Below are 56,132 nucleotides of genomic sequence, written 5' to 3'. Positions count from 1 at the left end.
CGAATAGAGTGCCCCGTCGGCGGCTTCCACCAGGTCATCCAGTGTCACCCGATGCCCATCGGGGCTGGCGGTGGCAATTCCCACACTGACGGTCACCGCCACCGACGCCCCGGCGGCTCCCGGCGTCTCGATGGGACCGGCCGACACGTGTCGGCGAATGCGCTCGGCAACACGCTCGGCCATCTCGGCGTCCGTATCGGGCAGCAAGAGCACGAACTCCTCGCCACCGTAGCGGGCCACCAGGTCGGAATGCCGGCTCATGCTTGCGATTCTATGCGCGAGAATGCGCAGGACCTGATCCCCGAAGGAATGGCCATAACGGTCGTTGATGGCCTTGAAGTGATCGGCATCGACGAACAGCACGCTCACCGGCACGCCGTCACGCCGCGCCCGGGACAACAGGCGACGACTCGTCATCAGGAACGACCGGCGGTTGCGCAGCCCGGTAAGCGCATCCGTGTCGGCGCTTCGTGCCAGATGGGCACGATGCCGGTAGAGCTGATCCACCAGGTACTCGACCCCGGCCAGGATAGTCACCACCGGAGGGAAAGCCATCCACATGTACGCGTTGTAGACACTGAGATCCAGGTGGGCACCGACGCCAGCGAGCCACCAGAGGTTGGGTAGCAATGCCAGCAGCGCCAGTAACAGCGCGTTGAATCGCAGGCTCTGGGCCTGTGCCATGAAAGGCACGAAGATGAAGAAGTAAAGAAATCCACCCACCCCGTATCTCGACCCGTCATCCAGACGGGCCAGCACTTCGATGAACGTGAGCTGCACGAATGCCGGCACCACCAGCAGACCAATACGGGCAGCCAACCCTGCCGGTGCGCGCCACATCACCACCGCCAGCGCCATGACGGAGACGGTCTGCAGCATTCGCAACCCGAAGGCATCGCCCATGTGTACCGGGTCGATGGCGTAATCCCACAACCAGGTATTCGCCACGAATACAGCCGTGATCACCGACGCGAACACCGAAAACCGACCGAAATCCACGGCCTTCGCCGCGCGGTGCTCCGTCGAGTGCACGGCTCGCAACCACGCGTACAACGCGCGCACCCCCTTGCCGGCGCGTTGCTGCCGGGCCCGGCGCCTGTACACGCGCATGTCCGTCCCCCGTTGGCCGGCCATCCGGAACGATGTCGGCCGTATATTTATGTGATTGAATTCACAGTTTAGTTTACACGGTACACACGCGATGACCAGTGCCCCAGTCAGTGGTCGGCCATGGTTCCGACTACCGGCATGCATGACCTTCATGGGTGCTGGGTTCGACCCGCCGCCGTCCCGTATTGCCGCAAGCCTAGGGCACCGGTAGCGCGGCACCGCACTGCTAGACTCAGTGGGTACATGCGCTGGTAGCGCCGCCTGGCGTGCAGCGCAAATACTCCCGGCAAGGAGAGGTGCATCGGCATGAGCGAGAAGAACCCGGACAAGGGATACATCGCGCTGCTCGGCTGGAGTCTGGGTGCCATCGACGCCATAGACCGTTTCGACAGACGCTACGTGGTGGTCGCGCCCGAGTGGGCACGTGAGTACGCCGAGCAGCACGACATACCGTTCATTTCCTGGGATTTCGAACGCCTCAACGATCGCTCCCTGGAGATCGCCGAACTGCTCAAGGACAAGGGCGTGGATGTCGCCATTCCCCTGTTCGAAGAGACCGTGGAATGGGCAGGCGCCATCAACGCCGTGCTCATGGACAATCCCCGCCTTCACGGCCAGGCAGTGCTGTTCCGCGACAAGGCGCTCATGAAACGCCGGGCCCAGCTCGGGGGCATTCGCGTGGGCATATTCGAAGAAGCGCACGACAAGGGCGACGTCATCCGCTTCTTGAAGCGCGTCAACCAGACCCTGCTCAAGCTCGACGGTGACCCCGACGACCCCATTCACCTGAAGGCCTTCGACAAGGCGGGGTGTCTCGGGCACCGCATGATTCGCACACCGGACGAGGTCGACAATATCCCCGAGGAGGAATTCCCGCTGCTCATGGAAAGCCACCTGGACGGCTGGGAGTTCGCTGTCGAGGCCTGGATATACAAGGGCAAGATTCGCTTCCTGAATATCTCGGAGTACGTCACTCTCGGCTACTCGGTGTTCGTGCCCGCCACCCCAGAGCTGGAGAGCTGGCGCAACCTGATCACCAAGGAGATCGAAAAGCTCATCAAGACCTTCGACATCGAGTTCGGCTTCATCCACCCGGAATACTTCGTGACCAGCGACGGCACCATGTACTTCGGCGAGGTGGCCTACCGACCGCCGGGCTTCAAGGTCTTCGAGCTGCTCGAGCGGGTATACGGCTTCAATGCGTACCAGGCCCTGGTGGTCTGCTTCGACCCGAAATCCACGGAAGAGGAAGTCGAAGCCTTCTTCCCCCGTGAGGTGGTGGACGCCAAGGGCTATGCGGGATCATTCGGCGTTTATCCGCGCCATCGTGTGGTCAGCCGTCTGGAGATTCCCGAAGAGACCGAAAACCACGAGTACTACGACTACCACGAGCTAACGCAACCGCTCGAGGAAATCGTCACCAAGCGAACCGCCTTCGGTACGCACTGGGGGTTGGTCTTCTTCTTCGGGGATGACCCCTATCGCATACGCGATTTGCTCAAACACCAGGAAGGGCTCGATTACTACGTCTGATCCCCACACGATGTCTGATCCCCGCACGACGTGACCGCCGCCACCCGGAGCTGGTGGCGGCGGCGTCGGCTGTGCTAATAAGGCGTTACGAATTCACTCGTGTGGCAGAGGACTGGCTGCGATGACGTCGACACCGCAAAACGCGGGGGGTGACGGCGAGAAGCGCAAACGCTTGTGTGACCAGCTCGATGCCCGCATCGAGCGCCTGGCGAATGCACGTTCTTTCGCGAAAGGCTCGCATACGGCGCCCCTTCTGGACGTAGCACGCCGGCTCATGCTGCTTCCCGACGGGATCGACCCCATTTATCAGCGCATCGGCGTCATCGAAGAAGCCGGTTTGTTCGCCGGCAGCGACTGGGCAACGCCGGAAGTGCTCCAGCCCGGTCTCACGGTCGAGACCCTGCGCACCGGCACGGGCGATACCGTGCTCATGGAGTGCCTCAGCGACATCCGGCTGCTGGCCGTCGCACTCGATGATCACCGCCATCCGAGCATTTCCAGCGAGGGCGCACAGCACTACCTCGCACAGGTGCTCGCCCTGAACCTCGATCTGCTTTACGCCTCCGGCGGCGAGGCCCAGCGTGCCCGACCGCAGGGGCTGGGCGAGATCGTACGCGGGTTGCTGGCGTTTCTGGTCGCGCATATCGGCTACGACAACATTCTCGACCGGCTCATCGAAGAAGTCTGGCGCATCCTCACGCAGCGCCCCGTCCGCGTGGACGTGGTGAAATCCATGATCACGCAGATCGCCGTCTGCGTGAACGACCCGACGCTGTCGCTCAACGGCGGCGGGCGCGGCGCCGACCGGCTGGTCAGCGCGCTCTTCGGCCCCACCCAGGCGAGCATGGACGATCCGGGGCTGGAGGCGTATCGCCAGCGCCTCGACGGACTCGACGCCACCGCCCGGCAGCAGGAAGCGAGCGGATTCGCCCGGGCGATGCACGACACCGGCCTGGTCTCCGCCTATCACGCGGTGTTTCTGCGGGACACGCGCCAGCGTGGTGATGACCTGGTACCCGCCGCCCTGGGCCTCAGCAGCACCGGCCGCGAGGCCCTGCTATGTTATCCCGAGCTGGTGGGCCGGCTCATCGATGAAGCGATCTACCCCGAGACGGCCCAGGCCGTCTACGGTCTCGCCATGCTGCTGGAGCGCGGAATCCTTTACGCCCAGCCGGTGGCGCCGGCGCTGTGGCGACAGCTAGGACTGCCCCTCGCCGACGAGGCCGCGCAGGCCATCGCGCGGGCGTGTGGCGACGCCCGCCCGCCCCGGGTTCACTTGCTCGCCGATGTGCTCAACGTGCTCGGCCTGCCTTTCGGCGTCGGTCAGGGGAACAATCCTACCTGCCAGTCCGCCCGCGCGATCTCCATGTGGGCCCACAACGATCCGGACTACCTGTTGCAGATGGTGGCCTGGGCAGCGCGTGACAACGAGATCGTGATGGCCTTCGAGGGTCAGATGATCTCTTCGCGCGCTCTCGGCGCCGGGCTCGCCCTACTGCCTCCGCGGGACGTGGATGCCGTCTCCGCCGTGCTGGTACCGCATCTCGACCGCGTCTATATCGAGATGGGCCGGCTGTGCCAGGGCCGGAACGACGATCCCCATCGCTGGATAAACCCGGAGTTCCACGGCTGGTGGGTCGGCCACGGCCTGAGCCTCGCCGTGAGTATCGACACGGGTAAGCTGTCGGATTACCAGGGATTCGTGCGCCACTTCTATGCGACGTACCACCCCTTATACAATGGCGGCCAGCCCATGATCCACCCACAGCCGGCCGGCCTGGCGGTCACCGACAGCGCCGCGCGCTTCGTCGGCTGGCACGCGATCTCCATCCTTCGCGTCGCGCTGGATCAGGACAACGCGATGCGCGTTTACTTCTTCAACCCCAACAACGACAGCGGTCAGGACCTGGGCAACGGCATCACCGTTTCCACCCATGGCTGCGGCGAGGTAGCCGGCGAGTCGTCATTGCCGTTCGCGGAGTTCGTCTCCCGGCTTTATCTCTTTCACTACGACCCGCTGGAACACGGCGACGCCGATGCCGTGCCCGCCGCCGAGGTTCAGACAGTTGAAGAGCTCGCCCGGATGAGCTGGGCTGCCAACCGCTAGCGGCTGAAGCAATGTTGCACGCATTGGTGCGATTGCGCAGGCCCGTGTAGTCGATGCCCACGGACAGACGGATCATACTGTCAGCGATGTCCCGAACCCGCCGATCCTGCGCCGACAGCCCCGCGTCGCTGATCATCGACGGTTGCGTGGCAAGGCCCTCGACACCACCGAAGACAGCGCCTGCGGCAGCGTCTGGCACGACACGCGTGCCTCACTCCACGATGGCGAGTGTACCGGTCATCGCCGCCGCGTGGCCGGGGAAAGAGCAAAAATACGTGTAGTCGCCCCCGGCTTCCAGCGCGGAGACGTCAAAGGTGACGGACGTCTGCTCGCCGCCGCCTATGAGGTCGGTCGCGGCGATGACGCGCTCGTCATCTGGCTTGATATAGTCCTGTTCGAGACCGGCCTCGGTGCCGGCGGTCACCACCGCCTGCTTGTCGGCGGTTTCCGTGAGCACCCAGTTGTGCCCCATCGCCCGAACGCCCAAGTTGCCGACGTGCTCGAGCGTCACGGTGAACGTCTCGCACGAGGCGCTCACCTCGATGCGGTCGGTGTCGTACTGCATGGCGTCATTGGCTTCGACGGTGATCTCGCAGTCCGCGGCGAACACCGCCGGGGTAGTCAGCAGCAAGCCCAGAGCGATAATGAGTCGACGGTAGACCATGGTGATTCTCCTGAGGTAGTGGTGGGATGACAATCGGGATGAGCTGTTCCGGGCACACGTCGATCATCTCGGGGGTGCCGCAAAGCAGGAAATGCGCCGGATCCGTTGCCGGCAGCACGAGGCGGCCGAACGGCCCTCAGACCTGCAAGATGCAGTAGCCGCTCGGAGAGCCAGCGCACTTCCGTGACCCGCATCGCCGCGGATTCCGTGCGGCTATCCAGCCCGCCGGCCTGACACACCGGCCACGCCGGACGTCGTCGGGCCCACGACCCCGGTTCGCGCGTTATCGCTCATACGACCTCCTGTGTGGCCGCATGCCCACACCCCGCGCCCGCGGGGGCCTCCGACTCGGCCTGTGTATACATCCAGTCGCAGAAATCCGAGGCAACGGCATCGATAACGCACGGTGCGCCGAGCAGGCAGGGGCAGACACGCGAACGAACGCACGAACGCCGCAGCGCACTGCTGACAGTCCGTATCCTGCTGGCAGTGGCACGCCGGGGCCACCTCGACAGCGGCATCGCGGAGCTCGGACAGTGGGATCGCCAGGATGTAACCGTCGGTGGGCATGCTGTCCCCCTACCGGATTAACATTTATTTTAAATAATACTTATAAATGATTCGTGTTTGCAAGCCTGTCTCCGACAGTCATTGGAAAACGCGCCGGCGCGCGCCTCGCCCAGCGGTTGCTCGGAACCGCTTTTCGCGAGCGCCACCCGATGTAGGCTTTGCGCTTGAGAAACCTATAACATGCTTCTTAATCGCAAATTCGAACAGAGAGCATCGTCCGTGAACGATATCGCCGTAGCTACCGTGCTCCATGTACTGGGCGTTGTCTGGTGGATCGGGGGTCTGGCGCTGATCACTACGGTCGTGCTACCGCAGCTGCGCCGGGATCCGGCCAACGCGCTGGAGAGCTTTCACGCCATCGAGCGTCGGTTCGCGCCGCAGGTGCGAACGGCGGTGCTGATCGTCGGCGCCTCTGGCGGCTGGCTGCTTTATCGCCTGCAGCTCTACCGCGTGCTCGACGAGCCAGGCTTGTGGTGGCTGCCGGCGATGATCGCGCTGTGGGCGTTGTTCTTTCTCATGCTATTCGTGCTCGGGCCAATCGGCGTGCTCCGCCGCATTATGTCCGGCCCGCTGGACCACGACGTGGCCAGCCGGCTCGCACGCATGCACTACCTGCACGCCGTGTTGCTGATCGTGGCGCTCGTTATCGTTGCGGGCGCGGTGGCGGGCAATCACGGCTGAGGCTGTCCGCCACCTGCCGACACCACCGCTGTGCCGCCGCCCGCGGCGAGCTCGGTGACACGAACAGTCTCCGGATCATCGGCATGTTCCAGCAGAAGACGGCACACGCGGTCCTGCCACGCCCCGGCGAAGACGACGAGCTCCTCGGTATCCGCATCCCCCTGAATGACGGCCATGAGGCGCTGCTGCTGCGCGACGTCCATGGGCACGGTGTGTGCGTTGAAGCCCACGGCAACGGCCGTTCCGGTGTCCAGTCGTTCGAAACGCACCACGCCTTCACCGATCTTTGGGTCCTCGGCGAAATCGAGCAGACCGTTGCGCGCGAACCTGCCGCCGAGGCCCTTGAAGCCGCCGTCCGCGGCCGCACCGGTCAGCAATGTGAGAACCTGGGCAATCACACCGGTCGTGCCATCGTTCTCCGGCGCCGGCATTTGCACGGCCACGCCGCCACGCTCGGGCAGGGTGTCCGGATAGAGTGCGGTCAGTGCAGCACGGCCGGTGAGAAACGCTCCGGCCACCGTGGGGCAGGAATGTCCGGTCAGACGCACGGCATCCGCGTAGCGATACTCCATGACGCCGTCAACGCTTGCGCCCAGAAGTTGCGCCAGTGGATCGCGTACCCGCACCGTCGGCGCTTCATCGAAGAAATCCGGAAAATGCATGCCCTGCCCCCCGATTCAGTCAACCCGCTGGAAACGGATGATGATTGCCCCGGGCCCGCGCTCACAACAGCTTGCGCTGACCCGCTCGCCAACGTAGTACTCGATATGCCGGAACCGGCGGTCGATGCCGCGGGCACCGACTCGCCCCCCGCAATCACGCTTCCAGATGGGCGTCCAGCGTGATTTCGGCGTTGAACAGCTTCGACACCGGACAGCCCGCCTTGGCGTTATTCGCCGCCGTCTCGAAGACCTCGCGGTCGACACCGGGCACACGGGCGTGAACGTCCAGGTGAACCGCCGTGATGGTGAAGCCGTCGTCGCTCGGCTCGATGGTCACCGTCGCCGTGGTATCGATGCGCTCGGGCGTGATTTGCGATTCGCCGAGCACCAGCGACAATGCCATCGAGTAGCAGCCGGCGTGCGCGGCCGCGAGCAGCTCCTCGGGATTGGTGCCGGTGCCCTGCTCGAAACGAGTGCCGAACGAGTACTGAGCATTGGCGATCACACCGCTTTCGCTGGAGATCGTGCCGCTACCGTCCTTGAGACCGCCCTGCCAGACTGCTGCTGCATTACGTTTCATGTTGCCTCCTTGTGTCGGCTGTCGAATCAGCCCTCGAGCTTCTCGAAGGCGTCCCTGGTCTCCCCGCACTCGGGGCAGAGGAATGCCTCGGGCACGTCCTGCCAGCGGGTGCCGGGCGGAATTCCCGCCTCCGGCAGCCCTTCGGCCTCGTCGTAGATCCAGCCGCAGACCGTGCACATATACTGCGCGTACGGCTCATGCACTACGTTGTCTACCCCGGCGGGGATATCTTGCTGGGGTGTATTCGTCTCCATCCCGCTTACCTCGCTCGAACGCGATCATTGGCAGACGATTCGATCGACGCCGGCGGCAGTGACGCCAGGTAGCGCTTCAGATAGCAGTATGAGCCGATGAGGCGCACCCGGAAGAGCTTCTCGCTGGCAGGCGCCGAGCGCCTTTATCACCGCACGGCGGTACCCGGCGCAGGTGCGTCGCGCGAATGCCCGCGCCGCGGCGGCGCCACGTGTGCTCGCGAGAAACGCGATGCGGCCCTGCTCCAGTTTGGTGCTCTGTGCGATCACCTCCCCGATATCCATACGCCACCCCCGCGCTGCACGCATGCATCAGTGTCGGCACTCGCCGATCAGGTGTCATACTGCTTATATAAATAGTTATAAGATGCATTACCGTTAATGGCTACTGTGCAGCTCGAACTCAAGGGTTCGCCAAGCCGGCGATCGGCTCAGCTTGACTTTAAGATGCATTTTAAATACTTCTTATGGAAAAGCAACCACGCCTCTGGAGGAACATCATGTCGACCGCCATCTACGACTTCCGCACGGGCCTCAGTCATCTCGACCAACTGCTCGACGTGCTGCGTCGCCAGCTCATTGCTTTCGAACAGGGGCGAACCCCCGACATGCTCCTGATGCATGACATCATCGACTGCCTGAACCGCTACACCACTGTCAGCGAACAGGGTTGGGAGGGAGAGTTGCTGGATGACCTGGCGCGAGCCGATTACCGCTTCGGGCCCGCGCGTGTCGTACTCACCACCGAGCATGACACGCTGACCCAACTGGGCACGCACTGCCTGGCGGTAGTGGAGGACATCATCGCCGGCGCGGTCATCACACGCCCGGAGCTAGCAACTCCCGTGCGGCACTACATTCGGTTGTTGCGCACACACTTGCGGCGCGAGCGCGCTTATCTGCGCGGCCATCGTGCCGCGAGTAGTGGCCTGCCAGCACGCCGCCACCGGCCACTGCGCCGGCAACAACCGGTCGAAGCGTTCGCCGATCTGCAAGACCGCATCCGGCAGGCCCGGGCAACGCGACAGCGCGATACGACCGGCACGCCGGTGTGCGCGGCGTGTGCCATCGACACCGCGGATGCGACGCCGCGGTAGACGCCGATTACCCACTGGCCTGTTCGGCCGGCTCAAGTGGCGACCACCGCGAGCAGCCAGCCGCCGTTAATGCCCTCCTCGAGCGTCGGCTTGTGCTCCTTGACCGCGAACAGCGTGAAGATGGTGTAGGTCAGTACGAGCCACAGCGTGCCCGCGACGACCCACAGCGCCACGGCCGCGTAATACGCCTGCGCGAGTACCACGAGCTGACTGCCGAGCACGCCGGTACTCGCCACCCAGGTGAAATACCCGGGCCCAGGCCATGGTGGAGCATGTCGCCGAAGAAGCGGCCCGGAAACCAGAGCAGACGCAGGCCGTGCAGCAGCCACAAAGCGATATACACCAGCCCGTTGAGATACAGCAGCACGCGGGCCGGCGCCGGCCACCCCAGCATGTCCGCGGCGATGGAGATGATGCCGGTGGCCATCACCATCGCGAAGTACGCCGGCGAGAGCTCGCGGGTGACATCCCTGAGAAAGGCGACGGAGCACAGCCTGGCGGTCATCAGATACTGCGCGAATACCGGGCGCTGACATTGCCGGACGCGAGGTAGCGATCGAATACGGCGGCGACGTTGCGCCGGTCAGCGCGCCGTCCACCTCCAGGGCCGCCAGTGCGCTTAGCTCGTCAGCGAAGTATCGCTCGGCGTCAACCCCGTGGTACTCACCGATCGCCTCGAGCGACTGGTCATCCAGATAGGTCGGCGCGCCGCCGCCGGAGTGCAACTGCTGGAGCTCGCTGTCCGAGTCGAAAAGCGCCAGTAGCGCGGCGTCGCATCTTTCGTCCAATCCCCGGTCGAACGCAACCTCGGACATCATCGTCTCCGGATGGTCGGCCGCATCAGTTTCGGCCGTCGGCGGAGCTTCTTCCGGAACGGGGCCTTCCGCGTTCACGCCTCGGGCAGACCGCGTTGATACGGGCCTGCGTATCCGTATCGAGTGGCTCACGAACGGCCGCCCTCAGCCGGCCCTCGGGCGTGATGGTAAAGTCGATTCGGCTGTCCCCGCCACCCCGCGGCACAGCCCGCAGCCCATGCGCAAACCGCGCGTAACGATCTCATGGAGAGACACGACCCCGCTGATTCGCAATCATGACACACTCACCGCCAGCCAGAACCGCGATTCCAGCGCGGCCAAGGCCGGATGCCGCGACCCGGAGCCTGCATGTCTGAAACCGACCCCCGTAGCCCTTCACGCACATCGCGCAGGAACGCGCAAGGCCTCTTCTTTCCCGCCGCCGCGGCATACACCGCCGTCGTGGCGCCGCTGTCCGTACACGGCATGTGGACCGGCAACGCCGTGGTGCCGGCCTTCACGAGTGCCACCGGCCATGCTCACGAACTGCTGTTCGGCTTCGCACTGGCGGTAATCACCGGGTTTCTGATCAATCGCGCGACGCGGTTCACCCTGGGCACGCTATTCGCGCTGTGGAGCGGCGGGCGGCTCGCGTTCCTGCTGGCGCCGGGAAGCTTTGCGAGCGCCGTGCTCAATGCCGGCTTCGCCGTCTGTCTCGCGACGATCGTGGTACCACCTTTCATGAAGGCCGCCAAGAAATGGCGCAACCAGGCCATCGGTCCGATCCTGCTTGCCACCGGCGGCGCGTTGCTGGTCTTTCATCTCGCCCAACAAGGCCGTCTGCCAGCCCTCGGTCATCTGGCGCTGCGCGAGGCTGTACTCGTGCTCGCACTGCTGATGCTCTTCATGGGCGGGCGCATCATCGCACCGGCCGCCGCCAGACATATCCAAACCCGCGGCGAGCATCTGGATGCTCGGGTGCAGCCGCGCCTGGAAGGGGCGCTTCTGCTCCTGATAGCGGCGGCTATCGTCACGGCGCCGTTGCCCCGGCTTGCGGTGGTCGCGGGGGTTGCCCTGATCGCCGCGGGTGCCGTAGCGCTGGTCCGTCTCGTGCGGTGGCGGCTGTGGTGGTGCGCCGATCGCGACGATCTCACGGGCCTCGGTGTCGGCTACGCATGGCTCGCCGTGGGCCTGCTGCTCGTCGGCAGCGCTCTCGCGGGCGGCGTGCCGGCGATCCGTACAGCGCTCCACGCCATCACCGTGGGCGCGCTGGGCACCCTCTCTATCACCGTGATGGTTCGCACCGCGATACTCCGCGCCAAGCGCGATCCCGCCAGGCTGCCCGGCGTCCCCCCCGCCGTCGTGATGATCGCCGCCGCGGCGGTGCTGCGTATCGGCTGGCCGGCGACCCCGAGCCTGATGATGGCGGCATCGCTATTGTGGAGCGCCGCATTTGCGATCGTGCTGGTCACGCTCGTGCGGACTCGGATGTCACTATAAAATGCCGTTGTGAACCATCTTCACGAAATGCCCGGCACCGGCCGGAGACAGCCCGCATTGGCGGTGTCATCCGGTGTACCCTCACATGCGTGCGAGCTACCGGCTGCCGCGCCGGGGGCCAGGGGGCGGCAGAAGGGGAGCGAGGTGTGACGCTGATCGCCGACGAGGTCGTTGATGACGTCCACGTCGTCGAGCGGGTAGACCGTAACCGGCTCGTCGAGCTCGTCGATGGCTCGGGTGCACGCCAACCAGTTCGTGCCATTGATGTTCATCGCGCAGGAGCCACGGCCCCCCTCCCGGCAGGAACGGCGGAACGCCAGAGTCGAATGGATCACCCTCCGGATGTCACCGGCCACGCCTGGCCGGCTATACTTGCCGCCATGTAATACGGGCACCGCGTCGAGCGGCTACAGGAAACGTACCGGCTTGCCACGGGTATCGAACGCCAGATACTGGGAAAGATCGCCCCCGGCGTGCACCGTCTTGACCATCACCTTGAGGGCGTCGTCCGCCTGCCCTTCACTGGGCGGCACACCATCGCGCCCCGGCATCGCGGCGACCAGCATAATATGCCAGTCCTCGCCCATCTGCCGGGACTCCTCAACCAAGGCCTCGAACGTGGATAACTCGCGAAGCAGCTTATCCACATACATGATCGGAAGCAGAGCGCCGCCCTGCCCTTCCCGGAACCTGGCGGCCTGGGCCTCGTCGTGATCGTCCGGCAAACCGGCTTTGAGGAACAGGAAGAGCAGACGCTGCGGCTCAGGCTGTTCCCGTGCGGCCTGAAGCAATGTGTCGAAGCTATAGATTTCCGTCATTTCCTCTCCGGATGCTATTGCAGCAGCGGTGATTCCGCGGCTTCCAGCTCGATGCCCTCGATGTCAGCATCCGCTGCCAGGATGCGGACGTACTGGCTGAACGCACGCCGCCGGGCGCGCTCGTTGAGGTAGGCGGCGATACGCTCGCGCACCTCGCCGTAAGGCTGGAGCCGGCCCTCCTCTCGGCGGATCACCTCGACTACGTGCCAGCCGTAGCGGGTCTCGACGGGTCTCGACGCGAGCCCCACGGGCAGGCGCCACAGTGCGCGTTCGAATTCCGGTGCCGTCGCGCCCGGCGCGATTTCGCCGAGCTCACCGCCCTGGTCCCGCGATGGGCAGTCGGAATACGTCTGGGCCAGGGTCTCGAACGGCATGCCGTTGTGACAGTCCGCGATCAGGTTTTCCGCGGTCGCGCGCTGCTGGTCGCGGCGTTCGAAGTCGTCGGGCAACGCGGCAAGCAGGATATGACGAGCCACCACACGCGGTGGATCGCGAAACCGCTCCTCGTTCTTGCTGTAGTACTCCCGACAGTCCGACTCCCCGGCTTCCGGGGCCTCGACCTCGTCTTCGATGAGCGCATCGATGGCGGCATCCACTGCGCCCTCGTCTTCGCTCCCGGCAAGCTCCAGTGCCAGGGCACGTTGCCGCAACAACTCCCGCACGGTGAGCGCAATTGCCGCCTGCTCGTGGCGTTCGGGAATATCGCCACCCTCGTAGTGAGCGGACTCGATGTTGATCGCCTCGTCGCTGATCTCGATGCCGTTGACCGTAATGCCCATGAGGACTCCGTTAGCCGTGCCGGCCCTGTGACGGCGACATAGCACCGTCACAGGGGTTGTCGCCTCATCAGGCCTGGCGTTGGCGCACGAGCTGATAGCTCCGCCCCAGATACCAGACCGGCGCGCTCCAGATGTGCACCAGCCGCGTGAACGGGAACAGCAGGAATATCGTGATCCCGAGGAAGAGATGGAGCTTGAAGACCCAGCTCGCCTCGGCCACGTACGCCGCCGCCTCCGGCCGGAAGGTGACGATGTGCTGAGCCCAGTCGGCGAGCAGCAGCATCATCGAGCCGTCCAGGTGGGTCGCGGAGATCGGGATCGTGAGCATGCCGAGGATCAACTGCACGTAAAGCAGCAGCAGGATGAAGAGATCCATCTGCCCGGAATTCGCCCGCACCCGTTCGTTGGTCAGCCGCCGGTGAATCAGGATCGCACCGCCGATCAGCGCCAGCACCCCGAACAGGCCGCCGGAGATCATCGCCAGCAGCTGTTTGCTCGTCGCCGTCAACCCGAAAATCGGATACCACGAGTGCGGCATGAGCAGGCCGATGAGGTGGCCGAAGAACAGGAAGATCACCCCGATGTGAAACAGCGCGTTGCCGAGGCGAAAGCGCCGGCTGGAATCGAAGAGCTGACTGGAATTGGTCTTCCAGGTGTACTGGCTCATGTCGAAACGGACCACGCTCCCCACCAGGAACACCGTGCCCGCGATGTAGGGGTAGTAGCCAAAGAAAAGGTTGTTCAGGAACGACATCGTTACGTTCTCCTGTAATCAGGTGCCACTGCCCGCCCGCCGCGGCGCGCCCCACTGCACGGCCTGCACGGCGGGCTTGCGCCGGGTGACGCTGCTCGCGCACTCGCCTTCAGGGCCGAAGGTCACCGGCTCCTCCATCCACACGCGGTCCAGTGCCTCCGCGGTGTCATCCCGTTCCTCGCCGGCGGCCTTGTCACGCACCGCCGGGTCGTCCAGCGGCACCGCAGCAAAGGCGAGCAACGGCTCCAGGAGCACCGCGTAGACACTGTCCCGCTCGCGCAGCCGCGCATGGAGGAGCTGGAGCAGGTGCCCCACCTCCTCCAGCCAGGCGAGCGCCTGCTCGTCCGGCAGACTTGCGCAGAACTCCAGGAACAGCGGTACATAGTCGGGCAGCTCGGAGACGGCGATCTCGAAGCCGTGATCGGCATAAGCCCGCTGCAGGTCCACCATGGCGGCGCCGCGGTCCCGGGACTCGCCGTGGACATGCTCGAAGAGATACAGCGAGCGCTGCCGGCCGCGATCGAAGGTCTCGATGTAACGGCTCTGGGCATCCATGAGGTCGCCATCGCGCAGATCCTCGATCAGCGCGACGATACCGGCGCGGGTGCTGCCGCCCACCAAACCTTCGCCGTCGAGCACCTCGATCAGCTCGTCCGCGTGAGCCTGCACGGCTTCATCCGGGTAATGGAGAAGCGCGGCGATCACTTTCAGTGTGTGCATCGTTGTGCCTCCCTATGAGACCTTGCGGGCCCGGGCCAGCAGATCCTCGCGCTTGGGGAACGAACGCTTGCGCGGGTTCTTCGAGCCGAACAGATTGGGCCGGGTCACACCCTGGGTATTGCAACCGTCGCCGAAGCTGAAGCCGCAACCGCTGCGCTCGCCCCACGGGTCGTCACTGCTGAGCTCGCGGTGGTTGGTGGGCACGACGAAGCGATCCTCGTAGTCGGCAATGGCCATGATCTGGTACATGTCCTCCATCTGCGCCTCGGTGAGCCCCACCTGCTCCAGCAGCTCCGTATCCGTGACGCCGTCGACCGTCTGGCGCCGCTTGTAAAGCCGCATGGCGAGCATCCGCTTGAGCGACGAGGCGATCGGCCGCTCGTCGCCGGCGGTGAGCATGTTCGCCAGGTATTTCATGGGGATGCGAAGGCTTTCCACATCCGGGATCAGCCCGTCCAGGCCGACGTGGCCGGCGTCCGCGGCCGTGCTGATGGGAGACAGCGGCGGCACATACCACACCATCGGCAACGTCCGGTATTCCGGATGCAGCGGGAAGGCGACCTTCCAGTCCATCGCCATTTTGTAGACGGGGGATTCCTTGGCCGCCTCCAGCCAGGAATCCGGCACACCGTCACGGCGTGCCTGGGCGATGACCTCCGGGTCGTGCGGATCGAGGAAGACATCGAGCTGGGCCTGATAGAGGTCGTGCTCGTTGGCGACCGAGGCCGCCTCCTCGATGCGGTCGGCATCGTAGAGCATGACCCCGAGGTAACGAATACGCCCGACGCACGTCTCCGAGCAGACTGTCGGCTGCCCCGACTCGATACGGGGATAGCAGAAGGTGCACTTCTCGGACTTTCCGGTCTGCCAGTTGTAGTAGATCTTCTTGTACGGGCAGCCGGAGATGCACATGCGCCAGCCACGGCATTTGTCCTGGTCGATGAGGACGATCCCGTCCTCCTCGCGCTTGTAGATCGCGCCACTGGGGCAAACCGCCACGCACGTCGGATTGAGGCAGTGCTCGCACAAGCGCGGCAGGTACATCATGAACGTGTTTTCGAACTGCCCGTAGATCTCCTTCTGGATGTTCTGGAAGTTGTAGTCCTTGGAGCGCTTCTCGAACTCGCCGCCGAGGATTTCCTCCCAGTTCGGGCCCCACTCGATCTTGTCCATGGGCTTGCCGGTGATCGCCGAATACGGTTTGGCGACCGGCTGTGCCTTGGACTCGGGTGCGTTGTGCAGGCGCTGGTAGTCGAAATTGAACGGCTCGTAGTAGTCGTCGATCTCCGGCAGGTCCGGGTTGGCGAAAACGTTCGCGAGCACCCGCCACTTGCCGCCGATGCGCGGACGAATGCGTGTCTTGCCGTCACCCCCCGTGTGCTTCCAGCCGCCGTTCCAGCGCTCCTGGCTTTCCCACTCCTTGGGGTAGCCAATGCCGGGCTTGGTCTCGACGTTGTTGAACCAGGCGTACTCCATACCCTCGCGTGAGGTCCACACGTTCTTGCAGGTCACCGAGCAGGTGTGGCATCCGATGCACTTGTCGAGGTTGAGAACCTTGCCGATCTGCGCGCGCACCCTCATCGCGTGTACTCCTGTTCCAGAATGCTCTCGTCGTCACCCTCGAGCCAGTCGACTACCGCCATCTTGCGAATGATCACGAACTCGTCGCGGTTCGAGCCCACGGTGCCGTAGTAGTTGAAGCTGTAGCTCAGCTGCGCATAGCCGCCGATCATGTGAGTGGGCTTCAGCACCGCTCGGGTCACGGAGTTGTGAATACCGCCGCGCTGCCCGGTGATCTCCGAGCCGGGCGTGTTCACGATCTTCTCCTGGGCGTGGTACATCATGGTCATGCCCCGAGGAACACGCTGGGAGACCACCGCCCGGGCGACCAGCGCCCCGTTGGTGTTGAATGCCTCGATCCAGTCGTTGTCCTCGATGCCGGCACGCTTGGCGTCGTCTTCGGAGAGCCAGACGATCGGCCCGCCACGGGAGAGCGTGAGCATCAGCAGATTGTCGCTGTAGGTGCTGTGGATGCCCCACTTCTGGTGTGGCGTGATCCAGTTGAGCACCAGCTCCTCGTTGCCGTTGCCCCGGGTTCCCAGCATGGGCTTGACCGATCGCGTGTTCACCGGCGGTCGATAGGAGGTGAACGCCTCGCCGAAGGCGCGCATCCACGCGTGGTCCTGGTAGACCTGCTGGCGCCCGGTGAGCGTACGCCACGGGATGAGCTGGTGGACGTTGGTCCAGCCCGCGTTGTAGGAGACCTTTTCGGATTCGATCCCGGACCAGGTGGGCGAGCTGATGATCTTGCGCGGTTGAGCGACAATGTCACGGAAGCGCACGGCTTCGTGCTTCTTGTCGTCGGCCAGATGCGTGTGGTCGCGGCCGGTGTACTTCTCCAGCGCCTCCCAGGCCTTGACCGCCACGTGCCCATTGGTTTCCGGGGCCAGGCTCATCACCGCTTCGGCAGCGTCGATAGCGGTGTAGAGCTTCGGCCGGCCCTTGTGGTGCTCGCCGTCGTACCAGCGGCCGTTGAGCTCGCCGAGGAAAGCGACCTCGTCCTCCGTGTTCCAGGAGATGCCCTTGCCGCCGTTGCCGGCCGTTTCGAGCATCGGGCCCACGGCGGTGAACCGCTCGTACAGCGCCGGATAATCCCGCTCCACCACGGCGATGTTGGGCATGGTCTTGCCTGGCACCGGCTCGCAGTCGCCCTTCTTCCAGTCCTCCACGTCGTACGGCTGGGCGAGCTCGCCGGGGGAGTCATGCAGCAGCGGCACGGTGACCACGTCCTTCTCCACACCCAGGTGTCCGGGGACGAGCTCGGAGAACTTCTTCGCCAGGCCGCGATAGATGGCCCAGTCGCTTCGAGCCTCCCAGGCCGGATCGACGGCCTCGGAGAGGGGATGGATGAACGGGTGCATGTCCGAGGTGTTGAGATCGTCCTTCTCGTACCAGGTCGCGGTAGGCAGCACCACGTCCGAGTACAAGCAGGTCGTGGACATGCGGAAGTCGAGTGTCACCAGCAAGTCGAGCTTGCCCTTCGGTGCCTCGTCGTGCCAGACGACGTCGCGAGGGCGATGGCTGACGTCGAGCTCGTCGACGTCCTCCCACTGCACGCCATCGCTGGTGCCGAGCAGGTGGCGGAGGAAGTACTCGTGGCCCTTGCCGCTGGAGCCCAGCAGATTGGACCGCCAGACGAACAGGTTCCGCGGGTAGTTCGCCGGGTTGTCCGGGTCCTCGCTGGCGAAACCGAGCTGGCCGGATTTCATCTGCTCGACGACGTAGTCCTTGGGATCCTTGCCTGCCTTCGCGGCTTCCCGGGCGACATCCAGCGGGTTGCGGTTGAGCTGCGGCGCCGACGGCAACCAGCCCATGCGTTCAGCGCGCACATTGTAGTCAATGAGGCTGCCGTTCCACTGCTCGTGGTCGGCGAGCGGCGAGAGAATTTCATCGACGCGCAGCCGCTCGTAACGCCATTGGTTGGTATGGGCGTAGAAGAACGACGTGCCGTTCATGTGACGCGGCGGACGCGCCCAGTCCAGGGCGAAGGCGACTGGCAACCAGCCGGTCTGCGGCCGGAGCTTCTCCTGGCCGACGTAGTGTGCCCAGCCGCCGCCGCTTTGGCCGATGCAACCGCACATCACCAGCATGTTGATGATGCCGCGGTAGTTCATGTCCATGTGGTACCAGTGGTTGAGACCGGCACCGAGGATCACCATGGAACGGCCCTGAGTCTTGTGCGCGGTCTCGGCGAACTCCCGCGCCACCTGAACGACATTGCGCCGGTCCACGCCGGTGATGTGCTCCTGCCAAGCGGGAGTGTAGGGCACATCGTCGTCGTAGCTGGTGGCGACCTGGTCGTCATCGAGCCCGCGGTCGAGTCCGTAGTGCGCCATCATCAGGTCGTATACGGTGGCCACCCGTGCCTTCTCGCCGTTGGCGAGGGTCACGTGGCGCACCGGCACCCGGCGCTGGAGTATCTCGTCGTGGCCGGTGCTGTTGAAATGCTCGTGCTCGATCCCGCCGAAGTACGGGAAGGCAACGGTTTCGACGGCGTCACGGCCGTCCAGCTGGCTTAGCTGCAGGGACACCTCACGGCCACCGCCATCCTTTTCCTCGAGATTCCACTTGCCACTGCCATCCCAGCGGAACCCGATGGAACCCTGGGGGACGACCACCTCGCCGGTATGCTCGTCAAAGGCCACCGTCTTCCAGTCCGGATTGTCGGACTCCCCCAGCCCGGCGTCGAAATCCGCCGCGCGCAGCAGCCGCCCCGGCACAGTGTGGCCTTTGCTCTCGTCCAACCGCACCAGAAACGGCATATCGGTGTAGCGGCGGCAGTAGTCGACGAAGTAATCGCTGGGATCGTCCAGGTGAAACTCGCGCAGGACCACGTGCCCCAGCGCCATGGCGAGGGCCGCGTCGGTGCCCTGCTGGGGCGCGAGCCAGCGGTCGGCGAACTTGGTGGCCTCGGCATAGTCCGGCGACACCGTGACGATCTTCGTGCCGTTGTAACGCGCCTCGGTCATGAAGTGCGCATCCGGCGTGCGCGTCTGCGGCACGTTGGAGCCCCACATCATGATGAACTTCGAGTTGTACCAGTCCGCCGACTCGGGCACGTCGGTCTGCTCGCCCCAGGTCATGGGTGAGCTCGGCGGCAGGTCACAGTACCAGTCGTAGAACGACAGGCAGACACCGCCGAGGAGCGAGAGATAGCGCGTGCCGGCGGCATAGGAGACCATCGACATCGCCGGGATGGGCGAGAATCCCACCACCCGGTCCGGGCCATGCGCCTTGACGGTGTAGATGTTGGCCGCGGCGATGAGCTCGGTGACCTCGTCCCAGTCCGCGCGTACGAAACCCCCAAGGCCGCGAATGGACTGATATTCGCGCACCTTCTCCGGGATACTCATCAGGTATTCCCACGCTTCGACCGGGTCGTCGTGGACCTTCCGGGCCTCCCGCCACATGCGCATCAGCCGGCCGCGCACCATCGGGTACTTCAACCGATTGGCGGAGTAGATGTACCAGGAGTAGCTGGCACCGCGGGGACAGCCCCGAGGCTCGTGGTTGGGAAGATCCGGCCGGGTACGGGGATAGTCCGTCTGCTGGGTTTCCCAGGTGACCAGCCCGTCCTTCACGTAGATCTTCCATGAACAGGCCCCGGTGCAATTCACACCGTGGGTGGAGCGTACGACTTTGTCGTGCTGCCAGCGCTGGCGGTAGGCCTTTTCCCACGAGCGGTCCTCGTAGGTGGTCTGGCCATGGCCGTCCGCGAAGGTGTCCTGCACCTTGCGGAAGAACATCAGGCGGTCGAGAAAGTGACTCATCGTCAGGCCTCTTCGAACTTGGGGCGATTTCTTGTTGCGCGACTCGACGCGCTCACGCGCGCCGACGGGTCGGTTGCGCTTTCCTCAGCACGGAATCTCCGCATTGCGACGTTGATAGAACCACCAGGTCACCACCACACAGGTGACGTAATAGATCACGAAGGCGTACAGCGCCGCCGTCGGTCCGCCGGTGAGATCGATCGAGGTGCCGTACGCCTTGGGGATGAAGAACGCGCCGTACGCGGCGAGCGCGGAGCTGAAACCGAGCGTGGCGGCGGACTCCTTGTTGGCGTCCTTGACCGCCTGCGCGCGTGCGGCCTCGTCCCCGCCTTCGCTCCAGCGCCCGTGCAGCGTGTGGAAGATCACCGGAATCATCCGGAAGGTGGAGCCGTTGCCGATGCCAGTGGTGATGAACAGCACCATGAACATTCCGAAGAACCCCCAGAAATTCCCGGCGGTACCCATCACCGGCAGGAAATAGACCACACCGAATACGGCCGCGATCATGACCACGAAGTTCCACAGCGTGACCCGCGCGCCGCCGGCCTTGTCCGCCATCCACCCGCCCACCGGGCGGATGAGCGCGCCGACCATGGGGCCGAGGAAGGCGAATTGCAGCGGATCCACATCCGGGAACTGCGTTTTGATCAGCATGGGAAAACCCGCCGAGTATCCAATGAAGCTGCCGAAGGTGGCGATGTACAGCCAGCTCATCAGCCACTGGTGCTTGCGCCGGAAGATCACCGCCTGATCGCGGAAGGAAGCCCGGGCATCGGCGATGTCGTTCATCCCGAACCAGGCGAGCACCGTGAACAGCAGGATGAACGGCACCCAGATGAAGCCGGCGTTCTGCAGCCACAGCGGCTCACCGGCACCGGCCTGCTGCGCCGATCCGAACATGAACGACAGCGCCCCGGTGCCGATCACCGCCGGCACCACGAACTGCATCACCGATACGCCCAGATTGCCGAGACCGGCGTTGAGACCAAGGGCGGTGCCCTGCTGGCGCTTGGGATAGAAGAAACTGATATTCGCCATGCTGGAAGCGAAGTTGCCGCCGCCGAAACCACATAGCAGGGCGATCAGCGCGAACTCCCAGAAAGTGGTGGTCGGATCCTGCACGGCGAAGCCCATCCACAGGGCGGGTACTGCCAGCGACAGCGTGGACACCGCCGTCCAGCGGCGGCCGCCGAATATCGGCACCATGAAACTGTAGAAGATCCGCAACGTCGCCCCGGACAGGCCCGGGAGCGCCGTCAGCCAGAACAACTCGTTGGTGGTGAGCGTGAAACCGATACTGTTCAGTCGCGTAGCGACCGCGCTCCAAACCAGCCACACCGCGAAGGCGAGCAACAGCGCGGGAATGGAGATCCAGAGGTTTCGGGTGGCGACCGCCTTACCCTCGCGTTCCCAGAATTCCTTGTCCTCAGGGCGCCAGTCGGTTAGCACCCGACCACCGCCGGCAGCGGCTGCATTCGTGTTATCCAGGGCCATGTCGAAGTTCTCCACAGATATTCGTTAGTCGGGGCCGATGGCCTGGCCACCGGCCCTCGCCCGCTTCGCCGCCTAGGCGTGCTGGGGGCTACCCTTGTCTTCCCCAGCGGAGCGCTCCTGCGCCCCACTCTGACGCTGGCGAGCACTGGCCGCCGCCGGTTCCTGAATCTCGGGGAGATAGCGGAACCGGTCCTCGCCCAGCGCCGGGATACGCTTGCGCTCCATGCGCCGGATAGCGCCGTGCATCCAGATCAGCGACACGGCCACCAGCACGAACAACACCATGTAGGAACTCGTCCAAACGCCGGTGAGGTCGAGCACAGCGCCGAAGAGAATCGGCAGAAAGAATCCCCCCAGGCCGCCGATCATCCCCACCAAACCGCCGACTGACCCCACGTTGTCCGGATAGTAGACGGGAATGTGTTTGTAAACCGCAGCCTTGCCGAGGGACATGAAGAAGCCGAGCACGACGGTGCAGGTGACCACGGCCCACAGCGGAAGCGCGAAGGTGAAGCTGATCGGTCCGTCCTTGCCCGCGATGACGTAACTGGTCTCTGGATAGGAGAGCAGGAACAGGCACACGAGCGAGGCGATGAACGTGCAGTACATCACCGCGCGCGCGCCATAGCGGTCGGAGAACCAGCCTCCCAGGGCGCGAAAGACGCTGGCGGGCATGGAGTACAGCGCCGCGAGGGTGCCGGCGACAGCGATATCCAGGCCGTAGGCGCCGACGTAGTACCGCGGGAGATAGGAGGCCAACGCGACGAATGCGCCGAAGACGAAGAAGTAGTAGAGCGCGAAGCGCCAGACCTGCACGTACTTCAGCGGCTCCAGCTGGGCGATTGCCGACGAGGCCCTCGCGCCGGTGCGGCGGCGCTCGACGGTAACCGGGTCCTCGGCAGTGAAGATCCAGAAGACCACGGCGACCACCGCGAGGATTGCCGCGTAGACAACGGCCGTGCGCTCCCAGCCCAATGCCAGCAACAGGAATGGCGCACCGAAGTTGGTCACGGCCGCGCCCACGTTGCCGGCACCGAAGATACCCAGGGCCGTGCCCTGGCGCTCCTTCTCGAACCAGTACGAGGTGTAGGCGATGCCGACGATGAACGAGCCGCCCGCCAGGCCCACACCCAGCGCCGCGACCAGGAACATGGCATAGCTCTCGACGTAGGACAGCAGGAACACGCAGGCCGCGGTCACCAGCATGAGCAGGCTGAATACCCGGCGACCGCCGTACTGCTCGGTCCAGATTCCGAGAAAAATGCGGCTGATAGATCCGGTCAGCACGGGCGTGGCGACGAGAATGCCAAACTGGGTCTCGTTGAGGCCCAGGTCCTGCTTGATCTTCACGCCGAGGACGGAAAAGATCGTCCAGACCGCAAAGCACACGGTGAACGATAAAGTACTGAATGACAGTGCCCGGTATTGCTGGGACTTCGTTACGCCCTGCAGATGCTTCATGGCTGCCTCCTGACAGACCCCCGATCGCTTGACTTGGGCGTCAGGTTGCGACCGCTATCGAAAGCACCAATTGACGTACATCAAGTCCCGACCCCCGGGGACACGGAAGAATGCCTTTTATTACCTCTTTGTAGGTAGAACGCCATTGATCCGTAAGATATTGTTTTCTAATCAAGAAAATGCGAAACGCCCCAACCCGGGGGACATGAACGAAGAGGATTTGGATTCATTCGGGGTAGATACTGACGACCCCCGTCCGTTCGGGCGCCTGTCACACCGTTCGCTGCTCGTGCGGGTCGGCTTCGCGATGACCGCCATCTCCGGTCTGGCGATTCTCAGCCTGCTGACATCGGCCATCATTGCCGACACGGCCACCGGCGACGCCGCCGCCATAAACCGTGCCGGCACCCTGCGCATGCAGATCTACCGCATGGCCAGCGCGATCAATGCCGGAGACGAACCCGCCGTGCTCGAACGCTACGCCGAACGCTTCCAGGCAACCCTGGACAGCCGAGTGCTCGCGGCGGTCCTGCCCGGCGCCCCCGAGCATCCGCTCACGAAGGCTTTCGCGGACATCGAGCAACGCTGGCGGAGCACGCTCGAACCGGCGGTCACGGGCACGCGCGCGGGCGGTCACCAACGCTTTCTCGCCGCTGCGGACGACTTCGTCGCCGAGCTGGACGACCTGGTTCACCTGCTGCAGCGGGAAGCGGAACACAAGCTTCAATTGCTCCGTCTGATCCAGGGACTGAGTCTGTTCGTGACCATCGCCCTGGTGTTCTTCAGCATGTACCGCGTACTCACTGACGTCTTCCCGCCATTGAGGGACCTGCTCACCGTCGTGGACGCGGTCCGGCGCGGGGATCTCGCCGCGCGCACGAGCTATCGCGGCGATGACGAGATCGGCATGCTCTCGCGCACGTTCAATCGCATGGCCGCCAGCCTCCAGGCCGTCTACGACAACCTGGAGCAGCGCGTGCATGACAAGACCGCACAGCTCGAAGAGAGCAACCGCGCCCTGCAACTGCTCTACGACACCGCCAGCTGTCTCGGCCATCATGTCGATCGCAATGCCGATTACGCCGATGTGCTTGCCCGGATCGAACGCGAGCTGAACGTAGGACCGCTGGTTTTGTGCCTGCCGACCCCCGGAAGTGAAGCCCCGTTGCGCATCGTCAGCAGCGACCGTGACGGCAAGGACTGCGCGCCGCCGTGCCCGCGCGGTCGTGTCTTACCGGATGCGGCCCAAACCTCGATCATCGATGAAGGCGTTCTCGCCATTCCCCTGGCCGATGGCGAGGCCACCTTCGGCCACCTGCTCGTGCCGTTCACGCCGTCGTCGCCGTTGCCGCCCTGGCAGATCCGCCTATGCGAGGCCGTTGCCGGCCACGTCGCCACGGCACTCGGACGTCACCGCCGCGAAGCGGACCGCCGCCGACTGGCGTTGATGGAGGAGCGGGCGGTAATCGCCCGCGAACTGCACGATTCCCTCGCTCAGGCCCTGTCGTACCTGAAAATCCAGACAGCCCGTCTGCATCGCGAGCTCCACGCCGACACCCTCGACCGGTCAGCGGCGTGGGCTGTGGTGAATGAAATCCGCGAGGGGCTCACCAATGCCTATCGTCAACTGCGCGAGCTACTCAATACCTTCCGGCTGCGGCTCAATGAAGGCGGATTGACCCAGGCGCTGGAAGCGGCCGCTCAGGAGTTCTCCGACCGCGGCGGAATCGCGATCGATCTGGACTCACGGCTCAGCCAGTGGCCGCTGACGCCGAATGAAGAGCTCCATGTCGTTCAGATCGTGCGCGAAGCACTCGCCAACGTCGTCCAGCATGCCCGGGCGACGAAGGCGACGGTAAGGCTGGAGCACAGCGATGGCCAGGCAGTGGTGAGTATCATCGACGACGGCATAGGCATGCCGGTGACCAGCGGCCGGGACAATCACTACGGTACGACCATCATGCAAGAGCGTGCCCGCGGCCTCGGCGGTGACATCGCCTTCGTCTCGCCCCCGGAGGGGGGCACCCGGGTACGGCTTCGTTTCGAGCCAGCGTTCAACCGCAGCCACCAGCAGGCATCCGGTTCCACCAATGAGTGAGCCAGCCATGACCACCGTGCTCATCGTCGATGATCATCCACTGTTCCGGCGGGGCGTACGCCAGTTGCTCGAGATGGACGGCGACATGGAGTGCGTCGGCGAGGCGGCAGACGGCGAAACGGCGCTGGCGCTCGCCCTCGAGCGCACGCCGCAGCTGATCCTGCTCGATCTCCAGATGGCCGGCATGGACGGTCTCGCGACGTTGCGCGCGCTCCACGAGGCGGACGTGCCCGGTCGGGTCGTCATGCTCACCGTCTCCGACAGCGACGAGGACGTCATAGCCGCGTTGCGCGACGGCGCCGACGGCTATCTGCTCAAGGACATGGACCCCGAGGAGATGCTCGAGCGCATCCGCGCGGCGGCCGCCGGGGAAATGGTACTGAGCGACCGCCTCACCCGTGTGCTCGCAACGGCGGTCGCCGGCCCCAAGGACCGGGATGCCGCTCGACTTGCCAGCCTCACCGGCCGCGAGCACGACGTGCTGCGTGCCCTCGCCCGGGGGGCGAGCAACAAGGTCATCGCGCGGCAGCTGAGCGTGAGCGAGGGTACCGTCAAAGTACACGTGAAGAACCTGCTCAAGAAGCTCGGCCTGAGATCCCGGGTGCAGGCCGCCGTGTGGGCGGTCAACCACGGGCTGCGCTAACCGACCTGAGCCAGCCGCCCCCCGAACAGATCGAGGAAGAGAAAACCGCCGACGAGCACCACGTTCAGGGCCCAAGCCACCGTGAGGACCCTGGCCACGTTGCCCCACATCTCGTCGCTGGCATTGTCGGCGCAGCGCCATACCGATACCAGTATCCAGACCGTATAGGCACTCATGACCACGGCCGCGGTCAGGAACACACGCCAGGTAATGCCGAATACCGATGCATCCAGAGCGAACACCGCGGCGAGTACCCAGCTGCCGACGACGCCCCAGAGCCAGAAAACCCGTGCCAGGGAACCATCGCCGTGCCAGTAATCCGAGACGATACTCATGGTTATGACCTCCGTTCGAGTGTGCATGTGACCAGCTGTCCGTGCCTGATCACACCGTGACGCGCACGTACAACGATAGCCCATCAGCTCACCCGCAGTATCGGCAATGCCCCCGGACTTGCCACCCGGAGGCACTACGCAGCCGATTTGCGCGCTCCCGGTTTTGCGGGCTCCCGGCACATCGGCGATAATCATACGTCGCCCATCACCCCCGGAAACATAGTCTCCAATGAGCGAATCCAGCACGGATCACCTGATCCGGACGGTCACCGTCGGCAGCACCACGTTCACCCTCCTCGGCACCGCGCACGTCTCCGCACAGAGCGTCGAAGACGTCCGCCGCGAAATCGCTACCGGCGATTACGACGCCGTCGCCGTGGAGCTCTGCGAGAGCCGCCATCGCGCAATGACCCGGCCCGACGCGCTCGAGGACATGGACCTTTTCCAGGTGATCCGCGAAGGCAAGGCCGGAATGGTCGCCGCCAGCCTGGCGCTGGGCGCCTACCAGCAGCGCCTCGCCGAGCAGTTCCAGATTCGCCCCGGGGCGGAGATGGAGGCGGCCATCAAGGGCGCCGGCGACACCGGCCTGCCCCTGTTCCTCATCGACCGGGAAATCGGGATCACCCTGAAACGCATCTACCGCCGCACCCCCTGGTGGCAGCGCATGATGCTGATATCCGGGCTGCTCGCGAGCACACTTTCCCGCGACGAGATCGATGCCGAGGAAATCGAGCGCCTCAAGGAGGGGGACATCCTCGAGTCCACTTTCTCGGAATTCGCGGATCGCTCCCGCGTTCTCTACGACACGCTCATCCACGAGCGGGATCGCTTCATGGCCGCACGCCTGCTCGCGGAAGCGCAATCCAACCGGCCACGGCAAGTCCTCGCGGTGGTCGGTGCAGGCCATCTCGCGGGTCTCGAAGCCGCTCTGCGCGAAGGCATGGCCGACCCGGAGGCGGAAACCGAGGCACTCAACTACACGCCACCGCGGGCACGGTGGGTGCGCGCCCTGCCGTGGGTGGTGGTCGCCTTGATTCTCACCGGCTTCGTCATCGGCTTTACGCGCAGCACGTCCCTCGGGCTGCAGCTCGTCACTGAATGGGTGGTTATCAACGGCACGCTATCCGCGCTCGGTGCGATCATCGCGCTGGGACACCCCCTGACCATCGCCACCGCGTTCGTGGCGGCGCCGCTGACCTCGCTCAACCCGACGATCGGGGCGGGGATGGTGATCGCCGCAGTGGAGATGGCGTTGCGCAAACCCCAGGTGAGGGATTTCCGCACCCTCCGGCGCGACGTCACCAAACCACGGGGCTGGTGGCGCAACCGCGTCTCGCGCACGCTGCTCGTCTTTCTGCTGAGTACGCTGGGTTCGGCAGCCGGTACTTATCTCGCCGGCTTCCGCATCGCCGGCCAGTTGCTTTAGGGTGCATCGACATGGATAGCGAGTTTCCCCTGGACGAAGCGCTCATCTACCTCAATCACGCCGGCGTCGGCCCCTGGCCCGTCCGCACGGCACAGGCGGTGAGCGCTTTTGCCGCGGTCAATGCCCGCCGGGGTGCCGCGGAATACCCTGAGTGGCTTCACGAGGAACAACGGCTGCGCGAGCAACTCGCCCGCTTGGTCGGCACCCCCGACCCCGAGGACATCGCGCTGGTGAAGAACACCTCGGAAGGGCTTTCCCTGGTCGCTCATGGCCTGCTCTGGCGCCCCGGCGACAACGTCGTCATCAATGACCTGGAATTCCCGTCCAACCGCATGGTGTGGGAATCGCTGGCCGAGCGCTACGGCGTGGAAATCCGCGACGTCAGCCTCGAGAACGCCGACGATCCGGAGGGCACGCTCATCGCGGCGATGGACGAGCGTACGCGAGTGCTGCCGGTGAGCGCCGTGCAGTATGGCAACGGCCTGCGCATGGATCTTGCCCGGCTCGGCGAGGCCTGCAACGAGCTCGGCGTGCTCTACTGCGTGGACGCCATTCAGATACTGGGTGCCCTGCCGTTCGACGCCGAGGCCATAGGCGCGGATTTCGTCATTGCTGACGGCCACAAGTGGATGCTCGGCCCCGAGGGGATCGGCGTATTCTATGCGCGTCCCGCCGCCCGTGAGGCGCTAGCGCTCCATCAGTACGGCTGGCACATGGCCGAGGCGCTGGGTGACTTCGACCGCAAGGACTGGGAGCCGGCAAGCTCGGCTCGCCGCTTCGAGGCGGGCAGCCCCAACATGCTGGGCATCCACGCGCTGGCCGCGAGCCTGTCCCTGTTCGAGGAGATCGGGATGCACGAGGTCGGCCGCGGTGTCATGACCAATGCCGCGACCCTGCTCGAGCGCATCGACGCCGAACCCAGCCTGACCCCTGTAACCCCCCGTGAGGATGAGCGCCACGCGGGCATCGTCACGTTTCGGGTGGCAGACGCCGACCCCGAGCACCTGCTCGCAAGGCTACGCGCTGCGGATATCCCCTGTGCCGCCCGCGCTGGCGGCATCCGCTTCTCGCCGCACTTCTACAACACGACCGAGCAGCTCCAACGCGCCATGGATAAAACGCTTGCCCTGGCCGGTCAGGACTGAGCCACGGCGCACAATGCCTCAGGCCGCAGCACGCGTCTGAGGGAATAGCTGATAGAAATTCTCGGTGGTGGCCTCGGCCACCGTCTCAAAAGGCACACCGCGCACTTCCGCGAGACACTCGGCGACGTGCCGCACCCAGGCGGGCTGATTCTCCTTGCCGCGATGCGGCACCGGCGCGAGATAGGGGCAGTCGGTTTCGATCAGCAGCCGGTCTAGCGGGATGCGTGCCGCCGTCTCGCGGAGCGCGTCAGCGTTACGGAAGGTGAGAATGCCCGAGAGCGATATGTAGAACCCTTCGTCGAGAAGTGCCCGGGCAGTAGGCCAGTCCTCGGTGAAGCAGTGAATGATGCCCCCCACCTCGCGTGCGTGCTCCTCGCGCAGGATCGTCACCGTGTCCTCGGGGGCGGCACGGGTATGCACGATGATGGGCTTGCCGGCGAGGTGCGCAGCACGCACGTGCCGGCGGAAGCGCTCGCGTTGCCAGGCCGGTTGGTCCTGATTGTACGCGTAGTCCAGCCCCGACTCGCCAATGGCAACGATTCGGGGATGATCCGCGAGCGCTGCGAGGACGTCCGGCTCCGGGTCCTCGCCCGTGCCGCTCGGATGCACCCCGATCGAAGTAGAGATTTCCGGATATCGCTCGGCCAGCGCGATCAGCGCATCCCGATTCTCGACATCCACCGCCACGTTGAGGAAGTGCTCGACACCGTCGGTTTTTGCCGCGGCAAGGGCGGCGTCCGTGTCGGCATGATCCTCGAGCAAGTGGAAATGGCAATGCGAGTCGACCAGCAAACTGCCTCCTATCACATGGTGTGGGTGGGGCGTTCGGACTCCAGCGCACCGGCGAGGTAGGTCTCGATCTTGGTGCGCGCCGGGCCACCATCCTGATCGGTGAACTGCACACCGATACCGGCGGTGCGGTTACCCTGGGCGCCACGCGGGGTGATCCAGACCACCTTGCCCACCACAGGGATCTTCTCGGTCTCCTCCATGAGCGAGAGGAGGATGAAGACCTCGTCGCCGAGCTCGTAGTGATTGGTCGTGGGCACGAACAGGCCGCCGTTCTTGACGTGATTCATGTACGCGGCGTACAGCGCGTTCTTGTCCCGGATGGCGAGTGACAGGATGCCCTGCCGCCCGCCGCTGCGACTACCCTGGGCCATGATCATCCCTCGTTCGATGGCGCGTGTACTCGATCCACTCGGCGAACAGCCCCTCGGCCATGAGCGTGACGTTCAGGGGCTGCTCGGCTTCGGCGCGGCGCTGCGTGGCCAGCTCGTAGAACGCCTGCAGGTCGCTACAGTCTACCTTCGCAGCCAGACGCAGCAAGGCGTCGAGCCGCGGCCCCCGCAGCGCGTCCGGGCCGGCGGCGGCACAACGCAGGATCTCCGCCAGCGCGATCTGTAGCAACTCCACCAGCGCCGTTCGCTCCATATCCTGCCATTCCGCGGCGGCGGTCACTGGTGACATCGTCCCGCTGCACAGCGCATCGAGTTGTCCGACGAGAACCTCGTAGCGGGCGTCGATGCCCGCCTCGGCGAGTGACACCGCTCGCAACGGCGCGCCGCCGGCGAGCCCCAGCAGCCGCTGCGCACCGGTACCGGCCTCGTTCCGCAACCACGCCCCGGCCACGGCGGGGTCCGGTGCATGAACCGCCACGCTCTGGCAACGGCTGCGAATGGTCGCCGGCAGTCGTGCCGGACGCTCGCTTACCAGGATCAGCACCGCGTTGGCCGGCGGCTCCTCCAGCGTCTTCAGCAGCGCGTTAGCCGCGTGCAGGTTCATGGCATCCGCCTGCGGCACGATCACCACGCGAAAGCGGCCGTACTGGCTGGAGAGATTCACGAACCCCTGCAGGGCCCGGATCTGATCCACGCGAATGGCGCTGCGCCCCTTCTCCACGGGGACCCGCAGAAGATCGGGATGGGCTTCGGCACGATAGAGCCGGCAGCCATGGCAGCCGCCACAGGCCTCACCCGAGCGTGTACGGGATTCGCACAGCAGGCTCGACGCCACGCGTTCGGCGAGCCGTGTCTTGCCGATCCCCGCCGGGCCGTGTATGAGCACCGCGTGAGGCATGCGCCCAGTGCCGAGCTGAGCGCCAATGCGACCCCAGGCGTCGTCGTGCCATGGCATGGCCCGGGAATCGGCCGTCGCGACACTCATACCAGATGACCGAATGCCGCTTCCAGATTCGCCTCGATGCGCTGCTGCACCTGGGCGAGATTGGTGGACGCATCGATGAGCCGCATGCGTTCGGGGTGTGTGGCACAACGGCGACGATATACGGCACGGGCGCGCTCGAAGAACGCCTCGCGCTCGCTCTCGAAACGGTCCGGGGTACTTCGCGCGGCGGCGCGTTCCAGGCCCGCGCGCACGGGCACGTCCAGATAGAGCGTCAGGTCGGGGCGCAGCCTTCCCTGAACCCACTGCTCCAATGGCTCGATCCGCTCCTCGCCCAGCTCCCGACCACCACCCTGGTACGCATACGTGGCATCGGTGAAACGATCACAGACCACCCACTGCCCCGCCGTCAGCGCCGGCCGCACGACCTCCGCAAGATGCTCTGCACGGGCCGCGAAAATCAGCAGCGTCTCGCTGTCGGCGGTCATACCGCCATACTGGTGGTCGAGCAAGACCTCTCGCACCGCCTCGCCCAGCTTCGTACCGCCCGGCTCGCGCGTGACCACCGGATCGATACCCCGGTTCGCCAACCAGTCGCGGATGGTCGCCAGGCACGTGCTCTTGCCCGCACCTTCCAGTCCTTCGACGGTGATGAAGCGCGCTCCCGCTGCGCTCATAGGTCAGTTCTCTCCCAGTTGATAGCGACGTACCGCCCGGTTGTGGGCCTCGAGCGTCGACGAGAACACATGGCTGCCATCGCCCCTGGCAACGAAATAGAGGGCGTCGCCCTCGGCGGGGTGCAGGGCCGCATGAATGCTTGCACGTCCCGGCAGCGCGATCGGCGTGGGCGGCAGACCACTGCGGGTGTACGTGTTGTACGGGGTATCGGCACGCAGATCGCGGCGCCGGAGATTGCCGTCGAAAGCCTCTCCCAATCCGTAGATCACTGTGGGATCGGTCTGCAGACGCATTCCTTTCCGCAGCCGACGTACGAAAACACCGGCGATGCGCTGACGCTCACCGGCCACGGCCGTTTCCTTCTCGACGATGGAGGCGAGGATCAGCGCTTCGTACGGGGAATCCAGCGGCAGACCGTCGGCACGTCCGGCCCATTCGTCCGCGAGCACACGCGCCATGGCATCGTACGCCCGTTGCAGGATCTCGCGATCCGTCGTGCCACGGGTGAAACGGTAGGTCTCCGGCAGAAAACGTCCTTCGGGGTGCTCGCCGGGCCGCTCGAGCGCGGTCATGAGCGCCTCGGGCGCACTCGCCTCCAGGGTGGTCTCGATCGCTTCGTGGCTGTGCACGGCGGCGATCAGCTCACGGTAGCTCCAGCCCTCGACCACCGTCAGGCGATACCGCACCACCTCGCCACTGACCATCGTCGCAAGCAGCTCCAGCGCCGTCATGCCCGGTTCGATTCGGTACTCGCCGGCCTGGATGCGGGACGCGGCGCCGGAATACCGGGCGTAAAGCCGCAAGGGCCAGGACGAGTCGAGCAAGCCCAAATCCGTCAGCCGCCCGGCAAGCGCGGCGAAGCTGGTGCCAGGCTCGACCGTGACCACGCGTGCAGAACTCCCGTCGGGAATCAGCGCACGCGTATCGAGATCGCGATAGCTCTGCCAGCCCAGGGCGGCGACACCGGCAACGACAACGATCGCCACCAGCAACAGAATGACAATGACCCGTTTCATGTCCAGCCCGAAGGTTCCATGCGCCCTACACCGGCACCGCCACCCACTGCCGTTTCACCATGAGCGACAGCATGCGATGGCCGTATTCGAAGCCGCGCCAGCGGCGGTCGCCGAACGCGCGAACCGGCCAGAGCCCGACGAGGCTGTTGGTAAGCCAGAGCTCGTCGGCGTTCTCCAGCTCGCCCCAGGATATGGCGCCGACCCGGGGCGTGAGACCCAGGGCGCCCGCCTCGGCAATCACCCGCCGCCGCATGATGCCCGCCACACCCTGGCGCATCAGCGGCGGCGTCCGGAGCTCCCGCCCGAAACGCGCGAACAGATTCGTGACCGTTCCTTCTACCACGCGGCCGGCCGCATCGGCCATCAATCCTTCGGCGATTTCCGAGTCCCGCCATTCCGTACGCGCGACCACCTGCTCGAGGCGGTTGAGATGCTTGATCCCCGCGAGTGCGGGCTGGTCGGCGAGGCATGTCCGGCAGGCGATGACCCGCACACCGCTCTGCCACCAGTGTGGCGGTCGAGTGGGCAGGGACGTGCGATGGGCGAGCACACGCGGCTGCGGCGTCATCGGCGGCTGATAACCGCGCCCTCCGCTGCCTCGGGTGACGATGAGCTTGATGACACCGTCCGCGCCACCGGCAAACGCCTCGACCTCGCGATCGAGCACTGCCCGCGCCGGCGGCGCGAAGCCGAGCCGCTCGCAGCCACGTTCCAGGCGCCGGCGGTGAGCGGGCCACAAGGCCGGCTGCCCCGCGACCACGGCGACGGTCTCGAAGACGCCGTCACCATAGGCGAGCCCGCGATCATCGGGCGCCACGCAGGCCCGTGGCTCACCGTCGACACGCCACATGGCGCGCTGTCGCCCCTCAGTCCAGGGCCCGGAAAATCACCGTGCCGTTGGTTCCGCCGAAACCGAACGAGTTCGACAGAACGCTGCGGACCCTGGCTTCCCGTGCCGTGTTGGCAACGATGTCGAGGTCGATGCCCTCGTCCATCGACGCGAGGTTGATGGTCGGGGGAATCAACTGATCGCGCAGTGTCAGGACACTGAAAACGGCCTCGACACCACCCGCCGCTCCGAGGAGATGTCCGGTCATGGACTTCGTCGAGGTCACCGCGATATTGCGGGCGTGTTCGCCGAATGCCCCCTTGACCGCGTCCGCCTCGGCACGGTCGCCGAGCGGCGTCGAGGTGCCATGCGCGTTGATATGATCGACTTCCTCAGCGTTCATGCCAGCATCGCGCAAGGCGTTGCGCATGCACCGCATCGCCCCTTCGCCGCCCTCCGGTGGCTGGGTCATGTGGTGGGCATCACCACTCATGCCGAATCCGCTGACCTCGGCATAGATGCGCGCGCCGCGGGCCTTGGCGTGCTCGTACTCCTCGAGCACGAGCACGCCTGCACCGTCGCCCAGCACGAAACCGTCGCGCTCGCGGTCCCACGGGCGGCTGGCGCCCAGGGGGTCGTCATTACGGGTGGACAACGCCCGTGCTGCCGCGAATCCCCCGAGACCGGTGGGCGTGATGGCGTATTCGGCGCCGCCGGCGATCATCACGTCCGCATCGCCGTAGGCGATGAGCCGTGCCGATTGACCGATGCTGTGGGTTCCCGTCGTGCACGCCGTGACCGTGGCGAGATTCGGCCCTTTGATCCCGAGCATGATGGAGAGGTTGCCCGAGATCATGTTGATGATGGCGCTCGGGATGAAGAACGGAGAGATTTTGCGCGGACCGCCGTCGAGGTAGGAGTTGTGCCCCTTCTCGATACCGCTTATACCGCCAATGCCCGAACCGACCGCCACGCCCACGCGCTCGGCATTATCCGGGGTTATCTCCAGACCCGCATCACGAACCGCGTCCACGGAGGCGCCGATGCCGTAATGGATGAAGGGATCCATCTTGCGCGCCTCTTTCGAGGAGAGATAGTCGCCCACGGAGAAGCCGCGCACTTCGCCACCGAAACGAACCGAAAACGCCGACGCATCGAATGCCTCGATGGGCGCTATACCGCTCGTGCCGCTGACAATGTTCCGCCACGCCCCTTCCAGCGTGCTCCCGACCGGAGAGACGATCCCCAGCCCCGTTACCACTACACGGCGTTTCGCCACGGGGTACCTCCGCTTACGGCCACCAAAACAGCACAGGGCCGGATCACCCCGGCCCTGTGCCTCGAAATCGGACGCAGTCGCGTGCTGCGTCAGTGCATCGGCTACTGCTCGAGATTAGCGTTGATGTAGTCGATGGCCTGCTGCACGGTGGTGATCTTCTCGGCTTCCTCGTCCGGGATCTCGCACTCGAACTCTTCCTCGAGGGCCATCACCAGCTCCACCGTGTCCAGCGAGTCGGCGCCGAGATCGTCGACGAAGGAGGCTTCCGAGTTTACCTCTTCCTCCTTCACCCCCAGTTGCTCCACGACGATCTTCTTCACGCGCTCTTCGATACTGCTCATTTTGATCCTTCCTCCCGAGTGTGGAAAGTTCCGACCCGCCTTGGCGGCCCCCAGCGTCAGACCCCGGGCCGAATGCGGGCGTATTTTAGGGGAAGCGTTCCGGCCATGCCACCGGATCAGCTCATGTGCAGGCCACCATTGACGTTGAGCGTCTCCCCCGTGACGAACGCACCGGCCGGTGAAGCCAGATACACCACTGCGGCGGCGATGTCCTCGGGCGTTCCCAGCCGGCCCAACGGGGTTTGCGCCAGCAGCGCCTCGCGCTGGGCCTCCGGCAGCTCGTTGGTCATGTCCGTGGCGACGAACCCGGGTGCGACCGTATTCACGGTCACCCCGCGGCTGCCCACCTCCCGCGCGAGCGACCGTGTCATGCCCATGACACCCGCCTTCGCGGCAGCATAGTTCGTCTGCCCGCTGTTGCCCATTAGCCCGACCACGGAGGCGATATTGACGATTCGGCCGTGACGCGCCTTCATCATGCCGCGCAGCACCGCCTTGCTCATCCGGTAGACCGAGCTCAGGTTCGTGTCGATGATCGAGTCCCACTCGTCATCCTTCATGCGCATGAGCAGGTTGTCGCGCGTGATGCCGGCATTGTTCACCAATACACTCGGAGTACCGAAGCGCTCGGTGACCGTCTTGACGGTTTCCTGGACGCTGTCTGCATCGGTCACGTCGAGCCGCAGGCCCGCACCCTCGATGCCCGCCTCGGCAAGATAGGCTCCGATCGACTCGGCGCCCTTCTCCGAGGTCGCAGTACCAACGACACGTGCCCCTGCCGCTCCCAGTGCCAGCGCAATGGCGCGCCCGATGCCGCGACTCGCGCCCGTCACGAGCGCAACTTCATTCTCCAGTGAAAACATTAACTTGCACCCTCTTCCTCGAGCGCCGCTTCAAGCGTCTTCGGATCCATGACCGGCTTGATCGGCATACGGCGCTCGATGCGCCGATTGAGCCCGGTGAGTACCTTGCCCGGTCCCGCCTCCACGAGGCGCGTTACGCCCCGCTCCCGCATGGCGTGGATCGTCTCCACCCATCGCACGGGATTGAACAACTGGCGCACGAGCCGATCACGAATGCTCTCGGCGGACTCCGCCGCCGTCACGTCCACGTTGTGCAACACCGGAATCCGTGGAGCTGACAGCGCAACCGTGGCAAGGCGTTCTTTGAGCCGCTCCGCGGCGGGTTCCATCAGGCTGCAGTGCGACGGCACACTCACCGGCAGCGTCACCGCCCGCTTCGCGCCGGCTTCCTTGGCGCGCTCTACCGCACGCTCCACCGCCGCGCGGCTCCCGGCAACCACCACCTGGCCCGGCGCGTTGTAGTTGACGGCAGAGACGACTTCGTTGCCGCGCGCCGCTTCGCAAATCTCGCGGACCTGCTCGTCCTCGAGTCCGAGAATAGCGGCCATCGCGCCTTCGCCTGCCGGCACGGCTTCCTGCATGAAACGTCCGCGATCGTGAACCACCCGTGCAGCGTCCTCGAGGCCGAACGCATCGGCGCACACCAGCGCGGTGTATTCACCGAGGCTATGGCCGGCGAGGATGGCCGGTGCCGATCCGCCATGGGCGCACCAGACCCGCCAGACCGCCACACCCGCCGCCAGTAGCGCCGGTTGGGTGAGATCCGTCCGGTTGAGCGAATCCTCCGGCCCTTCCTGACTCAGGCGCCAGAGGTCGGTGCCGACGGCGTCCGACGCTTGCTCGAAAGTCTCCCGGACCAGTCGCTCGCCGGCCGCCAGCTCCGCGAGCATTCCGATCGACTGCGATCCCTGGCCGGGAAACACGAAGCCCAGGTTCGTGTCCGTGTGCATGAACTCCTCGTCGAATAGTAACCGTCAGTAGCGAATCAGCGCCGAGCCCCACGTGAAACCGGCACCGAATGCCTCCAGCAGAAGCACTTGTTCGCGCTGGATTCGACCGTCACGTACGGCCACGTCCAGCGCGAGGGGAATGGAGGCTGCGGAGGTGTTGCCGTGACGATCCACGGTCACGACGACCCTTTCCATCGGCATCCCGAGCTTACGCGCGGTCGCGGCCATGATGCGGATGTTCGCCTGGTGCGGCACGAGCCAGTCAATGTCGCCACGCGCCATGCCGTTCGCCGCCAGCGTCTCGTCCACCACCGCACCGAGCGTGCGTACCGCGACCTTGAACACTTCATTGCCACGCATCGTGACCTTGCCGGAGGCGGGGTCGGCGAAGACCGCGTCGTAACCCTTCGCCACACCCCACGGGACGTTGAGCAACGGCTCCTGACGGCCGTCGGCGTGGAGGTGGGTCGAGAGCACGCCGGCCGAGCCCGAGCGTTCCAGCACCACCGCGCCGGCGCCATCGCCGAACAGCACGCAGGTGGAGCGGTCCTCCCAGTTGAGGATGCGGGAAAACGTCTCCGCCCCCATCACGAGCGCGCGGCGGGCGCCGCCGGTTCGCAGGAACCGGTTGGCGATATCGAGCGCGTAGACGAAACCGGAGCAGGCAGCCGCCACATCGAAAGCGATAGCACCGCCGGGAATGCCCAGGCGTTGCTGAATGAGACAGGCCGTGCTCGGAAAGACCTGATCCGGCGTAGACGTGGCGAGTATAACGAGATCGATGCTATCGGCGGGCATGTCCGCCGCATCGAGAGCGCGTCGTGCGGCGGCGGTGGATAGATCGCCGCAGGTCTCGCCCGGTGCGGCGATATGGCGCTGACAGATGCCGGTGCGTTCGCGTATCCACTCGTCCGAGGTATCGACCAATGCCTCCAGTTCGCGATTGGTCATCACCCGCTCGGGCAGATAGCTGCCCGTTCCCCGGATACGCGCGTATACGCTCACGACGTTTGCCGCCCCTTGGTGAAGGTTTCGCCCAGGCGTTCGTCGATGAGGCTGGGCACGGCCTTCTCGGCCTCGAGGATGCCGACCTCGATGGCATGCTCGAACGCCACCGCGTCCGCCCCGCCGTGGCTTTTGACCACGACCCCGCGCAGCCCCAGCAAACTCGCGCCGTTGTACTGCCGGGTGTCCAGACGGGCCTTGAGCGCCCTCAACACCGGCATTGCTGCCAGGCCGGCCAGCTTCGTGAATACGTTGCGGCGGAACTCCTGGCGCATGTAATGCGATATCACGGCAGCAACGCCTTCGCTGGTCTTCAGCGCCACGTTGCCGGTGAATCCATCGCAGACTATCACGTCGGCCACGCCCCTAAACATGGAATCGCCTTCCACGTACCCCACGTAATTGAGCGCGCTCTCCTGGAGCATCTGCGCCGCCTGCTTGACTTCGTCGTTGCCCTTGATCTCTTCCTCGCCGAGGTTGAGCAGGCCGATGCGCGGCTCGGACACACCCTCGACGGCTTCCGTGAGGACCGACCCCATCACCGCGAACTGGAACAGGTGCTCGGCGGTGCAATCGACATTCGCCCCCAGATCGAGCATCTGGAAGGAACCGTCCTGGCAGGGAATGGTGGTGCAGATCGCCGGTCGGTCGATACCGGGCAGTGTCTTCAGCACGTACCGTGCCGTGGCCATCAGCGCCCCGGTATTGCCGGCGCTGACACACGCGTCGGCCTCACCCGTTTTCACCAGGTTGACCGCCACGCGCATGGACGAGTCCTTCTTGAAGCGCAATGCCTGCGACGGCATCTCGTCCATCGCCACGGTCTGGCTCGCTGGGTGCAGAACCAGTGCTTCATCGGGGCTGGCACGGTGGCTCGCGAGCTCCTCGTGGAGCACATCCTCGCCGCCGACCAGTATAAGGCGGATGCGGTCCCCGTAACGCTGCCGCGCGCGCAGCGCTGCGGACACCACCACCGATGCGCCATGGTCGCCGCCCATGGCATCCAGGGCAATCGTGAAACGCCGTGTCATGGCAACCAGCCAGTTACGCCAAAAACAGTCGGCCGCCCCATCCCTGCCGGGACGATGGCGGCCGACGCAATGGCAGGGGCGACCCTGCTATTCAGTCGTCCTTGCCCGCAGTCACCTTGCGGCCACGATAGTAGCCATCCGCGGAAATATGGTGACGGCGATGGGTTTCGCCAGTGGTCTGCTCCACCGAAAGCGTGGGCTTGGACAGCGCGTCGTGGGATCGACGCATGCCACGCTTGGACGGGGTCTTGCGATTCTGTTGCACTGCCATGACTGGCTACTCCTAAATTCCGGAATTCCTGCGATTCAATCGTCTGTTTCGCGCTTTTTCAGCTCGGCGAGTTTGGCGAACGGATTCTCCCGTTCCGGCTCCGGTTCCCCCGGAGGGCCGAAGTGCCTGAGCTGATGCTCGCACCCCTGCTCGCCGGCATGGCGCGCGACCACCGGCAACCCGAGAATCAGCTCGTCCTCCACGAGAGCGTAGAGATCGAGCCGCCCCTCATGAGCGACTGCGGCGTCCTGCTCCTGCCCCAAAGCGGCGGCTTCGGTTTCGGAGGCCACCACCATCAGCTCGAACTCGCCATGAACGGCAGTCACGACCACATCCAGACAGCGCTGACATTCCAGCGGCAGCTGCCCATCCACATGGCCGATCACCACTGCCGCGCCCGTCTGGTCGCGGACCACGCGCACCTCGACGGTCACTGGATCGGAAGCGGCCTTGAGCAGATCACCGAGGCGCGCCAGCGCCGACACCGGCACGGTACCCGCGAGCTGCAGACCGCCATCGCCGACCCGGTCAAGGTCGATCCACTGGGGCAGGGTTTCGTCCCGCATAAGACCGGGAATGTTAGCCACGCCCCCTCCCCCTGTCAAAGCCCACCGCCGCGGGAAGCTGCTATCATCGCCCGGCAAGGCAAGGAACTCCGGCAATGACGCAATCCAACCTCATCCTCGGCTCCGGCTCACCGTACCGGGCAGCGCTGCTCGAGCGGCTGGGCATCGCGTTCGAGCAACGCGCCCCGGACATCGACGAACGCCCGGTCGCCGGCGAGGCGCCCGCTGACTACGTCAGACGCCTCGCCGAGAACAAGGCCCGCGCCGCCGCCGTCGACACGGTGGACGCGCTGGTCATCGGCTGTGACCAGATCGCGTGCCTGGACGGCACGATAATCGGAAAGCCGCATGACGAGACCGCCGCCGTGGCCCAACTACAACGTGCCAGTGGGCGCTGCGTGCGTTTCCTGGTGGGGCTGGCCCTGCACGACACTCGCACTGCACATACCGACTCCCGCGTCGAGCACATCGATGCGCATTTCCGCGAGCTCGAAAGCACCGAGATCGAGCGCTACATCCAGCGTGAACGCCCGTTCGACTGCGCCGGGAGCTTTCGCGCCGAGGGGCTCGGTATCAGCCTGTTCCGGCGTCTCGAAGGCGACGACCCGAACACCCTGATCGGGCTGCCGCTGATCGCGCTGTGCGACATGCTGCGCGATCGCGGCTGGGCACTACCATAAACGCGGTGTCAGCAACTCGTTTCGCACCTGCGACGCAACCATGCCCAGGCGCTCGGTGATGCGATCGAGAATATTGCCGCGAGGCGTGTAGTTAACGGTACGCTCCACACCGATGATCTCGCGCGCCACTTCGCGCGGCGTCGCGAGCCCGTCCACCAGACCGAGCGCCTTGCCCCTCTCCCCGGTCCAGATCAGCCCGGAGAACAGCCGCTCGTCATCGGCGAGCCGGTCGCCGCGCCCCTCCCTGACCGCCTGGATGAACTGAGTGTGGATGTCATCGAGCATTGTCTGGACGTGAGCCTCCACATCAGGATCGGGGGCAGAGAAGGGGTCCAGCATCGCCTTGTTACGACCTGCCGTATAGAGACGGCGTTCGACGCCAACCTTGTCCATGGCGTCGGTGAATCCGAAACCGCCCATGACCACACCGATGGACCCCACCAGGGAGGCCGGGTCCGCATACACTTCATCCGCCGCAGCCGCCACGTAGTACGCACCGGAAGCCATGATGTCGCCGGCGACGGCATACAGGGTTACATCAGGATGCGCATCACGCAGGCGCTTGATGGCAGCGTTGATGCGGCGCGACTCCACCGGGCTGCCGCCGGGGCTGTTGATGCGGAGCATCACGCCGGCGACGTCATTCGCCCCGAACGCCGCCTCCAGGCCCTTGATGATGCGGTCCGCATTGGCCTTCGAATCCGAGGCAATGGCGCCGTTGAGGTCCACGACCGCCACGTGCCGCCCTACTTCGACCACATCGGTGCTGCGCCACAGTGACGGCACCGCGAGCGCGAAGACCGCGATCAGATAGGCAAGGATCAGCAGCTTGAAGAATATGCCCCAACGCCGCGCACGACGACGCTCCTTGATGCCCTCCATGGCGATCTCGCGCAGTGTCTCCCGCGCCCAGTGCTCTTCCTGTTGCTCCACGTCTTCGTACTCCCTCGGGGCCGGTGTGTAACCCCAATTATCTTCGTAGTGTCCCGGAACGCGAATTCGTGTTCCGGGGTACTAGTTGGAACCTTGCTGCATCTCGAACCGCCCGAGAACGGCCTGCAGATCCCCAGGCAGCGGCGCCCGTACGGTCAGCGGTCCGTGGGGTAGCGTCAACGAACTGGCGTGCAGGAACAGACGTTTCAACCCCGCCTGACGCACCTCGCGATTGCGTGCCTTGTCGCCGTAGCGGCGGTCACCGGCGATCGGGTGGCCGATATGGGCAGCATGGGCGCGGATCTGATGCATGCGTCCGGTGTGGAGCTCCGCCTCCACCAGTGTCCAGTCCCGGAGCACACGTTCACGGTGAAATACCGTGCGCGCCGGCTTGCCCGCAGCGCTCACGCGCATCACGGACTCGCCCCCGCGCCCCTTCTGTCGCTCCAGCCTCGCCTCCACCGCTTCCGTACGGCGCTCCAGCGTCCCGGCGAGCAGGGCATGGTAACGCTTGTCGACCTCACCGGCACGCAGCGCCGCGTGCACCACCTTGAGCATCGAGCGCCGCTTGGCGACTACCAGGCAGCCGCTGGTGTCACGGTCGAGCCGGTGGGCGAGATCGAGGAACCGGCACTGCGGGCGGAGCCGCCGCATTGCCTCGACGATGCCGTAACCGAGACCGCTGCCGCCATGCACGGCGAGCCCGGAGGGCTTGTTGAGGACGATCAGGTCGTCGTCCTCGTACAACACCGCCTGTTCCAGCCGCTCGAGGACCTGCGCCGACGGCTCGGAGGTCGCCCCCCGCCCTTCCCGCACCGGCGGCAGACGCAGATCGTCACCGGCCTGCAGGCGGTACGCCGGCTTGACACGACCGCCGTTGACGCGGACCTCACCGCGACGCAGAAGCCGATAGATCAGCGTGCGCGGCACACCGCGCAGTTCCCGGCTCAGGTAATTGTCGAGACGCTGGCCGGCAAACTCGGCGTCGACCTCGACGTGGCGGACATGCGCTGCCATAGACCTCTCTGAAGCGGCTTTCGGGCTCCGCCAAACGCGGGCGATTCCGCATGATACCAGTGGCCGGTTCGCTTGGAAGCAAACAGCTAACGTTGATATAGTTGCGGGCGTGTTACATGGCCGCACGTCGAGGCGACGCGCCTCCGGCCGGTAGCCGCATAAAGGCAAAGATTGCAGGCACGCCCGTTGGCTTCCGACGGGCGGCCGTTCATGCAGGTCTCCTTTAATCTTGGGTCACCCGTTCGCGCAGTTCGCGAATGGCTAATGCGCCCCCTGGCGCCCCGTCGTATCTGCATATGCCAGGATTGATCGTGTCACACCTCATTACCACCCTGCTCGGCTCCTTATTGGCCGACGGGGTCTCGCAGCCCCCTGCTAGCCGCGTCAGCTTCGCGGCGCCGGCGGCGCGTGTGCGGTGCTACGAGCACGACGACGGGGTCGGTCGGGTCGAGCGCCGGAGAATCGCTTACGATGAAACGCATGCTCATCAATGCCACGCAGCCGGAAGAGCTGCGCGTGGCGCTGGTCGATGGTCAGTCACTCTACGACCTGGACATCGAAACCCCCGCGCGAGAGCGCAAGAAGGCAAACGTTTACAAGGGTAAGGTCACCCGCGTCGAGCCAAGCCTGGAAGCGGCTTTCGTCCAGTACGGAGCGGAACGCCACGGCTTTCTGCCATTCAAGGAGATCGCGCGCGGTTACTTTCAGGGCGGCGACGCCGATCCCGGCAAGGCCAGCATTCAGGACGTCATCAAGGAAGGCCAGGAGGTCGTCGTCCAGGTCGAGAAGGAAGAGCGCGGCAACAAGGGGGCCGCGCTTACCACCTTCGTCAGCCTGGCCGGGCGCTACCTGGTTCTCATGCCCAACAACCCCCGTGCCGGCGGCGTATCGCGCCGTATCGAAGGCTCGGACCGTACCGAGATTCGCGAGGCGCTGCGCGAGCTCGACGTACCGGAAGGCATGGGGCTGATCGTGCGCACCGCCGGCGTCGGACGCAGCGTCGAGGAGCTCCAGTGGGACCTGAACTACCTGCTCAACCTCTGGGCTGCGATCCAGAAAGCGGCCGCCGAACGCCCCGCCCCTTTTCTGATCTACCAGGAGAGCAACGTCATCATCCGGGCGTTGCGGGACTACCTGCGTTCCGACATCGGCGAGGTCCTCATCGACGACGCCGAGATCTATAGCCAGGCGCGGCAGTTCATGGAACAGGTAATGCCGCACAACCTGCAAAAGCTCAAGCGCTACGACGATGAGGTTCCGCTTTTCACGCGCTACCAGATCGAGAGTCAGATCGAGTCGGCGTTCCAGCGTGAGGTGCGGCTGCCGAGCGGCGGCGCCATCGCCATCGATCATACCGAGGCGCTGATCTCCATCGATATCAACTCCTCCCGCGCCACCAAGGGCGCGGACATCGAGGAGACCGCCCTGAACACGAACCTGGAAGCCGCCGACGAAATCGCCCGGCAGCTGCGCTTGCGCGACCTGGGCGGGCTCATCGTCATCGACTTCATCGACATGGGCCCGAACCGCAACCAACGCGAGGTGGAGAACCGCCTTCGCGAGGCCGTGAAGCAGGATCGCGCCCGCGTCCAGGTAAGCCGCATCTCGCGCTTCGGGCTGTTGGAAATGTCCCGCCAGCGCCTGCGTTCGTCCCTGGGCGAGTCCAGCCAGGAAATCTGCGCGCGCTGCGGTGGTCAGGGCACCATCCGAAGCGTGGAGTCGCTGGCGCTGGCGATTCTCCGGCTCGTCGAGGAAGAGGCCATGAAGGAGAAGACCGGCAAGGTGCTGGCGCAGCTGCCGGTGGACGTGGCGACCTTCCTGCTCAACGAGAAACGCGGCGCGATTGCCGAGATCGAGCAGCGCAACGGTGTTGCCGTCGTTCTCATTCCCAATAATCACCTGGAGACGCCGCACTACGAGGTCCAGCGCATCCGCAGCGACGACCAGTCGGCGGACGACGTGAGCTACCGCCTCACCAGCGAGGACGAAGCGCCCACGCCGATGGAGCAGAAGCTGGCTGCCGAACGTCCGCGCAACGAGCAACCGGCGGTGCGTGCAGTGCGCCCTGCCGCGCCCGCACCCAAGCCGACGGCACCCAAACCCGCCGCCGAGGCGGCTACCGGCGTGCGCGAGGAACCGCCACGTGCCCTCGGTGGATTCTTCGGCTGGCTGCGCAAGATCGTCGTCGGCGACCAGGAAGAGACGCCCCGCGCCGAAGCGCCCTCGCCAAAACGCCAGGCCACCGCACGAACGGAAGCCGATAGCGACCGCGACAAGCAACAGGCCGGCGCGCGCGGCGGCCAGTCCCGCGGCCGCAACGGCCAGCAAGCCGGCAAGACCGCTCGCAGCGGTGATCGCACCGCCGGTGACCGGGATTCCGGCAAGCCCCGGAAGCAGGAGAAGCAGGACAAGCCCAAGAAGCAGGCGACTCCGGCTTCCACCCCCCGCAGCACCGAGGCCGAGAAGACCGATACGGCGGCAAGCGGCGAACGCGACACTACCGCCGAGGCCAAGGAAACAGGCAAGCAGGCGGAAAGCGCGAACGGTCAGCGCAACGGAACCAGCAGCTCAGGACGCAGCCGGCGTGGGCGGCGTGGGGGCCGTCGCCGTCGCCGCAGCAATCGCAACGGCCAAGGCACGGAAGCCGATTCCGGCTCCGCAAAGGAGCAGTCCGGCGAGGCCGCCAGCAAAGCGGACACGAAACCGGACCATGATGACGAGGTCGCGGCCAAATCCGGCGACGCGGGCGAGACGGACCGCCCCACGGCGGCGACCACCTCGCAGACCGAGAGCGGGGATACGGCCAGTAAGGACAAGCCCGAGCAGGCGCGCGCGCCCAAGAAACCCAAAAACGCGAGCGCACAAGGCACCGACGCCGACAGGAGCAAGGGCGACACCCGCAAGAGCCGCAAAGCGGACGATCCACGCCGCTGGCCCGGGCGCCCGCGCATTCCTGCAACGCAGGCGGCAAGTGCCGACGCCGACACCACGGCGAAGGAACCCGTGACTGCCGGGACCTCCAGCCAGGAAACACCTAGCCCGCAGGAACAACCGCATCCGCCGGCTGCTCCATCCCCTGCGGCGCCCACCGTGGCGGACGAGCCGGCGACGACGGATACAACAACCAACGAAACGTCGGACAGCGCCGCCGGGGGCAAGCAGGAAACGGTACCCCCGGAGACGCCGACCGATTCAGAGGTGGAACGCAAGCCGGTGGGCCATTCGGATGCTGATAACGCCCTGGGCGCCGCAGCGGCCGCCGAGCAGGTCGAGGACAGCGTGGACGGGAAGGAAGAGCCCGGCACCGGTGAATCGGCGGCGCGGACGAGCGGCGACGATCAAGCAGTCGGGGAGCAGCCCGAAACCGCTTCCGGCGAAACCCCGCAAAACCAGCGCTCGCAATAGCGGCAACCACCCTTGTCAGCCGGGATTATCCCGGCATGCTGACGGGCCGCCCGCGGGCGGCCCGTCCTGTTGCCGAATCCGATCGCGCTTGACGTCGCTTTCGTGGGTCAGCCGTCGCGGACAGCGTTCTTATAGATGGTGCTCGCGACGGATTTCCGCCAGCAGCCCTTCTGCCGCGTCCTCGACCAGACCCAGAACGTGGTCGAAGCCGTCCCGACCGCCGTAGTACGGGTCCGGCACCTCCGACTCCGTGCGATGAGGCGCGAAATCCAGGAAGGGGTGAATGCGCTTGTGCGCGGACGGCGGCGCGTCGGCCAGCAGGATCCCGAGATTGCCCTCATCCATCGTAAGGATGTAATCGAAGCCCTCGAAATCGTAAGCGTCCACCTGGCGGGCGCGCAGATCGCTGATATCCACACCGCGCCGCGCAGCCGCCTCCCGGGCCCGTGCGTCCGGCGCGCGGCCGACGTGAAACCCGTGGGTTCCGGCCGAGTCCACATCGATTTCCGCTGCCAAGCCGGCTGCCTCGACGAGCCGTCGGAATACCCCTTCCGCCGTCGGTGAGCGACAGATGTTGCCGGTGCAAACGAATAAAACGCGTATCATCGATATCTCCAGCTAGAGTCTTGAACGGAGCAGCGGCTTTGGACCCGAGCCTGCAAGACCTCGAAGCGCTGATCGGCCGCGAGGTAACCTACCAGGGGCGCACCCTGCGAGTCGTGGACGTCATTGCCGAAGGCCCCGCCCTCGTGCTCGGCGAACCCCATGTGGCCGGGCCCCAGCGGGATCAGTTCGGGCAGTCCGCACGACGCGCGCCTGGCCTCTGGACGATTCCGGTATTCGAAGCGCCCGGCCGGGTGACACCCCTGCTCACCCGCCTCGGTCTGCTTTGAGCGCTGCTTCCACCAGGATCACATCGTCGGCAGTATCCACCCCGTGCCCGGGCAGCGCCGGTGCTTCCGCTACATGGATGCGGTAGCCGTGCCACAGCGCGCGCAGCTGTTCCAGCTGCTCGGCGGCCTCCAGGCCGCACGCGGGCAGCCCGGGGTAGCGGCGCAGGAATTCCGCACGATACGCATAGACACCCACGTGCAGGCGGTATACGCATGCCTGCGCGGAGCCGTCGCGATCGTACGGAATGGGCGCGCGGCTGAAATACAGTGCGTAGCCGTGGCGGTCGGTGACGACCTTGACCAGGTTCGGATTGGCCACCGCATCGGCCGCCAGCGGCACGGCAAGCGTCGCCATAGCCGCATCTTCATGGGCCTCCAGCGACGCCGCCACCTGACGTAGAAGCGCCGGCGGCATCAGCGGCTCGTCTCCCTGCAGATTGACCACGACGCAATCGTCCGGCACCCCCAGTCGCGTCACCACCTCGGCCAGACGATCGGTGCCCGTCGGGTGATCGTCACGCGTGCGCATGACCTCCGCGCCGACGCAAGCAGCCTCGACGCGCTCGTCGTCGGTTGCCACGATCACCCGCTCGGCACCACTATCGAGTCCGCGAGCGATCACATGCTCGATCATGGGACGCCCCGCCAGGTCGATCAGGGGCTTACCCGGCAGGCGCGTGGACGCATAGCGCGCCGGAATGACCACAATGAAACCCGTCATGTCAGCTCCCGTATCCCACCAGGCTGTCGAGAAGCTCATCGAGCGCGACGCCCGCCCGGGCATCCGGGCGGGCGCTCACTGGCAGATACCAGCAGCCCGGTGGTGCAAAGGCTGCGCACTTTACCGCGTCCTTTTCCGTCATCACTACCGGCAGGGGTTCCTCGAATGCGAGATCCGCCGGGGAGAAAACATGATGATCGGCGAACGCATGCGGCACCGGCTCGAGGCCCAGCGTCCGCAGTGTCGCGAAAAAACGCTCCGGATCGCCGATGCCGGCCACAGCATGCACACGTTGCCCGCGTTCGGGTGCTGGCGAGGTCCTGGCGCCCCCAACAGCGGCGAAGCCGGCGGTGGCGAGCTCGTAGACACCCCTCGCCTGCGGCCATGCATGCCCCCGGGCGATGATCAGGTCCACCGACGCGAGGCGCTGCGGGGGTTCACGCAATGGCCCTGCCGGCAGACACCGGCGATTGCCCAGACCATGGTCACCATCGACCACGACGATCTCCCGGTCACGCCGCAAGCGGTAGTGTTGCAACCCGTCATCGCTGATCACCAGATCGCAGCCCGCGGCCACGAGCAGCCGCGCTGCGGCGACCCGGTCGGACCCCGCCGCCACCGCCTCCCCGGTACGCCGCGCGATCAACACCGCTTCATCCCCCACCATCCGCGGGTCGCTGTCCGCCGTCACCCACTGTGGCCAGTGCGTGGCACGGCCACCATAGCCGCGCAGCACGATACCTGGAGACCAGCCCCGCTCGGTAGCGCGCTGGGCCAGATGGATGACCAGGGGCGTTTTGCCGGCACCGCCGACGACAAGGTTGCCGACCACGATCACGGGCGCACCACAAGCGACCGATCGGCTCCGCCAGTAGGCACGTCGCAAGCGGGTGATACCACGGAACAGCCACGCCAGCGGCACCAGGGCCGCCGCCACCGGCGACGGCTCGAACCAGAACCGCGGCGGGCGCGCGACCGGCACTATGCCCGCTCCGCCTGGCGACGCCCCCCGCGAAACTGCATGCGGTAGAGTGCGGCGTACGCGCCATCGCCGGCGAGCAGCTCGGCATGGCTTCCGGCCTCGATGATGTGGCCCTCGTCCAGAACCACGATGCGGTCCGCGCCCTCCACCGTCGACAGCCGGTGCGCGATCACGAAGGTCGTGCGCCCGCGCATGAGCGAATCCAGGGCATGCTGGATCTGCGACTCCGACTCGGTGTCCAGCGCCGAGGTCGCCTCGTCCAGAATCAGGATAGGCGCATCCTTCAGCAGGGCTCGGGCGATCGCTATGCGCTGACGCTGTCCGCCGGAGAGCATCACGCCGTTCTCCCCGACCATGGTGTCGAAGCCCTGGGGCAGACCTTCGATGAACGCCCGGGCATTGGACAGCTCCGCCGCGCGGATGACTTCCTCCCGGTCACAGCCCTCGGCACGGCCGTAGGCAATGTTCGCCGCGACGGTATCGTTGAACAACACCACCTGCTGGCCTACCAGCGCGATCTGGTGGCGCAGATCCGCGAGGCGGTACTCGGTGAGCGGGTGACCGTCGAGCAGGATCCGGCCGGCACTCGGGTCATAGAATCGGGGCAGCAGATTCACCAGCGTGGTCTTGCCGCTGCCCGATCGCCCCACCACGGCGACGGTCTCCCCGGCCCGCACGGACAAATCGATGTTCGTGAGCACGGTTCGGCCGGCACCGTAGTCGAAGCTCACCCCCTCGTAGGACACGGTACCCTGGGCGCGTTCCAGCCGCCGTACCCCCCCATCCCACTCGGGCGTCTCGTCGATGATCTCGAAAATGCTCTCGCCGGCAGCGATGCCCCGCTGGATGACAGCGTTGACGTTGGTCAGGCGCTTCAACGGCTGCATCAGCAGCAACATCGCCGTGATGAACGACACGAACCCGCCCACTGTAATGGTGGAGACCACGTCCTTGAGGGTAGCGAGATAGATCACCAGCGACAGCGCCGCGGCCGATACGAACTGAACCACGGGGGTACTCAGGGCCTTCGTCGCCGCGAACTTCATGTACTGCCGCATATTGCGCGTGTTCGCCTCGTCAAAACGCGCGCGTGCATGCTCCTGGGCGCCGAAGACCTTGACGACCTCGTGCCCCTCGATGGCCTCTTCGGCCACGTAAGCCACGGTACCGACGCTGCGCTGAATACGGCGGCTGATACGGCGGAAGCGCTTGCTGATATAGACCACGACCAGCGCGAGCACCGGCCCCAGACCGAGAAAGATCAAGGCGAGTCGCCAGCTGACGAAGAACATGTATCCCAGCAGCGCGATCGAGGTGGCACTGTCGCGCACGAGCGTCACCACCGCATCGCTCCCCGCCTTCGCCACCTGTTCGACGTTGTAGGTCAGCCGCGAGAGCAGTCGCGCCGCCGACGCATTGTCGAAGTAGTGCTTGGGCAGCGCCAGCAGACGCTCGAAAACCTCCCGGCGCAGCTCGTGGATGACGCGGCGGCTGATCCACATCATGCCGAAGCCGGCACCGAAACTCGCCAGCCCCCGGATCAGGAATATCCCCATCAGGGCGAACGGGATCAGGCGCATGACTTGCGGATCACGCTCGACGAAGCCGTCATCGAGCATGGGCTTCATCAGCCAGGCGAATACCGTTTCCATGCCGCCGCTGATGACCATCGCCACCATCGCGACCACGGCGAGCGGCCAATGTGGTCGCGTGTAGCCGAGCAGCCGCCGATAGATCTCGCGGCCGGAAGCTGTCTGACCACCCTCGCGCGAGTCGGCACTCATTGCTCGCCAGTCGCCGAGGCCGCCATTCCCACACGGCTCAACCCGAGCTGGCCGGCAGCGTCGAGCACAGTGATCACAGCCTGGTGACGGGCGTCGGCGTCGGCTTGAATCACCAGGCGAACGGCCTTCGGATCGCGTTCGCCGACGGCCTGATCCAGGGCGCGCCGCACGGTCTCGAGCTTACTGTTCACCAGTGCGTCACCGTCGAGGAACATCCGTCCCTGGGCATTGATGGTCAGAGCCAGGCCGTCATCGTCGTCGCTGCTGCTCGCCTGCTCGGACTCCGGCAGGGTGACGTTCAGCCGCGCCTGACTGACGAAGGTGGTGCTCACCATGAAGAAGATGAGCATGAGAAACACCACGTCGATCAGGGGGGTCAGATTGACTTCCGGCTCCTCGCGCCGCCGCGGACTCAGATTCACGCCGCTTCACTCCCGGCGCTCGCCGTCTGACCGTGAATCGCCTCGACCAGCTTGAGCGCCTGCTGCTCCATCTCCACGACCAGCTCATCGACCCGGCCGCGCAGATAGCGATACGCCATCAGAGACGGGATCGCCACCACAAGCCCCGCGGCCGTGGTAATCAGCGCCTGCGAGATACCGCCGGCCAGTGCCGGTGCGTTCCCCACTCCCTGACTCGAGATGGTCCCGAAGACGTCGATCATGCCGACAACGGTGCCCAGCAGGCCCAGCAGCGGACTGATGGCGGCTATGGTGCCGAGGGTGTTGAGATAGCGCTCGAGAGCGTGCGCCTCGTGGCGCCCGGCATCCTCGATGCTCTCCATCATCACCTCGCGGCTGCGGCGCACGTGCACCAGCCCGGCCGCCAGCACCCGGCCCAGGGGCGAGCCCTGGCGCAGGCTACGCAACTGAGCACCGTCCAGCGCATTACCCTTGATCTTGTTCCATACCTCCGCCAGCAGATGCTTCGGCACCACGCGGCGGCGCTGCAGTGCCCACGAGCGCTCGATGACGATCGCCAGCGCGAGCACGGAACACACGATGATCGGCAGCATTAGCCAGCCACCGGCTTTAATGAGCTCCCACACGTGAAATCGCCTTCCTTGTATCGTCCAGTTCGCGAACGCCGGGAATCATACCGATTTTGCCCGGCGGCCTGAACTCCGCTCAGACGGTCGTGGTACAAGCGCAGCCGGGCGCGGCGCACCTGCTCCATGGAAATGTCCCGGTCTGTGCGCCATTGCACAGTCAGCGCCCCCCACTGCGCCAGGGAAACGACCCGGGCATCGGCACAGCGCAGGCGCCGGACCACCACCGGCGACGGCAGTCCATAGGCATTGTCGTGGCCAGCCGATATGACCGCCACATCGGGCCGCGCAACGCGCAGGAATTCCGGCGTGGTGGAACTGTCGCTGCCATGATGAGCCACCTGGAGCACGTCCACCGGATGCTCGAGCCGCGCGAGCAACCGCTTTTCCCCGGCGGCGGGGAGATCGCCGGTCAGCAACACGCGGAACCGCCCGGCACGGATCATGAGCACGCACGAGGCAGCGTTGCCCGACCGTCCCGAATGCACCGGTGCGAGCACACGAAATGTCACCTCGCCCCAACGCCAGCGCTCACCGGCACGGCACGGCCGACCGCCTGTCTCGCCAGGTTCACCACTGGTCAGTTCGGCCACGGGCAACGCCCGCTGAAGCGCGGCGAGGCCGCCGGCATGGTCACGGTCGCCGTGACTGACCACCAGGCGATCCACACGCGCAATGCCATGTTCGCGCAGGAACGGAATCAGGGTGAACTGCGCGGCGCTGCCACCGCCGCCCCACGATGGGCCAGTGTCGTAGACCATGACGCGGTCGCCGGCACGCACCACCGTTGCCGCCCCTTGTCCGACCTCGAGGAACGTGATCTCCAACGCTGCCGGCCGCGGTGCCGGCGCCAGCAACCCGAGCGCACACAGCGGCAACGCCAGCCAGCGTCCGGGAAAACCACGCGGCAGCACGCACAAGACGGCCGCGACGCCGACAACCGGCCACACCCAGGCCGGACGTGGCCCCGGCATCACGAGCCCGGCATTTCCGGCGAGCCAGGACACGCCGGCAAGCGCATGATCCAGCGCGCCGGAAGCCCGCGCCAGTGCGTCGGTCACAGGCCAGAGCGCATCCGTGACGGCCGCCAGGAACACGCCCGGCACCACTACCGTGGCCAGCGGTACCGCGATCAGGTTCACGGGAACTCCGAGCCAGGAGAAGCCACCGAACCACACCAGCAGCACCGGAGCGAGCAGCACGCCTATGAGCCACTGCACCCGCACGGTATTGGCGAGTCGCGAGGCGCCGCCGCGCCAGCCAAACACGATAACGGTCACCGCCGCGAACGAAAGCCAGAATCCGGGAGCCAGACACGCCCAGGGGTCCAGCGCGAGCACCGACAGGCCAGCGAGCACGAGTCCGCGCGTGCGCCCCGGACGCCGGCGCGTCGCCAGCGCCACCGCCACTACGACTGCCATCACCAGGGCCCGCAGCGTGGGTAGTGAAAAGCCAGCCAGTGCGGCGTAGACAGCCCCGGCGATCACGCCGATCAGACTACCGGCGACCAGCGTCGGCACGCGCGCTACCGCTGCGGGTAGGCACCGCCACCCAAGTCCGCCGGCCCAACCCGAGAGCCCGGCCACCAAACCGATATGCAATCCCGAGATAGCCACGAGATGAGTGATGCCCACGCGACGCAGATCCCGCCACAAGGCATCCGAGAAGCCGCGCCGGTCACCGACCAGCAGTGCCCTTGCCACCGCCGCTCCATCGCCACGGCCGGCGCGGGCGGCGAGATGCTCGGCGATACCGCCGCGCCAGCCCGCCAGTCCATTCGCCGGCGCCAGGCGCTCGCCGGTGCGCACGTACCCCGTCGCATCCACGTGCTCACTGGCGAGCCAGCGTTCGTAGTCGAAACGCACCGGGTTCATGAAGCCCCGGGGTCTTCGCAGGCGCGCCTCGAATCGCCATGTCTCGCCGGCACGCACCGTGGCACTGTCGCCATACCACGACAGGCGGATACGCCGTGGCAATCGGGGCAGCGACGGGTCGATCTGCTGTGGCACGACGACGAAGCGCTGGCGCGATGGGCCGACCCGGGGCAACGAGATCACCCGGGCCGTGAGCATGAACGTCTCGCCGGAACGCGTATCCGGCAGACGCCTCTCCATGGCGTGGGCGACCATCACCCCGCAAACGATGATCCCCAGACCATAGGCGGCAAGCGCCCGGGCTCCAGGGTGGCGGCAAGGCGCCAGTAACGTCAGCGCCGCGCTCGCCGGCAGCAGCCACACTGCCGTTGCCGCATGCACGGACAGCGGTACCAACAACCCGATCAGTAGTGCCAACATCCCTGTGGCTCCCCTGTCTGCATCCGGGCGGGACTGTCATCCCGCCGGTGTTGCATGGATAATCACGGCCGGGTTGCAGGAGGGGGATATGCCGCGCCAGCTTCTCAAACGCTATTTGCCGGACCCGCACCGCATCACCAGGCGGCGCGAGCTCCGCTGGCTGGGCAAACTGCTCGACGACCCTTTCCTCCTGCACCTCAACCGGCGCTCCGTCGCCGGCGGCGTGGCCGTGGGCCTGTTCACCGCGTTCATTCCGCTGCCGGCGCAGATGCTCATCGCTGCCGGCCTGGCGGTCGCCCTCCGCGTCAACCTGATTCTGTCAGTGGTGCTCGTATGGGTGAGCAACCCACTGACCATGCCCGCCATGTACTATTTCGCTTACATGGTGGGTACCTGGATGATCGGTGTACCCGTTTTCCACACGGGCTTCGAGCCCAGCCTGTCCTGGTTCTGGCACGAAATCGGGGTCATCTGGAAACCCCTGTTCCTGGGCTCTCTGACAACCGGCAGCCTCGTGGCGCTCGCCGGCTACGGCGCCGTTCAGCTTGCCTGGCGACTGTATATCGTCCGCCACCTGCGTCATCGCCAGCGCCGAGCCGCACGCCTGTTCAACCAGCGTCCAGGCGTCCATCGTCGAGAGTGAACCGGCGGTCTAGCCGGTCGGCCAGCGCGGCGTCGTGGGTGACCATGACCACGCTGGTCGAGTAGTCACGGTTGACCTCCTGCAAGAGATCGAACACCCGCTCGGCGGTATGGCGGTCCAGGTTGCCTGTGGGCTCGTCGGCGAGAATGCACGCCGGCTGCGTGACCAACGCCCGGGCTATCGCCACACGCTGGCGCTCACCGCCGGAGAGCTCGCCCGGTTTGTGGGTCACGCGCGCCGAAAGCCCCACTCTGTCCAGCAGCCCACGGGCCGCCGTGCGTGCCGTGGCCGTGCTGGTACCGCGGATCAGCAGCGGCATGGCCACGTTCTCCAGAGCCGTGAACTCCGGCAGCAGATGGTGGAACTGGTAGATGAAGCCAAGCGCGCGATTGCGCAGGCGCCCGCGGCGTACGGCACCGAGCCGCGACATGCACTCGCCATCGACCCACACCTCGCCACGGTCCGGATCCTCCAGGCCACCGAGCAGGTGTAGCAGCGTGCTCTTACCTGAGCCCGAGCGGCCCACGACAGCGACCTGCTCGCCACGGGCCACCGACAGGCGCACCCCATCGAGCACCTGTAGCCGCCCGGTACCCTCGCGGAATGACAGGGCGAGATCCTCGCAACGGACGACGGCCTGCTCACTCATAGCGCAACGCCTCCGCGGGAGCGACCCGAGACGCCCGCCACGCGGGATACAGCGTGGCCAGCAGCGAGAGCACCAGAGACGCGATGGTGATTCGCACCACATCCTCCATATGAAGTTCCGACGGTAAATCACTGATCAAATAGATATCCGCCGGCAGGAACTCGGTGTTGAACAACTGCTCGATGGCGGGAACGATGGTCTCCACATTGAGCGCCAGCGATACGCCACCGGTCACGCCCAGAAGCGTACCGGCGATGCCCAGCACCGCTCCCTGGACGATGAATATGCCCATGATCCCGCGTGGTGTGGCGCCGAGTGTGCGCAGGATGGCGATATCCGCCTGCTTGTCCGTGACCACCATCACCAGCGTGGAGACGATGTTGAACGCCGCCACCGCGACGATCAGCAGCAGGATGACGAACATCACCGTCTTTTCGGTCTGCACCGCACGGAAGAAGTTGCGATTCTGCATGGTCCAGTCGGATATCCGGTAGATACCCGGCAGGTCCCGGGCGATCTCGCGGACCAGACGCGGCGCCTCGAACAGGTCCTCGAACTCCAGGCGCACGCCACTCACCCCACTACCGGTGCGGAAAAGCCGCTGAGCGTCACCGAGGTGCATCAGCGCCAGTGAGTTGTCGTACTGGGACATGTCCACGAAGAAGATCGCTGCGACCGTGAACCGCCGGACACGCGGCAGCACCCCCGCCACCGAGACCCGTGCCTCGGGAGTGACCACGGTCACCGTATCGCCGACACCCACACCGAGCGCGGCGGCGAGCCCCTTGCCCAGAGCGATGTTGAACGCCCCTTCGCGCAGGTCGGACAGGGAACCGGCCACGATATTCTCGGTGACCCGCGATACGGCCGCCTCGCGCTCCGGCAGAATGCCGCGCACCAGTCCGCCATTGACCTCCCCACCATGCGTGAGCATGACCTCGCCGCGCACGAACGGGGCCGCCCCCTTGACCTCCGGCCGCTCCGCCAGGCGCTCGGTGAGCCCGCGCCAGTCCTGCAACGGCTCCTGATACCCGTCCACAGTCCCATGCGCCACCATTCCCAGGATGCGGGCGCGTAGCTCGGATTCGAATCCGTTCATTACCGACAACACGGTGATGAGGGCGGTAACGCCGATAGCGATGCCGAGCATGGACGACAGCGAGATGAACGAGACGAAGTGATTACGCCGTTTGGCCCGTGTGTAACGCAGGCCGATGTACAATTGAAGGGGTTTGAACATTCCTAATTGGCCGTCCGTTCGCCGATCGCGGAATTGTTGACTGTCGGGAATCTACGGGCAGACCACGGGCACCCGGGCACGGGGCTCGATGGCTGTGTCCGAGGGCTCGGCCACCAGGGCATACGCGCCCACGCCGGCCGCGATCGCCGATCGGAGCGCGCGGCCGTACTCCGGATCAATGCCGTCGGCCGGGCGGACCTCGTCCACGTCAGTGCGCTGCACGCAGAACACCAGCACCGCCGCAGTGCCCGTCTCGGCCAGGCGCTGGAGCACCTCCAGGTGCCGTGTGCCACGCCGGCTGACCGCATCCGGAAACAGCGCCACACGATCATCCACAG

Annotated in this window: 56 protein-coding genes (2 of these 56 running past the window's edge); 13 read left to right on the top strand and 43 right to left on the bottom strand. The window is 65.6% G+C overall.

Features of this window, described 5'->3' with window-relative positions:
- Positions 1-1,110, bottom strand: partial view of a diguanylate cyclase gene (locus ACPEES_RS04370; protein WP_435101418.1) — the 5' portion only. The gene continues 87 nt to the left of window position 1, outside the view; 1,110 of the gene's 1,197 nt are visible here — the first part of the coding sequence; the start codon lies at positions 1,108-1,110; its stop codon lies off the left edge, out of view.
- A gap of 306 nt (positions 1,111-1,416) precedes the next feature.
- Between ACPEES_RS04370 and ACPEES_RS04365 the strand changes: the two genes are divergently transcribed.
- Both ACPEES_RS04365 and ACPEES_RS04360 read left to right on the top strand, forming a co-directional pair.
- A complete protein-coding gene (locus ACPEES_RS04365; protein WP_435101416.1) occupies positions 1,417-2,643 on the top strand; it encodes an ATP-grasp domain-containing protein in 1,227 nt (408 codons plus the stop codon).
- Positions 2,644-2,764: 121 nt separating this feature from the next.
- Positions 2,765-4,750: a hypothetical protein gene (locus tag ACPEES_RS04360; RefSeq protein ID WP_435101414.1), complete on the top strand. Its 1,986-nt coding sequence runs from the start codon at positions 2,765-2,767 to the stop codon at positions 4,748-4,750.
- Positions 4,751-4,961: 211 nt separating this feature from the next.
- Here ACPEES_RS04360 and azu read toward each other — a convergent pair whose 3' ends face one another.
- The gene (gene azu, locus ACPEES_RS04355) at positions 4,962-5,414 is read right to left on the bottom strand and encodes an azurin (protein WP_435101412.1); all 453 of its coding nucleotides are present in this window, start codon (positions 5,412-5,414) and stop codon (positions 4,962-4,964) included.
- A gap of 789 nt (positions 5,415-6,203) precedes the next feature.
- Here azu and ACPEES_RS04350 point away from each other — a divergent pair.
- Positions 6,204-6,665 (top strand): hypothetical protein, encoded by a 462-nt coding sequence (locus ACPEES_RS04350; protein ID WP_435101410.1) that lies wholly within the window; start codon positions 6,204-6,206, stop codon positions 6,663-6,665.
- On the opposite strand, the gene ACPEES_RS04345 is transcribed toward ACPEES_RS04350, so the two are convergent.
- From ACPEES_RS04345 to ACPEES_RS04335, 3 genes are all read right to left on the bottom strand, one after another.
- Positions 6,656-7,327 carry a hypothetical protein gene (locus ACPEES_RS04345; RefSeq protein WP_435101408.1) on the bottom strand — a complete coding sequence of 224 codons (672 nt, stop codon included), beginning with the start codon at positions 7,325-7,327 and terminating at the stop codon, positions 6,656-6,658. The genes ACPEES_RS04350 and ACPEES_RS04345 overlap by 10 nt on opposite strands.
- A gap of 154 nt (positions 7,328-7,481) precedes the next feature.
- Entirely contained in the window at positions 7,482-7,907 is a 426-nt protein-coding gene (locus ACPEES_RS04340; RefSeq protein ID WP_435101406.1) for an OsmC family protein, read from the bottom strand.
- 26 nt (positions 7,908-7,933) lie between these two features.
- A complete protein-coding gene (locus tag ACPEES_RS04335; protein WP_435101404.1) occupies positions 7,934-8,161 on the bottom strand; it encodes a rubredoxin in 228 nt (75 codons plus the stop codon).
- Between the two features lie 497 nt (positions 8,162-8,658).
- Between ACPEES_RS04335 and ACPEES_RS04330 the strand changes: the two genes are divergently transcribed.
- The gene (locus ACPEES_RS04330) at positions 8,659-9,255 is read left to right on the top strand and encodes a hypothetical protein (protein ID WP_435101402.1); all 597 of its coding nucleotides are present in this window, start codon (positions 8,659-8,661) and stop codon (positions 9,253-9,255) included.
- Between the two features lie 32 nt (positions 9,256-9,287).
- Here ACPEES_RS04330 and ACPEES_RS04325 read toward each other — a convergent pair whose 3' ends face one another.
- The gene (locus tag ACPEES_RS04325) at positions 9,288-9,428 is read right to left on the bottom strand and encodes a hypothetical protein (protein WP_435101400.1); all 141 of its coding nucleotides are present in this window, start codon (positions 9,426-9,428) and stop codon (positions 9,288-9,290) included.
- A complete protein-coding gene (locus ACPEES_RS04320) occupies positions 9,386-9,649 on the bottom strand; it encodes a hypothetical protein (protein ID WP_435101438.1) in 264 nt (87 codons plus the stop codon). Before ACPEES_RS04320 ends, ACPEES_RS04325 begins: the two co-directional genes overlap by 43 nt.
- A gap of 769 nt (positions 9,650-10,418) precedes the next feature.
- On the opposite strand from ACPEES_RS04320, the gene ACPEES_RS04315 reads away from it, so the two are divergent.
- Positions 10,419-11,549: an NnrS family protein gene (locus tag ACPEES_RS04315; RefSeq protein WP_435101398.1), complete on the top strand. Its 1,131-nt coding sequence runs from the start codon at positions 10,419-10,421 to the stop codon at positions 11,547-11,549.
- Positions 11,550-11,569: 20 nt separating this feature from the next.
- Here the strand turns inward: ACPEES_RS04315 and ACPEES_RS04310 are convergent, their stop codons facing one another.
- The 9 genes from ACPEES_RS04310 to ACPEES_RS04270 form a co-directional block, all read right to left on the bottom strand.
- Positions 11,570-11,884 (bottom strand): 2Fe-2S iron-sulfur cluster-binding protein, encoded by a 315-nt coding sequence (locus ACPEES_RS04310; RefSeq protein ID WP_435101396.1) that lies wholly within the window; start codon positions 11,882-11,884, stop codon positions 11,570-11,572.
- Positions 11,885-11,956: 72 nt separating this feature from the next.
- Entirely contained in the window at positions 11,957-12,367 is a 411-nt protein-coding gene (locus tag ACPEES_RS04305) for a ribonucleotide reductase subunit alpha (protein WP_435101394.1), read from the bottom strand.
- A gap of 14 nt (positions 12,368-12,381) precedes the next feature.
- Entirely contained in the window at positions 12,382-13,146 is a 765-nt protein-coding gene (locus tag ACPEES_RS04300) for a peptidylprolyl isomerase (RefSeq protein ID WP_435101392.1), read from the bottom strand.
- A 67-nt stretch (positions 13,147-13,213) separates the two neighbouring features.
- On the bottom strand, positions 13,214-13,900 hold the full coding sequence (narI, locus tag ACPEES_RS04295; protein ID WP_435101390.1) for a respiratory nitrate reductase subunit gamma: 687 nt from the start codon (positions 13,898-13,900) through the stop codon (positions 13,214-13,216).
- A gap of 18 nt (positions 13,901-13,918) precedes the next feature.
- On the bottom strand, positions 13,919-14,620 hold the full coding sequence (gene narJ / locus ACPEES_RS04290) for a nitrate reductase molybdenum cofactor assembly chaperone (protein ID WP_435101388.1): 702 nt from the start codon (positions 14,618-14,620) through the stop codon (positions 13,919-13,921).
- 12 nt (positions 14,621-14,632) lie between these two features.
- The gene (gene narH / locus ACPEES_RS04285) at positions 14,633-16,201 is read right to left on the bottom strand and encodes a nitrate reductase subunit beta (RefSeq protein WP_435101386.1); all 1,569 of its coding nucleotides are present in this window, start codon (positions 16,199-16,201) and stop codon (positions 14,633-14,635) included.
- On the bottom strand, positions 16,198-19,950 hold the full coding sequence (locus ACPEES_RS04280) for a nitrate reductase subunit alpha (protein WP_435101384.1): 3,753 nt from the start codon (positions 19,948-19,950) through the stop codon (positions 16,198-16,200). Before ACPEES_RS04280 ends, narH begins: the two co-directional genes overlap by 4 nt.
- Before the next feature lie 84 nt (positions 19,951-20,034).
- Positions 20,035-21,444 carry a NarK family nitrate/nitrite MFS transporter gene (locus ACPEES_RS04275; RefSeq protein WP_435101382.1) on the bottom strand — a complete coding sequence of 470 codons (1,410 nt, stop codon included), beginning with the start codon at positions 21,442-21,444 and terminating at the stop codon, positions 20,035-20,037.
- Between the two features lie 72 nt (positions 21,445-21,516).
- Positions 21,517-22,905 (bottom strand): MFS transporter, encoded by a 1,389-nt coding sequence (locus tag ACPEES_RS04270; protein WP_435101380.1) that lies wholly within the window; start codon positions 22,903-22,905, stop codon positions 21,517-21,519.
- 205 nt (positions 22,906-23,110) lie between these two features.
- On the opposite strand from ACPEES_RS04270, the gene ACPEES_RS04265 reads away from it, so the two are divergent.
- Complete coding sequence (locus tag ACPEES_RS04265) at positions 23,111-25,003, top strand: ATP-binding protein (RefSeq protein WP_435101377.1); 1,893 nt, start codon at positions 23,111-23,113, stop codon at positions 25,001-25,003.
- Complete coding sequence (narL, locus tag ACPEES_RS04260) at positions 24,996-25,646, top strand: two-component system response regulator NarL (RefSeq protein ID WP_435101375.1); 651 nt, start codon at positions 24,996-24,998, stop codon at positions 25,644-25,646. Before ACPEES_RS04265 ends, narL begins: the two co-directional genes overlap by 8 nt.
- Here narL and ACPEES_RS04255 read toward each other — a convergent pair.
- On the bottom strand, positions 25,643-25,981 hold the full coding sequence (locus ACPEES_RS04255; protein WP_435101373.1) for a hypothetical protein: 339 nt from the start codon (positions 25,979-25,981) through the stop codon (positions 25,643-25,645). The genes narL and ACPEES_RS04255 overlap by 4 nt on opposite strands.
- A gap of 229 nt (positions 25,982-26,210) precedes the next feature.
- On the opposite strand from ACPEES_RS04255, the gene ACPEES_RS04250 reads away from it, so the two are divergent.
- Both ACPEES_RS04250 and ACPEES_RS04245 read left to right on the top strand, forming a co-directional pair.
- Entirely contained in the window at positions 26,211-27,407 is a 1,197-nt protein-coding gene (locus ACPEES_RS04250; RefSeq protein WP_435101371.1) for a TraB/GumN family protein, read from the top strand.
- Between the two features lie 11 nt (positions 27,408-27,418).
- Complete coding sequence (locus ACPEES_RS04245) at positions 27,419-28,552, top strand: aminotransferase class V-fold PLP-dependent enzyme (protein ID WP_435101369.1); 1,134 nt, start codon at positions 27,419-27,421, stop codon at positions 28,550-28,552.
- Between the two features lie 18 nt (positions 28,553-28,570).
- On the opposite strand, the gene ACPEES_RS04240 is transcribed toward ACPEES_RS04245, so the two are convergent.
- From ACPEES_RS04240 to ACPEES_RS04175, 14 genes are all read right to left on the bottom strand, one after another.
- A complete protein-coding gene (locus tag ACPEES_RS04240; RefSeq protein WP_435101367.1) occupies positions 28,571-29,344 on the bottom strand; it encodes a TatD family hydrolase in 774 nt (257 codons plus the stop codon).
- Positions 29,345-29,355: 11 nt separating this feature from the next.
- Positions 29,356-29,715, bottom strand: coding sequence for a PilZ domain-containing protein (locus tag ACPEES_RS04235; protein WP_435101365.1), 360 nt, complete (start codon positions 29,713-29,715; stop codon positions 29,356-29,358).
- Positions 29,702-30,718 carry a DNA polymerase III subunit delta' gene (holB, locus tag ACPEES_RS04230; protein WP_435101363.1) on the bottom strand — a complete coding sequence of 339 codons (1,017 nt, stop codon included), beginning with the start codon at positions 30,716-30,718 and terminating at the stop codon, positions 29,702-29,704. Before holB ends, ACPEES_RS04235 begins: the two co-directional genes overlap by 14 nt.
- Positions 30,715-31,353 (bottom strand): dTMP kinase, encoded by a 639-nt coding sequence (gene tmk, locus ACPEES_RS04225; RefSeq protein WP_435101361.1) that lies wholly within the window; start codon positions 31,351-31,353, stop codon positions 30,715-30,717. Before tmk ends, holB begins: the two co-directional genes overlap by 4 nt.
- A gap of 3 nt (positions 31,354-31,356) precedes the next feature.
- Positions 31,357-32,370, bottom strand: coding sequence for an endolytic transglycosylase MltG (gene mltG / locus ACPEES_RS04220; RefSeq protein ID WP_435101359.1), 1,014 nt, complete (start codon positions 32,368-32,370; stop codon positions 31,357-31,359).
- Between the two features lie 25 nt (positions 32,371-32,395).
- Positions 32,396-33,220: an aminodeoxychorismate lyase gene (gene pabC / locus ACPEES_RS04215; protein WP_435101357.1), complete on the bottom strand. Its 825-nt coding sequence runs from the start codon at positions 33,218-33,220 to the stop codon at positions 32,396-32,398.
- A gap of 16 nt (positions 33,221-33,236) precedes the next feature.
- Positions 33,237-34,478 carry a beta-ketoacyl-ACP synthase II gene (gene fabF, locus ACPEES_RS04210; RefSeq protein WP_435101355.1) on the bottom strand — a complete coding sequence of 414 codons (1,242 nt, stop codon included), beginning with the start codon at positions 34,476-34,478 and terminating at the stop codon, positions 33,237-33,239.
- A gap of 101 nt (positions 34,479-34,579) precedes the next feature.
- The gene (gene acpP / locus ACPEES_RS04205) at positions 34,580-34,819 is read right to left on the bottom strand and encodes an acyl carrier protein (protein WP_435101353.1); all 240 of its coding nucleotides are present in this window, start codon (positions 34,817-34,819) and stop codon (positions 34,580-34,582) included.
- A 116-nt stretch (positions 34,820-34,935) separates the two neighbouring features.
- On the bottom strand, positions 34,936-35,682 hold the full coding sequence (gene fabG / locus ACPEES_RS04200) for a 3-oxoacyl-ACP reductase FabG (protein ID WP_435101351.1): 747 nt from the start codon (positions 35,680-35,682) through the stop codon (positions 34,936-34,938).
- Positions 35,682-36,632 carry an ACP S-malonyltransferase gene (fabD, locus tag ACPEES_RS04195; protein ID WP_435101349.1) on the bottom strand — a complete coding sequence of 317 codons (951 nt, stop codon included), beginning with the start codon at positions 36,630-36,632 and terminating at the stop codon, positions 35,682-35,684. Before fabD ends, fabG begins: the two co-directional genes overlap by 1 nt.
- 24 nt (positions 36,633-36,656) lie before the next feature.
- On the bottom strand, positions 36,657-37,637 hold the full coding sequence (locus ACPEES_RS04190; RefSeq protein ID WP_435101347.1) for a beta-ketoacyl-ACP synthase III: 981 nt from the start codon (positions 37,635-37,637) through the stop codon (positions 36,657-36,659).
- Entirely contained in the window at positions 37,634-38,668 is a 1,035-nt protein-coding gene (gene plsX / locus ACPEES_RS04185; RefSeq protein ID WP_435101345.1) for a phosphate acyltransferase PlsX, read from the bottom strand. The genes ACPEES_RS04190 and plsX overlap by 4 nt, the downstream gene beginning before the upstream one ends.
- 91 nt (positions 38,669-38,759) lie before the next feature.
- Positions 38,760-38,939, bottom strand: a complete 180-nt coding sequence (gene rpmF / locus ACPEES_RS04180) for a 50S ribosomal protein L32 (RefSeq protein WP_435101343.1) — start codon at positions 38,937-38,939, stop codon at positions 38,760-38,762.
- A 35-nt stretch (positions 38,940-38,974) separates the two neighbouring features.
- The gene (locus tag ACPEES_RS04175) at positions 38,975-39,526 is read right to left on the bottom strand and encodes a YceD family protein (RefSeq protein ID WP_435101341.1); all 552 of its coding nucleotides are present in this window, start codon (positions 39,524-39,526) and stop codon (positions 38,975-38,977) included.
- Between the two features lie 74 nt (positions 39,527-39,600).
- Between ACPEES_RS04175 and ACPEES_RS04170 the strand changes: the two genes are divergently transcribed.
- Entirely contained in the window at positions 39,601-40,185 is a 585-nt protein-coding gene (locus ACPEES_RS04170) for a Maf family protein (protein ID WP_435101339.1), read from the top strand.
- Here the strand turns inward: ACPEES_RS04170 and ACPEES_RS04165 are convergent.
- On the bottom strand, positions 40,177-41,118 hold the full coding sequence (locus ACPEES_RS04165) for a S49 family peptidase (protein WP_435101337.1): 942 nt from the start codon (positions 41,116-41,118) through the stop codon (positions 40,177-40,179). The genes ACPEES_RS04170 and ACPEES_RS04165 overlap by 9 nt on opposite strands.
- Positions 41,119-41,199: 81 nt before the next feature.
- Complete coding sequence (locus tag ACPEES_RS04160; protein WP_435101335.1) at positions 41,200-42,135, bottom strand: RluA family pseudouridine synthase; 936 nt, start codon at positions 42,133-42,135, stop codon at positions 41,200-41,202.
- Positions 42,136-42,606: 471 nt separating this feature from the next.
- Here ACPEES_RS04160 and rne point away from each other — a divergent pair, with 471 nt between their 5' ends.
- Complete coding sequence (gene rne / locus ACPEES_RS04155) at positions 42,607-45,540, top strand: ribonuclease E (RefSeq protein ID WP_435101333.1); 2,934 nt, start codon at positions 42,607-42,609, stop codon at positions 45,538-45,540.
- A 129-nt stretch (positions 45,541-45,669) separates the two neighbouring features.
- On the opposite strand, the gene ACPEES_RS04150 is transcribed toward rne, so the two are convergent.
- Positions 45,670-46,152, bottom strand: coding sequence for a low molecular weight protein-tyrosine-phosphatase (locus tag ACPEES_RS04150; RefSeq protein WP_435101436.1), 483 nt, complete (start codon positions 46,150-46,152; stop codon positions 45,670-45,672).
- Positions 46,153-46,184: 32 nt separating this feature from the next.
- Here ACPEES_RS04150 and ACPEES_RS04145 point away from each other — a divergent pair, with 32 nt between their 5' ends.
- Positions 46,185-46,433 carry a hypothetical protein gene (locus tag ACPEES_RS04145; protein ID WP_435101331.1) on the top strand — a complete coding sequence of 83 codons (249 nt, stop codon included), beginning with the start codon at positions 46,185-46,187 and terminating at the stop codon, positions 46,431-46,433.
- Here ACPEES_RS04145 and kdsB read toward each other — a convergent pair.
- Genes kdsB through ACPEES_RS04115 form a run of 6 tightly spaced genes read right to left on the bottom strand, consistent with a single transcriptional unit; the run spans position 46,411 to position 53,262 of the window.
- On the bottom strand, positions 46,411-47,154 hold the full coding sequence (gene kdsB / locus ACPEES_RS04140) for a 3-deoxy-manno-octulosonate cytidylyltransferase (RefSeq protein ID WP_435101329.1): 744 nt from the start codon (positions 47,152-47,154) through the stop codon (positions 46,411-46,413). The genes ACPEES_RS04145 and kdsB overlap by 23 nt on opposite strands.
- 1 nt (position 47,155) lies before the next feature.
- A complete protein-coding gene (lpxK, locus tag ACPEES_RS04135; protein ID WP_435101327.1) occupies positions 47,156-48,136 on the bottom strand; it encodes a tetraacyldisaccharide 4'-kinase in 981 nt (326 codons plus the stop codon).
- The gene (msbA, locus tag ACPEES_RS04130; protein WP_435101325.1) at positions 48,136-49,920 is read right to left on the bottom strand and encodes a lipid A export permease/ATP-binding protein MsbA; all 1,785 of its coding nucleotides are present in this window, start codon (positions 49,918-49,920) and stop codon (positions 48,136-48,138) included. Before msbA ends, lpxK begins: the two co-directional genes overlap by 1 nt.
- Entirely contained in the window at positions 49,917-50,342 is a 426-nt protein-coding gene (locus ACPEES_RS04125; protein ID WP_435101323.1) for an ExbD/TolR family protein, read from the bottom strand. Before ACPEES_RS04125 ends, msbA begins: the two co-directional genes overlap by 4 nt.
- Positions 50,339-50,968, bottom strand: a complete 630-nt coding sequence (locus tag ACPEES_RS04120) for a MotA/TolQ/ExbB proton channel family protein (RefSeq protein ID WP_435101321.1) — start codon at positions 50,966-50,968, stop codon at positions 50,339-50,341. Before ACPEES_RS04120 ends, ACPEES_RS04125 begins: the two co-directional genes overlap by 4 nt.
- Positions 50,935-53,262 carry a ComEC/Rec2 family competence protein gene (locus tag ACPEES_RS04115; protein WP_435101319.1) on the bottom strand — a complete coding sequence of 776 codons (2,328 nt, stop codon included), beginning with the start codon at positions 53,260-53,262 and terminating at the stop codon, positions 50,935-50,937. Before ACPEES_RS04115 ends, ACPEES_RS04120 begins: the two co-directional genes overlap by 34 nt.
- An 88-nt stretch (positions 53,263-53,350) precedes the next feature.
- On the opposite strand from ACPEES_RS04115, the gene ACPEES_RS04110 reads away from it, so the two are divergent.
- Positions 53,351-53,905 (top strand): DUF2062 domain-containing protein, encoded by a 555-nt coding sequence (locus ACPEES_RS04110; RefSeq protein WP_435101317.1) that lies wholly within the window; start codon positions 53,351-53,353, stop codon positions 53,903-53,905.
- Here ACPEES_RS04110 and lolD read toward each other — a convergent pair.
- The 3 genes in view from lolD to sfsA are tightly spaced (at most 51 nt apart) and all read right to left on the bottom strand, a layout consistent with a single transcriptional unit that may run on beyond the window.
- Entirely contained in the window at positions 53,871-54,554 is a 684-nt protein-coding gene (gene lolD / locus ACPEES_RS04105) for a lipoprotein-releasing ABC transporter ATP-binding protein LolD (RefSeq protein WP_435101315.1), read from the bottom strand. The genes ACPEES_RS04110 and lolD overlap by 35 nt on opposite strands.
- On the bottom strand, positions 54,547-55,794 hold the full coding sequence (locus tag ACPEES_RS04100) for a lipoprotein-releasing ABC transporter permease subunit (protein ID WP_435101313.1): 1,248 nt from the start codon (positions 55,792-55,794) through the stop codon (positions 54,547-54,549). The genes lolD and ACPEES_RS04100 overlap by 8 nt, the downstream gene beginning before the upstream one ends.
- Before the next feature lie 51 nt (positions 55,795-55,845).
- Positions 55,846-56,132, bottom strand: partial view of a DNA/RNA nuclease SfsA gene (sfsA, locus tag ACPEES_RS04095; protein WP_435101311.1) — the end only. It continues 424 nt past the right edge of the window; the window shows 287 of its 711 coding nt (coding positions 425-711); the start codon falls outside the window, past its right edge; it ends in the stop codon at positions 55,846-55,848.

This window comes from Arhodomonas sp. AD133 (assembly GCF_051195215.1).
GTDB lineage: Bacteria > Pseudomonadota > Gammaproteobacteria > Nitrococcales > Nitrococcaceae > Arhodomonas.
Note: the sequence above shows the minus strand (reverse complement) of the source record. Positions and strands in the feature narration are given on the sequence as shown.

Excerpts from the sequence above, each read along its gene's own strand:
- ACPEES_RS04365 (WP_435101416.1), top strand. The coding sequence starts at position 1,417 with ATGAGCGAGAAGAACCCGGACAAGGGATACATCGCGCTGCTCGGCTGG.
- ACPEES_RS04360 (WP_435101414.1), top strand. The coding sequence starts at position 2,765 with ATGACGTCGACACCGCAAAACGCGGGGGGTGACGGCGAGAAGCGCAAA.
- azu (WP_435101412.1), bottom strand. The coding sequence starts at position 5,414 with ATGGTCTACCGTCGACTCATTATCGCTCTGGGCTTGCTGCTGACTACC.
- ACPEES_RS04345 (WP_435101408.1), bottom strand. The coding sequence starts at position 7,327 with ATGCATTTTCCGGATTTCTTCGATGAAGCGCCGACGGTGCGGGTACGC.
- ACPEES_RS04340 (WP_435101406.1), bottom strand. The coding sequence starts at position 7,907 with ATGAAACGTAATGCAGCAGCAGTCTGGCAGGGCGGTCTCAAGGACGGT.
- ACPEES_RS04335 (WP_435101404.1), bottom strand. The coding sequence starts at position 8,161 with ATGGAGACGAATACACCCCAGCAAGATATCCCCGCCGGGGTAGACAAC.
- ACPEES_RS04330 (WP_435101402.1), top strand. The coding sequence starts at position 8,659 with ATGTCGACCGCCATCTACGACTTCCGCACGGGCCTCAGTCATCTCGAC.
- ACPEES_RS04320 (WP_435101438.1), bottom strand. The coding sequence starts at position 9,649 with ATGCTGGGGTGGCCGGCGCCGGCCCGCGTGCTGCTGTATCTCAACGGG.
- ACPEES_RS04315 (WP_435101398.1), top strand. The coding sequence starts at position 10,419 with ATGTCTGAAACCGACCCCCGTAGCCCTTCACGCACATCGCGCAGGAAC.
- ACPEES_RS04305 (WP_435101394.1), bottom strand. The coding sequence starts at position 12,367 with ATGACGGAAATCTATAGCTTCGACACATTGCTTCAGGCCGCACGGGAA.
- ACPEES_RS04300 (WP_435101392.1), bottom strand. The coding sequence starts at position 13,146 with ATGGGCATTACGGTCAACGGCATCGAGATCAGCGACGAGGCGATCAAC.
- narI (WP_435101390.1), bottom strand. The coding sequence starts at position 13,900 with ATGTCGTTCCTGAACAACCTTTTCTTTGGCTACTACCCCTACATCGCG.
- narJ (WP_435101388.1), bottom strand. The coding sequence starts at position 14,620 with ATGCACACACTGAAAGTGATCGCCGCGCTTCTCCATTACCCGGATGAA.
- narH (WP_435101386.1), bottom strand. The coding sequence starts at position 16,201 with ATGAGGGTGCGCGCGCAGATCGGCAAGGTTCTCAACCTCGACAAGTGC.
- ACPEES_RS04280 (WP_435101384.1), bottom strand. The coding sequence starts at position 19,950 with ATGAGTCACTTTCTCGACCGCCTGATGTTCTTCCGCAAGGTGCAGGAC.
- ACPEES_RS04275 (WP_435101382.1), bottom strand. The coding sequence starts at position 21,444 with ATGGCCCTGGATAACACGAATGCAGCCGCTGCCGGCGGTGGTCGGGTG.
- ACPEES_RS04270 (WP_435101380.1), bottom strand. The coding sequence starts at position 22,905 with ATGAAGCATCTGCAGGGCGTAACGAAGTCCCAGCAATACCGGGCACTG.
- ACPEES_RS04265 (WP_435101377.1), top strand. The coding sequence starts at position 23,111 with ATGAACGAAGAGGATTTGGATTCATTCGGGGTAGATACTGACGACCCC.
- narL (WP_435101375.1), top strand. The coding sequence starts at position 24,996 with ATGAGTGAGCCAGCCATGACCACCGTGCTCATCGTCGATGATCATCCA.
- ACPEES_RS04255 (WP_435101373.1), bottom strand. The coding sequence starts at position 25,981 with ATGAGTATCGTCTCGGATTACTGGCACGGCGATGGTTCCCTGGCACGG.
- ACPEES_RS04250 (WP_435101371.1), top strand. The coding sequence starts at position 26,211 with ATGAGCGAATCCAGCACGGATCACCTGATCCGGACGGTCACCGTCGGC.
- ACPEES_RS04245 (WP_435101369.1), top strand. The coding sequence starts at position 27,419 with ATGGATAGCGAGTTTCCCCTGGACGAAGCGCTCATCTACCTCAATCAC.
- ACPEES_RS04235 (WP_435101365.1), bottom strand. The coding sequence starts at position 29,715 with ATGGCCCAGGGTAGTCGCAGCGGCGGGCGGCAGGGCATCCTGTCACTC.
- holB (WP_435101363.1), bottom strand. The coding sequence starts at position 30,718 with ATGAGTGTCGCGACGGCCGATTCCCGGGCCATGCCATGGCACGACGAC.
- tmk (WP_435101361.1), bottom strand. The coding sequence starts at position 31,353 with ATGAGCGCAGCGGGAGCGCGCTTCATCACCGTCGAAGGACTGGAAGGT.
- mltG (WP_435101359.1), bottom strand. The coding sequence starts at position 32,370 with ATGAAACGGGTCATTGTCATTCTGTTGCTGGTGGCGATCGTTGTCGTT.
- pabC (WP_435101357.1), bottom strand. The coding sequence starts at position 33,220 with ATGTGGCGTGTCGACGGTGAGCCACGGGCCTGCGTGGCGCCCGATGAT.
- acpP (WP_435101353.1), bottom strand. The coding sequence starts at position 34,819 with ATGAGCAGTATCGAAGAGCGCGTGAAGAAGATCGTCGTGGAGCAACTG.
- fabG (WP_435101351.1), bottom strand. The coding sequence starts at position 35,682 with ATGTTTTCACTGGAGAATGAAGTTGCGCTCGTGACGGGCGCGAGTCGC.
- fabD (WP_435101349.1), bottom strand. The coding sequence starts at position 36,632 with ATGCACACGGACACGAACCTGGGCTTCGTGTTTCCCGGCCAGGGATCG.
- plsX (WP_435101345.1), bottom strand. The coding sequence starts at position 38,668 with ATGACACGGCGTTTCACGATTGCCCTGGATGCCATGGGCGGCGACCAT.
- rpmF (WP_435101343.1), bottom strand. The coding sequence starts at position 38,939 with ATGGCAGTGCAACAGAATCGCAAGACCCCGTCCAAGCGTGGCATGCGT.
- ACPEES_RS04170 (WP_435101339.1), top strand. The coding sequence starts at position 39,601 with ATGACGCAATCCAACCTCATCCTCGGCTCCGGCTCACCGTACCGGGCA.
- ACPEES_RS04160 (WP_435101335.1), bottom strand. The coding sequence starts at position 42,135 with ATGGCAGCGCATGTCCGCCACGTCGAGGTCGACGCCGAGTTTGCCGGC.
- rne (WP_435101333.1), top strand. The coding sequence starts at position 42,607 with ATGAAACGCATGCTCATCAATGCCACGCAGCCGGAAGAGCTGCGCGTG.
- kdsB (WP_435101329.1), bottom strand. The coding sequence starts at position 47,154 with ATGACGGGTTTCATTGTGGTCATTCCGGCGCGCTATGCGTCCACGCGC.
- msbA (WP_435101325.1), bottom strand. The coding sequence starts at position 49,920 with ATGAGTGCCGACTCGCGCGAGGGTGGTCAGACAGCTTCCGGCCGCGAG.
- ACPEES_RS04115 (WP_435101319.1), bottom strand. The coding sequence starts at position 53,262 with ATGTTGGCACTACTGATCGGGTTGTTGGTACCGCTGTCCGTGCATGCG.
- ACPEES_RS04110 (WP_435101317.1), top strand. The coding sequence starts at position 53,351 with ATGCCGCGCCAGCTTCTCAAACGCTATTTGCCGGACCCGCACCGCATC.
- lolD (WP_435101315.1), bottom strand. The coding sequence starts at position 54,554 with ATGAGTGAGCAGGCCGTCGTCCGTTGCGAGGATCTCGCCCTGTCATTC.
- ACPEES_RS04100 (WP_435101313.1), bottom strand. The coding sequence starts at position 55,794 with ATGTTCAAACCCCTTCAATTGTACATCGGCCTGCGTTACACACGGGCC.